Here is a 57671-nt window from a genome sequence, read left to right as displayed (position 1 = left end):
GTTCCTTGGGGTGGCTGTCGAGGGTGAGGTGCTCCTGGCCGACGCGCAGCACGCCGCGCCGGGTCTGCCGTGCGATGTGCACGTTCAGGCCGGGCCGGGTGCCGATGACGACGTCGGACTCCAGGGCGGACAGGTGGGCCGCGATGCGCTCGTCGGTGAGGGCGCTGTACTGGGCGTAGCGGCCCTCGGCGCTCGGGAAGACCTTGGCCGGGGTCCGGTAGGCCTCGGTGTCGCCCTCGTACCCGGGGCTGTTCTTCCTGATGTCGACGAGGTGGCTCAGCCTGATCCGCGCGTCGGGGGTGAAGACCGGCTCGTCGCGGTGGCGCAGCACCGACACGATGTCGACGTCATGGTGCTCGGCGAGCGTGTTCGCCAAGTTGTACGTCGTCCGGATCGTCCCTCCGATCCCGTACGCGTTGTGAATCAGGAAAGAGATATGCATACGTCCCCGTATTCCGCGCTTCCCTGCGGACAGTCCGTCTCGTCCGCCTACCGAGGGGTTAGACGGGAATCTCAGGCCAAGGGTTGGGTCGAAAATCCGTCTTGTTCTGGAACGGACACCTGAACGTGAGCCGGAAGCGGGAACTCCGTGACTGGTACACCCATCAGGGCTGGTAGGAGAGCTGTGGTACGTCGAAGCAGGTGCGGTTCATGTCGCCTTGTGTGACCCAGCCCTCATCGTCCTGCCAGCGGGCCACGGACACGCAGGTCTCGCGCTTCTTCGGCGGCTCGGACCGCCGTTCGTACGTCACGGGAAGCAGCAGGCCGTCCGCGTCGTAGGGCTCGCCGCGGCTCATGAAGCGGTCGACGCAGGCGCGCGTGACGTCGCCCGCGGACGCCAGGCAGGACTGCGCCGCGTCCGTGAACCACATCGCGGCGGCCCAGCCCTCCAGCTGCCACTGGGAGTGCGTCTTCGCCCCCTTCGTGGCGTCGCGGAACGCGCGCACCGCCGGATGGCCGGTGTCCTCGTGGTTGCGGCTCGCGCCGGTGGCCCACAGGGCGTTGCGGCAGCGCGGCGCGTCCTTGTAGTCCTCGGCCGCCGAGGACGACCAGTTCTGGACGTTGGTCACCTTCGCGGTGAGGTCGGCGCCGACGTCGTCCATCGCCTCGCACAGCTGCGCGTTGCCGTGGGTGTCCAGCGCGTCGAAGACGAGGTCGACGCCCCGGTCCTTGAGGTCGGCTGCGACGGCGCGGAAGTTGGGCAGCGCGAAGTCGACCTGTTCGGTGACGACGTCGTAGCCCTCGGCCGCCAGGCCGCGCTTCACCAGGCGGGCGTACGCGGCCGACGCGGCCTGGTTGTAGGAGACGACGGCGGCGGTGCGGGCGCCCTGTTCGCGCTTGAAGTAGCGGTAGACCTCGGTGCCGCCGTACAGCTTGCCGTCCCAGCCCGGCTTGCCGGTGCGCGGGGCGAGGCTGCCGTAGATGCCGTACAGGTGCGGGTAGGTGTCGTAGGCGGAGCCGATGGGCTGGCCGCCGATGTCGGGCACGCCCGCCTTCGACACGCGCGGGGCGCCCGCGTAGTCGAGGGAGGCGGTGGCGACGAGGGCGACGACCTTCTTCTCGTCGAGCAGCTTGTGCACGCACTCGTTGTTGCCGACGCCGCTGCCGCCGTCGTCGCAGGTGTGCACCTCGACCTTCCTGCCGCCCACGCCACCGCGGTCGTTGAGGCGCTCGAAGTAGGCCGCGGCGCCGTCGCGCGGGCCGGTGAAGGCGGAGCCGCCGACCGGGCTGGTGGCACTGGCGATGATGCCGACCCGCAGCGGCGGCCCGTCCTGGGTGCCGCGCGGCGCGGGCGGGCGCTCCTCGAAGTCGCTCTCCGGGAGGCGGCTGCCGCAGGCCGCACTGGCCAGGAGCGCGGCGGTCGCGAGCACGGCGAGGACGCCGGAGCGCCGGCGGCGCCGGGCGTGCGGGCCCGGCGCCCCGGCCGTCCGCGCCCGACGGCTGCTCAAGGCCTCAGCAGCCGGGGCCGGGCGACGCGTTGCCGCTCAGCTTCACCAGGGCGCACAGCGTCTTCACCGACACCTTCCAGGTGTCGTCCTGGTTCACGGCCGTCCCGCTGGCGGTGGGCAGCGCGGTGGCACCCTTCAGCGTCAGGGCGTACGTCACGTCGGCCTCCGTCGCCGAGGTGAACTCGACCTTGCCGACCTTCGCGCCGACCTGCTTGCCGCGCTCGTCCCCGCTGAAGCCCTGGAGGACCGCGCGCATCTTCGGGCCGTTCTCCAGGACGGCCTCCTTGTCCCGCAGGGACGTGGCCGGGTCGAAGAACTTCTCGAAGTTCGCCCGCACCTGTTTCTCGGCCGCCGCCGGGTCGGCGGGCTTGTTGGCGTCGGACGGCGCGCCGGACGACGGCGACTCCTCGGGGGTACTCTCCGGCTTCTCCGACTTCTCCACCGAGGGCTTCGGCGGCGCCTTGTCGTCGCCGCCACCGCTGTCGTCACCGCAGGCCGCGGCGGCCGGAACGATCAGCAGGACCGCGGCTGCCGCCAGCGCCGCGCTCCGCACCCTTCCCCGCCGAAGATCGCTCCCCCGCCTGGGGCTTGTCCCGAGAACCATCTGGCTCACCACCGGGTGTCGGTCCGGGCGAAGAGCACCCGGTGCTTTCAGGGTCAGCTTCCAGAAGGCATAGTGCAAGCCATTGGCCGACATGAACAGACCTGTCAGTAACAGACCTGTCTGACTTACGACGTCTCCCAGGGGGCCTCGATGCGGGCGGCACGAACGGATCGGCGATCTCCCACGGCGTCCTCGGCCGCCTCCCGCGCGGCCCGGCTGCGCGCGGTGCACCCGATGCTGTGGGCGGCGTTCGCGGCGCTCGCGACCGGGGCGGTGCTCTGCGTGATCGGCTGGTACGGCATCTCCGGTGAGCGCTTCGCCGAGCGCCAGCTGCCCTACATCGCCTCGTGCACGGTGCCGGGCGCCGCGCTGATCGTGGCGGGCGCCGTGCTCCTCGCGCACGGCCGCGGGGCGCTCGCGGCGGCGCGGGTCGAGGAGCTGTACGGGCTGCTCGTGGCCGTGGAGGGGCAGGATCCCGCGGGCGCGCGCGCCGAGCGGGCTGCTGTGCCCGTCGCGACCAGCGACGACCTCCTGCTCGTGCCCGGCGGGGGGCTGCTGCACCGCGCGGACTGCCCGCTGGTGGCGGGGAAGCCGGACGCGGTGACACCGGACGCGGGCGTCCTCGCCTCCGGCGCGACGGACCCCTGCCCGATCTGCGCGCCCCCGACGGACGCGGCTCGCGCGAAGGCCTGACCCGGTGGCCTCGCTGAGCTACGACCTCACGCTGGCCGGGCTCTCCGTCGGCAGCGCCGCCGCCCTCACCGGCATCGGCCTGATCGTCACCCACCGCGCGACGGGCGTGCTCAACTTCGCGCACGGCGCCATCGCGATGGTGTGCGCGTATCTGCTGCGCCACCTCACCGTCGAGTGGGACTGGCCGCTCTGGCTCGCCGCGGCGGTCACCCTCCTCGTGGTGGCGCCCGCGATCGGCCTGGTCCTCGAACGCGTCGTCTTCCGGCCGCTCGCCGTGCTCGGCGGCGACCCGGCGCAGACCCTGGTCGCGTCGATCGGGGTCTTCGTGCTCCTGGTCGGCGGGGCGGCGCTGATCTGGGGGCAGGGCGCACGCGCGGACGTGCCGACGCTCGTGTCGGCGGACCCCTGGGGGCAGTTGGCGGCGGCCGTGGTCCTCGCGCTCGCCGTGTGGGGCGTCACGCGCTTCACCCGCTTCGGCGGTGAGCTGCGCGCCGTGGTCGACGACCGGCGGCTCGCGGTCCTCGCCGGGATCGACGCGGACCGGGTCGCGGCGGCGGGCTGGGCGTTCGGCTCGTTCACGGCGGGCCTCACCGGCGTGCTGCTCGCGCCCTACGTCCGTCTCGACCCGTACGGCATGCCGCTGCTCGTCATGGAGGTCGTGGCCGTCGCCGTGGCCGCCCGGATGCGGAACCTGCCGGTGGCGGTCGTCGTGGCGCTCGGCATCGGCGTGGCCCAGAGCCAGCTGACCCGCCTGCACCCGTCCGGCTGGGGCGAGCCGCTGCTCCAGGCGGTCGGCGCGAACCTGTTCGTGGTGGCGCTCCTGATCGCCGCGCTCGTGCTGCCGGGCATCGGCACCGGGGACGCCCTGCCGCGCACCGCCACGGCCCGCGTCCCCACGCCGCCCGGCGCGTGGATAGTGGCCGTCGTCCTGTTCTTCCTGCCCCTCGGCTTCGCGGGCTCGGACCTCACCACGTCGGTGCAGGTGCCCGCGCTCGGCGTGATCCTGCTGTCCCTGGTGGTCGTCACGGGCCGGGGCGGGCAGATCTCGCTGGGGCAGGCGGCGTACGCGGGCCTGGGCGCCCTGTTCACCGCGCTGCTCGCGGCGGGCCGCTTCCCCGGCCTGCCGGAGCTGCCGACGCCGGCCGCGCTCGCCGTGGCGGTGCTGCTGGTCGCGCCGCTCGGACTGCTCACGGGGTGGCCCGCGATCAGCCGCCACGGCCTGGCGCTCGCCCTCGCCACGTTCGCGGTCGGCGTCGGCGTCAGCCGCTTCGTGTTCGCGCAGCCGTATGCCACGTCGGGCCTCACCCTCGGCCGCCCCGCCGGCTTCGACGGCGACCGCTCGTACTACCTCCTCGAACTCGCCCTGCTCGGGGGCGCGCTGCTCGCGGTGGCCGCGCTGCGGCGTGGGCGCACGGGGCGGGCGCTCGCGGCGATGCGGGACCACGAGGCGGGGGCGGCGGCGGCCGGGGTGCCCGTGCGGACGCTGAAGCTCGGCGCGTTCGTGACGGGCGCGGCGCTCGCGGCGCTCGGCGGCGGCATGCTCGGCATGGGCTTCCAGGCCTTCGACCCCGCCGCGTACGACCCCGTGCGGGGCCTGCTGTGGTTCGCGGCCGTGGTCGTCCTCGGTGCGGACAGCCTGCTGGGCGCGCTGCTCGCGGCGGCGCTCCTGGTGGGCCTCGACGCGGGCGCGCGCGGCGGGGTCGCGGCGGCCGTCATCGGCGTCCTCGCCGTCCTGATCGGCCGCTTCCCCGGCGGCCCCTACGAGGCCCTGCGCGCAGCGACCCACCACCTCCACCGCCACCCCCGCCTCACCCCCCTCGGCCACACGGTCCGCACGGCCCTGCTGGGCCCACCGCCCGGTCCCGGGTCCCCACCCCGTCCGAAGGCCGACCCCGCGGGGTCTCGGCACCCCATGTCACCCCGGCCCACATCGCTCGGGCACACGGCCGCATCCAGCGACGACGCGCGCTCCCGAGCAACCGCTCCTCCCGGGGACGACGCAGCCTCCCCGGCGACCGCCGCCCCCGGCGACGACACGGACTCCCCAGCAACCGCCCGCCCCCCGAAGGCACCCCCACCCCCCAGCGGCACCAACGGCAGCCCGCCCCCGAACGGCCACGACCACCCCCGCCACGATGCCCCCGGCCCGCCACCACCCGAGGCGGGCACCCCGAACACCCGCGCCCCGTACAGCCACGACACCACCCATCACCACCCCGACATCCCCACCGCACCCCGCGAAGACAGCGCCAAGCCTCAACAGTCGCCGGACACCGACCCGCCCGACGCCCCCGGTTCCCCCGCTCCCCTCTCTCCCTCGCCTGCCCCCTCCCCGCCCCAGGAGCCAGGCCCCGGCCACCTCCACCCCACCCCCCTGGAGGCCCACGGCCTGTACCTCTCGTACGACGGATTCACCGCCCTCCACGACGTCTCCCTCACCGTGCCGCCCGCCGCCGTGACCGCGCTCGTCGGGCCCAACGGGGCGGGCAAGAGCAGCCTGTTCCACTGTCTGGCGGGGGCGCTGCGGCCGGATCGGGGTCGGGTCGTGTTCGGGGGGCGGGACATCACGCGGATGCCGGCGCACGCGCGGACGCGGATCGGGGTGGCGCGTACGTTTCAGCAGCTCGCCGTGTTTCCGACGCTGACGGTCGCCGAGAACGTGCGGGTGGGGGCCGAGCGGGGGCGGGTGCGCGACCCGGCCGCGGCCGACCGGGCGCTGCGCCTCTTCGGGCTGGACTCCGTGCGGGACCGGCCCGCCGAGGGGCTGCCCACCGGCACCCTGCGCCGCGTCGAACTGGCCCGCGCCCTCGCGGGCGACCCGCACGTGCTGCTCCTGGACGAGCCCGCCGCGGGCCTGGACACCGCCGAAGTGGCCGCCCTGGCACGGATCCTGCGGGCGCTCGCCGCCGACGGCACCGCCCTGCTGGTGGTCGAGCACGACCTGGACCTGGTGGCGGGCCTCGCCGACCGCGTGTACGTGCTCACGGCTGGCCGCGTCGTCGCCTCCGGCCCCGCGGACCAGGTGCTCGACCAGCGCCCCGCCCCCGAAGGCGGCCCGCCATGAGCCACGCCCTGGAACTCCGCGCGGCCCGCGTGCGCTACGGCCCCCTGGAAGCCCTGCACGGCGTGAGCCTCGTCGCCCCTTCCCCCGGTCTGACGGTCCTCCTCGGCCGCAACGGCTCCGGCCGTACGACCGCCCTGCGCGCCCTCGCCGGGACCGTCCCGCTGTCCGGGGGCGCCGTCGTCCGGGACGGCGCGGACATCACCCGGCTGCCCGCCCACGAACGCGCCCGCCGCGGCCTGTGCTTCGTGCCGGACCGGCAGGCCGTCTTCGGCTCGCTCACCGTCGCCGAGAACCTGGACCTTGCGCACGCCCGCGGCGACCGCACCGCCGCCCTGGCCGCGTACCCGGAGCTGCGCCCCCTGCTCGCCCGCCGCGCGGGCACCCTCTCCGGCGGCGAGCAGCGCATGCTGGCCGTGTCCCGCGCCCTGCTCGCGGCCGGAGAGGGTGCCCGCGCGCTCCTCGTCGACGAGCCCACCCAGGGCATGTCCCCGGCCGTCGCGTCCCGCACGTACGGCCTCCTCAGGGACCTGGACGCGGGCGTGGTCGTCGCCGAGCAGCGCCTGCCGCCCGGTCTGCGCGGGCGCGCGGGCCGGGCGGTGGTGGTGTACGAACTGCGCCGCGGGGAGGTCGTGTTCGCCGGGGAGGCCGCGGAGGTGCCGGCGGATCACCCCGGGGCGGCGGGGTGAGGCCGCCTCCTCGCTACTTGTCCGGGACGACCAGCACGGTTCCGGGGGTGAGCCGGTCCGGGCTCGGGCCGACCGTCTTGCGGTTGGCCTTGTAGAGGGACTTCCAGCCGCCCTTGAGGTGGTGGCGCCGGGCGATGGAGCTCAGCGTCTCACCGCGCTCGACCACGTGCGTGATCCGCACCGGCAGCAGCGCGTACCCGTCGAGCCCCGCCGCCTTGACCTTCTTGGAGCAGACCGGCCAGGCCTTCCAGCCCTGGTTGCGCAGCACCTTCTGGGCGATCCTGATCTGCTGCTCGCGGGTGGCGAGGTCGGCGCGCGGCGCGTAGGCGAGGCCGCCGTGCTCCACCCAGGTGGGCTGGTAGAACTGCAGGCCGCCGTAGTAGTTGTTCCCCGTGTTGGCGTTCCAGCGGCCGCTGGACTCGCAGTGGGCGAGGCAGGTCCAGGGCCCCGCGGCGCGGGAGCACTCGTGGGCGTACCCGGCGGCCTCGGCGCCCGGCCGCGGCGGCGTGGGCGACGCGGCGGCCGACGGCGCCAGGAGCGAGAGGGCCGCCGTGGCGAGCAGAGTCACGGACCGGGACCGAAGACGTGTGTTCGACAGCGGGTGCATCGGGTCACGCTAAGCAGATCATCGGTCCGGTACGGGGCTCGCCGCGCCGCCGTCCCTGCGGGCCCACCCGGTCGGACGACGGGGCGCTCCCGTCCCGCGTCGACGCGAGGCGGGAGCCGCTGATGCCGCCGACGCCGCGACCGGTCGGGCCCGGTCGCGGCGTCAGAGCTGTCGAGCTGTCAGAGCAGCTCAGCCACAGAACCGCAGAGCGGCCTCGCGTCAGACCACGAGCCGCTGCCCGGGCACGATCACGTTCGGATCGCCGCCGATGACCCCCTGGTTGGCCGCGAAGATCCGCTGCCAACTGGTGCCGTGCGCCGCCGCGATGCGGCTGAGCGTGTCGCCGGACCGCACGGTGTAGTTGCCCGAGCCGCCGGGCGCGCGGTACGCGGTGCCCCGGTCGCTGCGCGCGGGGGCGCGATACGTCGGAGCGGGCTGCTCCGGTGCCGCCTTCGGCGCGGTGGACCTGGGCGCCGCGGGCTTCGGGGCGGCGGGCGCGGACCCGCCGGGGGCGGAGCCGTGGGCACCGGCGCGTGCCGAGCAGGACGGCCAGGCCCCCCAGCCCTGGGCGCGCTGGACCTTGGCCGCGACGGCTATCTGCTGTGCCTTGGACGCCTGCGCGGCCGTCGGCGCGTACGCCGTGCCGCCGTACGCCCGCCAGGTCCCGGCGGAGAACTGGAGCCCTCCGGAGTAGCCGTTGCCTGTGTTGATCTGCCAGTTCCCGCCGCTCTCGCAGCGGGCGATCCGGTCCCACACTCCGCTGTCCGCGGCGGCCTGGCCGCTCGCGGCGAGCAGTGCGAGGGGCGCGAGGAGCGCGGCCCCGCCGAGCACTGCCGTCCTGCGAATGTACTGGGGACGAACGGACATGAATTTCCCTCTCCAAGGACCCGGGCTCCCCCGGGCTCCGCAGGGCCCCGCGCGTATCCGACGCCGGGATCCCGCCGAGCCCCGCCCGCCGGCCGGACGGCGCGCCGCCGTCCCGCCGCCGGGACCCGTCCGGATCCGTGGCGGTCGATGAGGCTGCGCGGCGCCCTGCCGCACCGTGGCGCCGGAAGTCCGGCCGGTGCGATCGGCGGTCGTACCCGAGCGGTGCTCACTGCACACGGCGGTGGAATCTAGGAGCGCTCTCGCCCCGCCATCAACCGGATCCTCGTCATTCCAGGCCAGTCGACTGTTACCGGGAGTATCGTCGAGTTCCGGACACCTGCTTAATTGCCTGATTTCGGGATATACCACCCCACGTCCGAATCGATCTGTGACTCACTTCACCGCTCCAACTTCCTTGCCCTCAGCAGGCGTTGACATGGAGTGACTGATTCCGCCCATCAACTCACGCTCCGCTCAGGACAGTTCAATTCCGTTCGCCCCCGCGCGTGACTTGCACCACTGATCGCCCGTTGTCTCCTTCATGAGCCGGGCACCACCCGGACACCCCACGCATCGATTCCGAGGAGCCACCCGTGCCGCGCATGCTCGACCTCAGCGACGAGGTACGCGCCGAGATCGGCGATGAAGAAGCCGACCGCCTGCTCGCCGGGCAGAACGCCCCGGGCGCCTACGACTGCACCTCCTGTCGCACCCCCGGCGACTCGGACCGCGAGCGCACCAGCACCGTCCTGTTCGTCGGCGACGAGACCGCCGTGCTCGCCTTCGCCCACGCCTCCTGCCTGCCGTCCCAGATCGTCGAGGTGGCCGAGGAGCAGCTCCAGGGCGCCGTCCGCTCGATCACCGGGGAGGCCGCCGACGCCGGTGTCGCCCCCGACTCCGCGGTGGCCCTCGGCGGCCGCCCCGAGCAGGCCGTGCTCGGCGTCACCAGCGGCCTCGTCCTCATCGAGGGCGAGCTGCGGCCCGCGCTCGTCGTGGAGCCGACCGGGCCGATCGCCCGCCCCGGTGCCGCGCCCGGGGGCGGCGACGACTTCCTGCCGCTCCTGATCGAGCAGGGCTTCATGCCGGTGACGTCCCTGGACGGGGTGCCGCCGACGCTGCACGGCTGGTCGGTGCTGCTCGCCGTGGGCCAGCTGCACGCCATCCTCCAGCCCGGCACCGCGGGCGGCCCGCAGGTCGCCTGGTGGCAGGCGCACCAGCCGCTCCAGGTCACCGAGGGCTGGCGGGCCGCGGCCAACAAGCTGCAGTCGGTGCTGCTGTTCGCCGCGCCCGCCGGTGCCATCGGCCGCCAGCCCCGCGAGGACCTGCTGCGCGACGCCCTGGACCGGGCCGCGGGCCGCGGTCAACTGGTCGCGTGCGGCATGCCGTTGGCCGGTACGTGAGCCTGGCCCACCGGCCGTCCGCGCGCCGGGGGCCCGGCGCGCGGACGGCAGCCCCGCGGCCACTGCCGCCTACCAGGCGAATGGGGCGCTTTCCCCCGCATCCGTCCGGCCCCGGGGTCGTTGGCCCAGACGTGCACGCATACGATCCCTCACCCCACCGGCCGTACCAGAGCCCCATCCCGTCCATGCGCACGGCGCAGGACGTCCCGGGCGCCCACTCGGCCACGCCGATCTACGACGCGCTGTACTCGGAGTACATGAGGGCGTTCCGCGCCCTGCCCGGCGACAGGACCGGCGAGGAGGAGCTGAGGTTCAACGCGTTCGGCACCGCGCCCTACGGCGCCCAGCACGGCGGCATGCGGCACGACCCGCGGTACGAGCAGCGCCACCCGGCCCGGCACGACCCGCGCTACGACCCGAGGCACGACCCCCGCCACAGCCCCTTCCACGTCGCCCGCTACGGCCAGCCGAGCCAGGCCGACCACACCGGCTACGGCCAGCTCTTCCCGGCCGCGCTGCCGCCGGGCCCGCGCCGCGAGCGCTGACCCCACCGGCCGGGAGCCCCGCCCCCACAAGCCGATGCCCGGCCTTCCCCGTGGAAGGCCGGGCATCGTCGCGTGCGCGCGCCCAGGGGGCGGCTGCTACTTCTTCTTCTGGGTCTTCTGGCCGCGCTTCTCGCGCACCCGCACCGAGATGTGGATCGGGGTGCCCTCGAAGCCGAACTCCTCGCGGAGCCTGCGCTCCACGAAGCGGCGGTAGCCGTGCTCGATGAAGCCCGACGCGAACAGCACGAACCGCGGCGGCTTCGTGCCCGCCTGCGTGCCGAACAGGATGCGCGGCTGCTTGCCGCCGCGGACCGGGTGCGGGTGGGCGGCGATCAGCTCACCGAGGAAGGCGTTCAGACGCCCCGTCGGCACGCGCGTCTCCCAGCCCGCCAGGGCCGTCTCGATCGCCGGGACCAGCTTCTCCATGTGCCGGCCGGTGCGCGCCGAGACGTTCACCCGCGGCGCCCAGGCGACCTGCGCGAGCTCCGTCTCGATCTCCCGCTCCAGGTAGTAGCGGCGCTCCTCGTCGAGGGTGTCCCACTTGTTGTACGCGAGGACGACGGCGCGGCCCGCCTCCACCGCCATGGTGACGATGCGCTGGTCCTGCACGCTGATCGACTCGCTGGCGTCGATCAGGATGACGGCGACCTCGGCCTTCTCCACGGCGGCCGCGGTGCGCAGCGAGGCGTAGTAGTCGGCGCCCTGCTGCAGGTGCACGCGCTTGCGGATGCCCGCGGTGTCGACGAACTTCCAGGTCACGCCGCCGAGTTCGATCAGCTCGTCGACCGGGTCGCGGGTGGTGCCCGCCAGCTCGTTCACGACGACGCGCTCCTCGTTCGCGACCTTGTTCAGGAGCGAGGACTTGCCGACGTTCGGGCGGCCGATGAGCGCGATGCGGCGCGGGCCGCCGATGGCGGTGCCGAAGCTCTGCTCGGGCGCCTCCGGCAGCGCTTCGAGGACGGCGTCCAGCATGTCGCCGGTGCCGCGGCCGTGCAGCGCGGAGACCGGGTGCGGCTCGCCGAGGCCGAGGGACCACAGCATCGCCGCGTCCGCCTCGGCGGAGGGACCGTCGACCTTGTTGGCGCACAGCACGACGGGCTTGCCCGCCTTGCGAAGCAGGCGCACGACGGCCTCGTCGGTGTCCGTCGCGCCGACCGTGGCGTCCACGACGAAGACGACGGCGTCGGCCGCCTCGATCGCGTACTCCGCCTGGGCGGCCACGGACGCGTCGATGCCGAGGACGTCCTGCTCCCAGCCGCCGGTGTCGACGACCTTGAAGCGGCGGCCCGCCCACTCGGCCTCATAGGTGACGCGGTCGCGGGTGACGCCCGGCTTGTCCTCGACGACGGCCTCGCGGCGGCCGATGATGCGGTTCACGAGCGTCGACTTGCCGACATTGGGGCGGCCGACGACGGCGAGCACCGGCAGCGGGCCGTGCCCGGCCGCCTCGATGGCGCCCTCGACGTCCTCGATGTCGAAGCCCTCTTCGGCGGCGAGCTCCATGAACGCTGCATACTCGGCGTCGCCAAGCGCACCGTGGTCGTGCTCGGCGTGCTCGGCCGAGCCCTCGCCCTCGGGCTGGATCTGGTCGTTCATGAAGTCCGTACCTCGTCGTTCATCGTGGTGATCGGTGGTCCGGCGCGCGCCGGGCCACTACTGAAAGTCTTACTCAGCGCCCGGTGAGGCGCCTGGCGTTCTCCAGGTGGGCGGTGAGCTGTCCCTGGATGCGCACGGTCGCCTCGTCGAGCGCCTTGCGCGTACGCCGCCCACTGCCGTCACCCGCGTCGAACGGGTCCCCGAAGACCACGTCGACGCGGCTGCGCAGCGGCGGCAGCTGCTTTATCAGCCGGCCGCGCCGCTCCGTGCTGCCGAGCACGGCCACGGGCACGATCGGCGCCCCCGAGCGCACCGCGAAGTACGCGAGGCCCGCGCGCAGCGAGGCGAAGTCGCCGTCGCCCCGGGTGCCCTCGGGGAAGATCCCGAGGACCCCGCCCTGGTCGAGGACGGCGAGCGCGTCCGTGATGGCCGTGCGGTCGGCCGTGGTCCGGTCGACCTGGAGCTGGCCGATGCCCCGCAGGAACGGGCCGAGCGGCCCGACGAACGCTTCCTTCTTGATCAGGAAGTGCGTCGGCCGGGGCGCCACGCCCATGACCATGGGGCCGTCGACGTTGTGCGAGTGGTTCACGGCGAGGATCACCGGGCCGGTCGCGGGGACCCGCCAGGAGCCCAGGACGCGGGGCTTCCACAGGCCGTACATGAGGCCCACGCCGATGCGGCGGCCGACGTCGGCGCCGCGCTCGGAGGGGGTGACGCGCGGGGCGGGCGCCCCGGGCGCCGATGCGGCCGGACTCACTTCCCGGCCCGCTTCTCCTCGACGAGCGTGACGACGCACTCGATGACCTGCTGCAGGGTCAGCTCGGTGGTGTCGACCTCGACGGCGTCGTCGGCCTTCGCCAGCGGGGACGTCTTGCGGCTGGAGTCGGCGGCGTCCCGCTTGATGAGGGCCTCGCGGGTGGAGGCGACGTCGGCGCCCTTCAGCTCGCCGGAGCGGCGGGCGGCGCGGGCCTCCGGGGACGCCGTCAGGAAGATCTTGAGGTCGGCGTCGGGCAGCACGGTGGTGCCGATGTCCCGGCCCTCGACCACGATGCCGAGCTCGGCCGCGGCGGCGATCGAGCGCTGCAGCTCGGTGATCCGGGTGCGCACCTCGGGGACGGCGCTGACCGCGCTCACCTTGGAGGTGACCTCGGGGGTGCGGATCGGGCCCGCGACGTCGGTGCCGTCGACGGTGATGGTCGGGGCCGACGGGTCGGTGCCCGAGACGATCTCCGGCTTGCCGGCCGCGGCGGCGATCGCGGACGGGTCCGTGAGGTCGATGCCGCCCGCCACCATCCACCACGTGATCGCCCGGTACTGGGCGCCGGTGTCCAGGTAGCTCAGGCCGAGCTGGGCCGCGACGGCCTTGGACGTGCTGGACTTCCCCGTGCCGGAGGGCCCGTCGATGGCGACGATCACGGGGGCCGGGCCTGCGGCGACCTTGTTCTCTGCGGGTTCCACGGATTCCACGGGGAGCGGACACCTTTCTCGGTGCGGGGGACGGGGTGGGCCGCCTGCTCGGCGCCCCGCACAAGGTTACTGGCTCCGGAGTGGGCCCTTTCCCGGTGCCGGGCGAAGGCGGCCCGCCGTCCCTTCCGGGCACCGGGCCGAGGCCGCCCACCGCTCCTCCTGCCCGGCTGCCGCCTCAGCTCACTGCCGCAGCGACCAGCCGCGCTCCCGCAGCCCCGCCGCGAGCCCCGGCGCCGCCTGCGGCTCGACCATGAGCTGGACGAGACCTGCCTGCTGGCCGGTGGCGTGCTCGATGCGGACGTCCTCGACGTTGACCCCGGCCCGCTCCGCGTCGGCGAAGATCCGGGCGAGCTGGCCGGGCTGGTCGTCGATGAGGACGGCCACGATCTCGTACACGGCGGGCGCGGAGCCGTGCTTGCCGGGGACGCGGGCCTGGCCCGCGTTGCCGCGCCGCAGCACGCCCTCGACGCCGGTGACGCCGTCCTGCCGCTTGGACTCGTCGGCGGACTGCAGGCCGCGCAGCGCGGTCACCGCCTCGTCGAGGTCGGTGGCGAGCTCCGCGAGCAGGTCGGCCACCGGCCCTGGGTTCGCGGACAGGATGTCGATCCACATCCGCGGGTCGGAGGCCGCGATGCGGGTGACGTCACGGATGCCCTGGCCGCAGAGGCGTACCGCCGCCTCCTCCGCGTTCTCCAGGCGGGCGGCGACCATGCTGGCGACGAGGTGCGGCATGTGCGAGACGAGCGCGACCGCCCGGTCGTGGGCGTCGGCGTCCATGACGACGGGCACGGCCCGGCAGAGCGCGACCAGCTCCAGAGCGAGGTTCAGGACCTCGGTGTCGGTGTCCCGCGTCGGCGTGAGGACCCACGGCCGCCCCTCGAAGAGGTCGGCGGAGGCCGCGAGGGGCCCGCTGCGCTCCCGGCCCGACATCGGGTGCGTGCCGATGTACGGCGAGAGGTCGAGGCCGAGGGACTCGAGCTCTCGGCGCGGGCCGCCCTTGACGCTGGCCACGTCGAGGTAGCCGCGCGCGGATCCGCGCCGCATCTCCTCGGCGAGGGTGGCGGCGACGTGCGCGGGCGGCACGGCGACCACGCACAGGTCGACGGGTCCGGCCGGCGGCTCGCTGGTGCCCGCCCCGAGCGCGGCCGCGGTGCGTGCCTGCTCGGGGTCGTGGTCGGCGAGGTGGACGGTGACGCCGCGGCGGGCCAGGGCCTGGGCGGCGGAGGTGCCGATGAGGCCGGTGCCGATGACGAGGGCGCTTCTCACTGGGCGATGTCCTTGCGGAGTGCGGCGGCCGCGCCGAGGTAGACGTGCGCGACCTCGGACCTCGGCCGGTCGGACTCGACGTGGGCGAGGATCCGCACGACGCGCGGCATGGCCCCGTCGATGTCGAGTTCCTGGGCGCAGATCAGCGGCACGTCGGCGAGGCCGAGCTCGCGGGCCGCGGCGGCCGGGAAGTCGCTGTGCAGGTCGGGGGTGGCCGTGAACCAGATGGAGATCAGGTCGTCGGCGGTCAGGCCGTTCCGCTCGAGGACGGCGGTGAGCAGCGCGCCGACCTGCTCACTCATGTGGTCGGCCGCGTCCCGATCCAGTTGGACGGCGCCCCGCACCGCTCGTACCGCCACCGTGCTGCTCCTCGCTCGCGTACATCCGTCGTGCTGTCCCGCTGTCTGCGTGACCAGGGTAGTCAGGGCCCCGGACACGTGTGCGCGGCGCCCGCCTGCCGAGACGGTCGCCGCGCACCCGTGGACGGCTCAGAGCCCCTGCTTGCGGATGATCTCCTCCAGGGACTCGGACGGCACCTGGCCGTTCGGCGTGAGCTTGTCGACGGTCCCCGGCAGGACCTGGGCGATCTGGTCCGCGGCCTGCTCGGGCGAGACGCCCGCCTGCTCGGCGGCCTGCCGGAGCGCGTCGTCGGGCACCGCCTGGCGCACCTGGTCGCCGGTCACCGGCTGGTTCTCGCCGGGGCCCACCCACGACTGGGTCTGGTCGGTGAGCCCGGCCTCGGTCAGGCCCTCCAGGAGGCCGCCCAGCGGGTTGTTGCCGCCGCCCCTGCTCATCAACGCGCCGAGCAGCGCGCCGAGGATGTCGGCGCCGCCTCCGGCCGCGGCCCCGCCCTGCCGGCCGCCGAGGAGGCCGCCGAGAAGACCGCCCAGATCGTTACCCGCCATGGTCGTACTGCCTTTCGGTTCGTGGCCGGGCCCCGCCCGCGGGGGCAGGGGCCCCGGACCCTGCCAATGTCACCCGCGGCGACGCCCTCCGCCACTTGGCGCAACCGGCGCGAGCCCCACCCGCACCACGGGCCCACAGCCTCCGTGCGCCTCTGGACGCCGGGGTGCGGGTCGGCTTGCATGGAGGGTCAGGCCACGCGCCTCGGGGGGCACGTATGAAGCGCTCAGGACCCTTGTTCACGCTGCTCGCGGGGCTGGTGCTCGCCCTGTTCATGCTGTCGGTCAACGCGACGTCGGGGACGGGCAGTTCGTCGTACTCGGACACCTCGCCCGATGCGTCCGACGCGTCCGAACCGACCGTGTCACCCACCACGAGCGCCCCGGGCGACCGCCCGAGCCCCACCCGCACCGCCTCCCCCACGCCCTCGGCCACCCCCGCGAAGAGGCCCCCGTCCGACGCCCGGTACGCGGGCCGCACCGACGACGACTCGGCCTCGATCGCCATCACGCTCCGTGACGGCGAGGCGGTCGCGTACTTCTGCGACGGCCGCGCCACCGAGTCCTGGCTCAAGGGCGACGTCGAGGACGACGGGTCGATGCGTCTGACCGGCAAGCACGGCGCGAAGCTGGACGGCAGGACCGTCGGCGACAAGGTCCGCGGCACCGTCGAGATCCGCAAGCGGACCTGGGCGTTCACCGCCCCGAAGTCCCGCAGGCCCGCGGGGGTGTACCGGGCCACGACCGAGGTGCGCGGCGAGAAGCTCGACGGCGGCTGGATCGTCCAGGCCGACGGCAGCCAGGTCGGCATCCTCACCCGCGACGGCGAGCCCGCGAAGGCCCCCCGCCTCGACCCGGACACCGGCGTCGTCGCCCTCGCCGACGGCGGCCGCCTCACCGCGCGCCCCGTGGTGCCCTGACCCCGCCCGCACCCCCGACCGCCCCCCGCGCCCGCGCTCGACCCCGCGTCCCCAGGGAGCCCTCATGAGCGTCGACCCGAACGCCCCCACCCAGGGCGGTTTCCCCGTGCCGCCCGGCGCGGGCGGCCCGCCCCGCGCGCACCCCGCCCGCTATCTGGTGCCCGCCCTGGTCGCCGCCGCGGTCGCGGTGGGCCTCGGGGCGTACGGCAAGGTCCACGACCCGGAGGGCACCGCCTTCAACCTCGCGGGGTTCAGCAGCACGGGCGCCGTGAAGTCCTGGCTCGCGACGACGGCCCTCGGCTTCGCGGTGCTCCAGGTCGTGTCGGCCCTGATGGTGTACGGCAAGCTGCCGGGGCCGTCCTGGTCGGCGGGGGTGCACCGGTGGTCGGGGCGGGTGGCGTTCCTGGTGGCGGTGCCGGTCGCGGTGCACTGCCTCTACGCCTTCGGCTATCAGACGACGACGCCGCGCGTCCTGTGGCACTCCGCCCTCGGCTGCTTCTTCTTCGGGGCGTTCAGCGCCAAGATGCTGCTGCTCCGCTCGGAGCGGCTGCCCGGCTGGCTGCTCCCGGTGGTGGGCGGGCTGGTCTTCGCGGTGCTCACGGTGGTGTGGTGGACGTCGGCGCTGTGGTTCTTCCGTACGTTCGGTGTGAGCACGTGAGCGGCGAGGGGCGCCCCACGCGGCGCACGGCCCTGGCGGCGGGCGCGCTGGCCGCCGTGGCGGCGGGCTGCTCGAAGTACGGCGACGAGGGCGCGGAGCCGGAGCCGCCGCCGAGCACCCCGGCCGCGTCCCGCTCCGGGGGCTCGCCGGGCGCGAGCGGCGAGGCGCCGGCGAAGGGGCCCGTGCTCGCGAAGACGTCCGACATCCCGGTCGGCGGCGGCAAGGTCTTCAAGGACGAGAAGGTCGTCGTCACCCAGCCCGCCGAGGGCGACTTCAAGGCCTTCTCGGCGGTCTGCACGCACTCGGGCTGCACGGTCCGCGACGTCGACGACGGCACGGTCAACTGCCCGTGCCACGGCAGCCGGTTCCGGGTGGCGGACGGGGCGGTCGCGGGCGGCCCGGCGCCGCGCCCGCTGCCGCCGCGCGGCATCGACGTCAGCGGAAATTCCATCAGGCTCACCTGAGCGAGGACGTACTCTCCGGGCATGAACCCGGCGCCGCTCCCCGAGGTCCCCCAGGACCCGCTCGACCCGCACGACCTGGTGCGCGACCACACGGTCTACGCCTGCGTGATGGGTTCGCGCGCCTTCGGCCTGGCCACGGAAGGCAGCGACACCGACCGCCGCGGGGTGTTCCTCGCGCCGACGCCGCTGTTCTGGCGCTTCGAGAAGCCGCCGACACACGTGGAAGGACCCGCCGAGGAGCAGTTCGGCTGGGAGCTGGAACGGTTCTGCGAGCTGGCCCTGCGCGCCAACCCGAACGTCCTGGAATGCCTGCACTCCCCGCTCGTGGAGCACGTCACCGACACCGGCCGCGAACTCCTCGCCCTGCGCGGGGCCTTCCTGTCCCGCCAGGCCCACGAGACCTTCGCCCGCTACGCACTCGGCCAGCGCAAGAAGCTCGAAGCGGACGTCCGCGTCCACGGCGCCCCGCGCTGGAAGCACGCCATGCACCTGCTGCGCCTCCTGACGAGCTGCCGCGACCTGCTCCTGACCGGCGAGCTGACGATCGACGTCGGCGACCACCGCGGGCCCCTGCTCGCGGTGAAGCGCGGCGAGGTCGGCTGGCCCGAGGTGGAGGCGTGGATGGCGGGCCTCGCGGCGGAGGCGGACGCGGCGGCGGACCGCACCCCGCTGCCCCCGGAGCCGGACCGGCGGCGCGTCGAGGACTTCCTGTTCCGCGCGCGCCGGGCCTCAGCCCTGGAGGCGGGCCCGTACGACGAGGTCGTGCAGCGCGTCGTACGCGACGGGGGCGTCCGGCAGGTCTGAGGCCGCCTGGGCCTCGTCCAGGGCGGTGTGCAGGCGCTCGACGTCGGCCGCCACGCGCGCGTGGTCGACGTCGGCGCCGCCGTGCTCGGCCTCGCGCTTGGCCGCGATCAGCTCGGGAAGGTAGCCGGGGGCGCCCGCCTCGTCGAGCAGCGTGGGCAGGTGGGCCTGGACCTCGCCGGTGCGCATCAGATGGATGCCGGTGAGCAGCACCCGGAACGTGTACAGGAGCGGCTTCAGCTCACCGGTCCTGTCGAACAGCTTCCACTGGGTGGCCGCGAAGCCCCGGTAGTGGTGCGCGTGGTGGGAGGTGAGCACGCCGGGCGCGAGCGCCGCCAGCTCCTCGTGCAGCGCGCCCGTGTGCACCACGAGCGGCGAGAGCAGCTGCTCGAGGACGTAGCCGTTGCGCCGCAGCAGCAGCCGGACGAACTTCCTGAGGTCGTGCGTGACGAGGTCCATCTCGACGCCGTCGCGCACCCGCCCCCAAGTTCTCGGCTCCGCTCGAACAGGGAGGTACCCCCCTCGCGACCGCGTCTCCTCCGGCTCCCGCAGCCCCACCAGGTCCCGCACCGGCAGCAGATGGACACCGCGCAGGTCCACGTCCGAGTCCCGGGACGGGAACCCGTACAGATGCGCCCCCGAGACCGTGGCGAAGACCAGCGGGTCGGGCTGTTCCGCGACGACGGAGCCCAGGTCGGCCACGCTGATTTCGATCATCCGCACAGCATCCCAGGCGGCCGGCCACGGCAGCCGGGCGCCCACCCGGGAACGTCGTCGGCCGCCCGCACCCGATCCGGGAGCGGGCGGCCGACGACGTACGCACGAAGACCTGAGGCAGGCCTACAGGTCGACTTCCTTCATCAGCATGCCGACCTCGGTGTTGGACAGGCGGCGCAGCCAGCCCGACTTCTGGTCGCCGAGCGTGATCGGGCCGAAGGCGACGCGCACCAGCTTGTCGACGGGGAACCCGGCCTCGGCGAGCATGCGGCGCACGATGTGCTTGCGGCCCTCGTGCAGGGTCACCTCGACCAGGTAGTTCTTGCCGGTCTGCTCGACGACGCGGAAGTGGTCCGCGCGGGCGTAGCCGTCCTCCAGCTGGATGCCGTCCTTGAGCTGCTTGCCCAGGTCGCGCGGGATCGGGCCGACGATGTGCGCGAGGTAGACCTTCTTCACGCCGTACTTCGGGTGGGTCAGGCGGTGCGCCAGCTCACCGTGGTTGGTGAGCAGGATGACGCCCTCGGTCTCGGTGTCGAGCCGGCCGACGTGGAACAGACGCGTCTCGCGGTTGTTCGTGTAGTCGCCGAGGCACTGGCGCCCTTCGTTGTCCTCCATGGTGGAGACGACACCGGCGGGCTTGTTCAGGGCGAAGAACTGGTACGACTGCGTGGCCACGGTGAGGCCGTCGACCTTGATCTCGTCCTTGTCCGGGTCGACGCGCAGGCCCTGCTCCATGACGATCTCGCCGTTGACCTCGACGCGGGCCTCGTCGACCAGCTCCTCGCAGGCGCGCCGCGAGCCGTAGCCCGCGCGGGCGAGGATCTTCTGAAGGCGTTCGCCCTCCTGCTCGGCGCCCGGGAAGGTCTTGGGCGTGCTCACCTTCGGCTTGCCCGCGTACCGCTCGCGATTGCGCTCCTCGGCCCGGGTCTCGTACTCGCGCGAGTACGCAGGCGCCGGACGGCCGCGACCGGTGCCGCGCTGGTCCTGGCCGCGCTTGGGGCCGCCCTTGGCACCGCCGCGCGCCGAGGCGCCGCGACCCGACTTCGGGCCGTCCTGGGTGCCGCCGGGGCCCACGTCGTAGCGCCGCTCCTCGGGGCGGGGCTTGCTGGGGCGGCCGGGGCCCTGCTTGTCGTCGCGGTCGTTGCCGGCGCCGCGGAAGTTCCCGCGGGGGCCGCCGCCACCGCTGTTGCCGCGGCCACCGCCCGTGGGGCGACCGCCGCTGCTGCCGCGACCGCCACCGCTGGGGCGACCGCCGCCGTCGCCACGGCCCCCACCGCCGGGGCGGCCGCCACTGTTGCCGCGGCCGCCGCTGTTGCCACCACGGCTCCCGCCGTTGTTTCCGCTGCTGTTCCTGCCGCTGCTGCTTCGCATCAAATGTCCGTCTTAGTCGTCTGCGTCCTCGTAACCCGGCGCATCGGGTGCGTCCGGGTCGAACGACGGGACCCCTTCCTGGGTCTCCCCCTCGATCGCGTCCGCCTCGGGGAGGAAGGGCGCGAGCTCGGGGAGCTCGTCCAGGCCGCGCAGGCCCATCCGCTCCAGGAAGTAGTTCGTCGTCCTGTACAGGATCGCACCTGTTTCGGGTTCCGCGCCCGCCTCCTCCACCAGACCTCGCTGGAGGAGGGTCCGCATGACCCCGTCACAGTTCACTCCGCGCACCGCGGAGACCCGCGAGCGGCTGACCGGCTGGCGGTACGCGACGACGGCGAGGGTCTCCAGGGCCGCCTGGGTGAGCCGGGCGTGCTGCCCGTCCAGGACGAAGCCCTCGACGGCGGGGGCGTAGGCGGGCCGGCTGTAGAAGCGCCAGCCGCCCGCCACGAGCCGCAGCTCGAAGCCGCGGCCCTGCACGGTGTACTCGTCGGCCAGCTCCCGCAGCGCGTCGGCGACGGCCCGCCGGGGGCGCTCCAGGACCTTGGCCAGGTGCTCCTCGGTCGCGGGCTCGTCCACGACCATCAGGACGGCCTCGAGGGCGGGCTTGAGGTCGAGCTCCGCGACGGCGGCCCGCAGGTCTCCCGCGGGGCTCTCGGGGCTCCCCTGCTGCACTGCGCTCACGGCTTCCTCTCCTCGTCCGGCTCGGGGGCCCGGTCGAACTCGTCGGTCACGGTCGGCTCCGCCGCGCCGTCCCCGCCGGTCCAGCGCACCATCAGGTCGCCGAGAGCGTCCTCCTGCTCCAGGGCGACGGCCTTCTCGCGGTACAGCTCCAGGAGGGCGAGGAAGCGGGCGACGACGGTGAGGGTGTCGTCGGGGCCCAGCTCCTCGATCAGGGCGCGGAAGCTCGCCTCGCCCCGCTCCTTCAGGCGTGCCACGACCACGGCGGCCTGCTCGCGCACGCTCACCAGCGGGGCGTGGATGTGGTCGATGTACACCTGCGGCTTCGCCTTGGGCTGCATCGCCTTCACGGCGAGCTTGGCGAACCCCTCGGCGCCGATGCTGATGACGACCTCGGGCAGCAGCTCGGCGTGGTGCGGCTCCAGGCCGACGGTGCGCGGATGGCGCCGCGCCTCCTCGTCGAGCCGCCCGCTGAAGATGTCCGCGATTCTCTTGTACGCGCGGTACTGCAGCAGCCGCGCGAACAGCAGGTCCCGCGCCTCAAGCAGGGCCAGGTCGGCCTCGTCCTCGACCTCGGCGGCGGGCAGCAGCCGCGCCGCCTTCAGATCGAGCAGCGTCGCCGCGACCACCAGGAACTCGGTCGTCTGATCCAGATCCCAGTCCGGCCCCATGCTCCGGATGTGCGCCATGAACTCATCGGTCACCTTGGACAGCGCGACCTCGGTGACATCCATCTTGTGCTTCGAGATGAGCTGCAACAGCAGATCGAACGGCCCCTCGAAGTTGGCGAGCCGAACCTTGAACCGCCCGTCACCGGGCTCGGCAGGAGCCTCCTCGACGGCCGGAGCTTCCGCCATGTCCACGTTGTGGGGATGTTCCGGCTCCCCACCCGGGGGCTCCAGGGGCAGGCCCCCGGTCTCGGGAAGGGGCGGGCTCGGGGAAGAAACCGCCCCACCACGCCCCAGCACCCGCCGCGGACGACGGGACTCAGCGGGTACGGCGTCGGTCGGCATTCACGATCCAAGGAAACGGCAACGGCAGGGCATTACGCGGAAAGGTACCGCTACCGCCCACGCAGCCGTCGTACGAGAATGCTCGCGTCCCCCCGCGATTCGAGGTCGGCCAGCACCACGGCCACCGCCTCACGCACGATCCGCCCCCGGTCCACGGCGAGCCCGTGCTCCCCGCGCAGCACGAGCCGCGCGTGCTCGAGGTCCATCAGCTCTTCGGCGGAGACGTACACGGTGATCTTCTCGTCGTGCCGCTCACGCCCGCTGGGCCGCCGGTTGGCGGCCCGGGCCCGGCGCCGCGCCTGCGCGGGCGTGTCGCCGGACGTGTTCGCGGACTTGCCGCCCGCGGCGGCGCTGGCAGAACCTTCCTGCGCCGGGCGCCGCCCGGAGCCCTTCCCGGCGTCCGTGCCGGACGCGGAGCGGCTGCGCGAGGGCGCGCCGGACTCCGCGTCCGCCGCGGTGTGTTCGGCGCTGTCGGTGTTGTCGGGGGAACCCGCGTCCTCCCGCGGAGCGTGGGACTCCTCGGCGGCCGCCTCGTCGCTCTCGCCCGCGGGAGCGGGCACCCTCGCCTCGCCGTTCGCCTGGCGCCGCGGGGTGGACGCCTGCAGCGCCATCCCCCCGGTCGTGCGGAACAGTTCGTCGGCCCCCGGCAGACTCACTCGGCGTGACACCGGGCGAGCACCTCCCTGGCGAGCTGGCGATAGGCGGCCGCGCCGACCGAGTTCGAGGCGTACGTCGTGATCGGCTCACCGGCGACCGTGGTCTCCGGGAAGCGCACGGTCCGTCCGATCACCGTGTGGTAGACGTGATCGTCGAAGGCCTCGACCACGCGCGCGAGGACCTCGCGGCTGTGCACCGTGCGCGAGTCGTACATCGTCGCGAGGATGCCGTCGAGCTCCAGGTCGGGGTTGAGCCGCTCCTGGACCTTCTCGATGGTCTCGGTGAGCAGGGCCACACCGCGCAGCGCGAAGAACTCGCACTCCAGCGGCACGATCACCTTGTGCGCGGCGGTGAGCGCGTTGACGGTGAGCAGGCCGAGCGAGGGCTGACAGTCGATCACGATGTAGTCGTAGTCGGCCATCAGCGGCTTGAGCGCGCGCTGCAGCGTGGACTCGCGCGCGACCTCGCTGACCAACTGCACCTCGGCGGCGGAGAGGTCGATGTTGCTGGGCAGCAGGTCCATGTTGGGGACCGCCGTCTTCAGCAGGACCTCGTCCGCCGACATGCCCCGCTCCATGAGCAGGTTGTAGACGGTGAGGTCGAGCTCCATCGGGTTCACACCGAGACCCACCGAGAGCGCGCCCTGCGGATCGAAGTCGACGAGCAGCACCCGGCGCCCGTACTCCGCGAGCGCGGCGCCCAGGTTGATGGTCGACGTGGTCTTGCCGACGCCGCCCTTCTGGTTGCACATCGCGATGATCTTCGCGGGGCCGTGGTCGGTCAACGGCCCCGGGATCGGGAAGTACGGCAGCGGCCGTCCCGTGGGGCCGATGCGCTCGCGGCGCTGACGGGCAGCGTCGGGCGCGAGCGTGGCCGCGTACTCGGGATCGGGCTCGTACTCCGCGTCGGGGTCGTAGAAGTGACCCTGGGGCAGTTCCTCGTAGTCGGCGAGAGGGGTGGGGGTGGTGTTCTCGCCACTCCGGTCGCCGGCCATGGCGTTCACGTGATGGCCATCCATGCTCTGGGGTGCTGACTGTGTCGGCTGCGGACTCTGGCGGGCTTCGAAGGTGCGGACAGCGACGGAGCCGACAGCCTGAAGCCCGACGGGGCCTTGGCCTCGTCCAGTCATTCCTGGTTGACCACCCCCGGGAGCAAATGTCGACTCATTCACAAGTCGTCTTACCTCCTTGGTGACCAGGAAATTTCTAGATAGGTCAGCGTGGCACCATGCCGACGGTTGGCGACTCTATGGCGTGTCACCACTCCGCAGCAACACAATCCGCCGGACCCGGCCCGATGTGTCGGCAATGGAACATCCGGATGTCAAGGGCGCACTGCATGACATCGCCGCGTTTGCGTGGTGGACGAATCGCCCAAATGTTTACGTACAAGGCGAGTTGAGCGAGTGTACGCCCAACCGCCCGCGGCCGGACCCCTCACAAGGTCCGGCCGCGGGCGTGAGATTGACGACTTCCGTTGACCCGAGCCGACGGAAAAGCCGTGGTCGGCGTGGCGGTCAGCCGAGCAGCGACTCGATCTCGACGTGCTCGAGACCGTGCGCCTCGGCGACCTCCTTGTAAACGACCTTGCCGTCATGGGTGTTGAGACCCAGGGCGAGCGCGGGGTCGCGGCGCAGGGCCTCGACCCAGCCGCGGTTCGCCAGCTCGACGATGTACGGCATCGTGGCGTTGGTCAGGGCGTACGTGGAGGTGTTGGGCACCGCGCCGGGCATGTTGGCGACGCAGTAGAAGACCGAGTTGTGGACCGGGAAGGTCGGCTCGGCGTGCGTGGTGGGACGCGAGTCCTCGAAGCAGCCGCCCTGGTCGATCGCGATGTCGACAAGGACACTTCCGGGCTTCATGCGGGACACCAGCTCGTTGGTGACGAGCTTGGGGGCCTTGGCGCCCGGGATGAGCACGGCGCCGATGACGAGGTCGGCCTCAAGGCAGGCCTTCTCCAGCTCGAAGGAGTTGGAGACGACGGTCTGGATCTTCGTGCCGAAGATCTTGTCGGCTTCCTTGAGCTTGTTGATGTCGCGGTCGAGCAGGGTCACGTGGAAGCCCATGCCGATGGCGATCTGCGCGGCGTTCCAGCCGGAGACGCCGCCGCCGATGACGACGGCCTTGCCCGCGGCCACACCCGGGACGCCGCCGGGCAGCACACCGCGGCCGCCGTTGGCGCGCATCAGGTGGTAGGCGCCGACCTGCGGGGCCAGGCGGCCCGCGACCTCGGACATCGGGGCGAGCAGCGGCAGGGCGCGGCTGGGCAGCTCCACCGTCTCGTAGGCGATGGCGGTGGTGCCGGACTCCAGGAGGGCGTCCGTGCACTCCTTGGAGGCGGCCAGGTGCAGGTAGGTGAAGAGCGTCTGGTCCTTGCGGAGGCGGTGGTACTCCTCGGCGATCGGCTCCTTGACCTTCAGGAGCAGGTCGGCGGTGGCCCACACCTCGTCGGCGGTCTCCAGGATCTCGGCGCCGGCGGCGATGTACTCGCCGTCCGTGATCGAGGAGCCGACACCGGCGTTGCGCTCGATGACGACCTGGTGGCCGTGGCGCACCAGCTCGTGCACGCCGGCGGGGGTGATGGCCACCCGGAACTCGTTGTTCTTGACCTCGCGGGGGATGCCGACCTTCACGTCGATCACGGTCCTTGGCTCTGGGGGGGTTCGGACAATGGAGTACAAACCGGTACGCAAACGAGCGCATCGGAAGACACCACGAAGCACGCGGCGGAGCCAGTCTAATGAAGGATTTCCCGCTGTCCAGCCTTTCAAAGCTTCAATCTTGGCCGGATGCACTACGGATTTCGTAGGCGGAGGCCGCTGGTCCATCTTCGTTGTGATGTTCTTCCCGATGCTGTGGCGCAGGCCCTGCGACCTCGGGAAACTCCCCTCCCAGCATGCGCTCGGCGGCCGCGCGGTGCAGCCCGGCGGCGGTCGGGTCCCCGAGCCGTTCCAGGGTGTCCGCGAGGCGCACCTGCAGGGCCGCCTGGAGGCGCACGTCCGCCGCCTCGCGCGCCCACTCGGCCGCTTCCTGGCAGGTGCGCAGGGACTCCTCGGGCCGCCCCGCGTACTCCTGGACGCGCGCCATCTCGCTCAGCGCCCGGGCCCGGCCCGCCACGTCGCCGGTCTTGCGCAGGCCCGCGACGGCCGAGCGCCAGTTGCGCAGGGCCTCGCCGTAGCGGCCCGCGTAGGTGTGGGTGGTGGCGATGCGGCCGTGCAGCCGGGCGGCGTCTGCGCGCTCGTCGCGGGCCAGGCGCTGGGCGAGGGCCCTGCCGTACCAGTCGGCGGCCCGCGCCCAGTCCCCCAGCTCCTGGTAGGCGCCGCCTACGGATTCCATCGCGCGGCCGGTCGCGTACGGGTCCCCGGCGACCCGGCCGCGGTCGAGCGCGGCGCGATAGCGGGCCAGGGCCTCGTGCGTGCGCCCCGTCTGCGCGTCCAGGTCGGCGAGGTTCAGGAGCGCGGCGGCCTGCTCCCGCGGCAGGTCCCTGCGCTCGGCGACGTCGAGGACGAGCTGGTGGATCGCGTACAGCTCGGGCGCCGCGTCCCGCGTGCCCCGGTGTGCGACCAGGGCGCGGGCGAGGGCGGCCATGAGGCGGCGGGCGAGGGTGTCGAGCTCGCCGTCCGCGACCGCGAGCCGGGCCGCGGCGAGCAGCGCGGGCTGGCGGATCCGCAGCCACTCGGCGGCGGCGCGCGGGGTCGGGAAGCGCAGCGCCCGGGGCAGTCCGGCGAGTCTCTTGCGCGCCGTCGAGCCGTCGGGCTCGGTGACCGCACGGCAGGACTGGAGCAGCCGCACGGTCCGCTCCAGCATCCGGGCCCGCGCCAACTGCACCTCCCCCGGCCGGTCCTGAGTCCCCGTCAACTCCCGCAGGAGCGGCACCAGACACCCGGGCACCTCGTACTGCGGCAGCGGCGACGCCACCGCCCGCAGCAGGCCGAGCGCGACGAAGTCGTCGAGCGTGGCGCAGGCCGCGGACACCGAACAGCCCGCGAGCGCCGACGCGGTGTGCGGGTCGACGTACCCGGCGGGGGCGAGGGAGAGCAGGCGCAGTATCCGGGCGGCGGGCGCGGGAAGGGCGGCATAGGTGTGCTGGAAGACCCGGGCGAGGCCGGAGTCGGCGGCACCCTCCTCGGGGCAGTCCCTGACCTGCTTGGCGAGGTCGGCGACGGCGGCCTTGGGGCGGGCGGCGAGCCAGCCGCCCGCGATGACGAGCGCGGCCGGATTCCCGCCGCAGGCCTCGACCAGGCTCTCCGCGGAGCGCGGGTCGACGGTGATGCGCACCGAACCCGCGCTGCGGGCGAGCAGGTCGAGGGCGGCCTTGGTGTCCAGGCCGCCCAGGGTGCAGGGGCGGACGTCGGGGATGCCGGTGAGCGGGCCCGCGGACACGGCGACGACCAGACAGTCGGGGGTGTCCGGGAGCAGCGGGTCGACCTGCGCGCCGCCCTCGCCGTCGGTGACGTCGTCGAGGAGGAGCAGGGCGCGGCGGCCGTCGAGGGCGGCGCGCAGGTCTGCGGCCAGGTCGTCCTCGTCCGCTCCGGCGGGCGCGGGGGCGCCGAGCGCGTCGAGCAGTTCGCGGGCGGTGCGCTCGGTGGGGACGGCGGCGCCGTCGGGGTCGGTGAGGCGGGCGCGCAGGACACCGTCGGGGTAGGCGTCGGCGAGCTGCCGGGCGAGTTCCTCGGCGAGGGCGGTGCGTCCTGAGCCGGGGCGGCCCGCGACGAGCAGGACGCGGGCGCGGGGCGCCTTGCGGCCGGAGAGGGTGTCGAGTCCCGCGCGGTCGATGTCGGCGCGGAGTTCCTTCAACTCCCGGTGGCGGCCGACGAATCGGCTGCCGTCCGCGGTGGCGACCGCGCCGCCTGGCGTCGGCGCGCCACTCGCCGAACCGTCCGTGTCGACCGCCTGATCCGTCACGGGTAACGCTCCCGTCCGCCTGCGCACGAACCCGCCGGGACTCCGGTCGGGACGCTTTCAGAGCCTAGTTCAGGCCCTGCCGCGTTCCGGGCCGCACGGGGCCCACAAGTCGCCCGATCGGATCAGGAGATCGTCAGACCGCGCGCCGCCGGACGGGCGACTCGGGGGTGCCGGGGGCGTTCGCCGCTCAGGCCTCGAACGGTCGTGCGGGCCACGGCGCGTCAGCCGGGCGCAGGGAGTCCACGCCGTCGCCCTGGAGCGCCGCGGTGAGCGACAGGGCGCCCACGACGAGGCAGTTGTTGTGCAGCTCGCCGGCGAGCACACCGCGTACCAGGTCCGCGAGGGGCACCCGGGCCAGCTCCATGTCGGACTCCTCCTCGGAGACCTCGAAGCGCTCGCCCTCGGCCTCGGAGAGGTCACGGGCGAGGAACACCCGCACGGCCTCGTCGCAGCCGCCGGGCGTGGTGTAGACGTCGGTGAGCACCCGCCAGTCCTCGGCCTTGACGTGCGCCTCCTCGTACAGCTCGCGCTGCGCGGCGTGCAGCGGGTTCTCGCCGGGGACGTCGAGCAGGCCCGCGGGGATCTCCCAGAGCTTGTGGCGCACCGGGTGGCGGTACTGACGGATCACCAGGACGCGGTTCTCGTCGTCGAGGGCGAGCACGGCCACCGAGCCGGGGTGGACCTGGTAGTCGCGGCGGACGACTGTCCCGTCCGGCATGACGACGTCGTCGGTGCGCACCGAGGTCTTGTTGCCGACGAACGGGGTCTGGCTCGCCGTGACCTGCCACTCCTCGGCGGTGTCCTTGATCGTCATGTCGCGCTGTCCTCCCACGTGCAAAAACAGAAACCGGGGTGCGCGCCCACCAGGCGCGTACCCCGGCAACCGTATCCCGCCGCTACTTGCCCGCGGCCTGCTGGCGCTGGACGGCGGCCTTCACCAGGCCCGCGAAGAGCGGGTGCGGCCGGGTCGGGCGCGAGCGCAGCTCGGGGTGCGCCTGGGTCGCGACCAGGTAGGGGTGGACCTCGCGCGGGTACTCGACGTACTCGACGAGCTTGCCGTCGGGCGAGGTGCCGGAGAAGAGGATGCCGGCCTGCTTCTCCAGGTCCGCGCGGTAGGCGTTGTTCACCTCGTAGCGGTGGCGGTGGCGCTCCTCGACGTACTCCTTGCCGTCGTACACCTCGCGCACGATGGAGCCCTCGGCGAGCTTGGCCGGGTACATGCCGAGCCGCATGGTGCCGCCCATGTCGCCCTCGCCCGCGACGATGTCGAGCTGCTCGGCCATGGTGGAGATGACCGGGTGGGAGGTGGCGGAGTCGAACTCGGTGGAGTTGGCGTCCGGGATGTCCGCGAGGTTGCGGGCCGCCTCGATCACGATGCACTGCAGGCCGAGGCAGAGGCCGAGCAGCGGGATCTTGTTCTCGCGGGCGAACTGGATCGCGCCGACCTTGCCGGACACACCGCGGTCGCCGAAGCCGCCGGGGATGCAGATCGCGTCGACGTCGCCGAGCTGCTTGGCGGCGCCCGCCGGGGTCTTGCAGTCGTCGGAGGTGACCCACTTGATCTTGACGCGGGCCTTGTTGGCGAAGCCGCCGGCGCGCAGCGCCTCGGTCACCGAGAGGTAGGCGTCGGGCAGGTCGATGTACTTGCCGACCAGCGCGATGGCGACCTCGTGGTCGGGGTTGTGGACCCGGTCGAGCAGGTCCTCCCACTGGGTCCAGTTCACATCGCGGAAGGGCAGGTCCAGCTTGCGGACGACGTAGGCGTCCAGGCCCTCGGTGTGCAGGACCTTCGGGATGTCGTAGATCGACTTGGCGTCGATGGCGGCGACGACCGCGGCCTCGTCGACGTCGCACATCAGCGAGATCTTGCGCTTGATGGCGGTCGGGACCTCGCGGTCGGCGCGCAGCACGATCGCGTCGGGCTGGATGCCGATGTTGCGCAGGGCGGCGACGGAGTGCTGGGTCGGCTTGGTCTTCAGCTCGCCGGAGGGGCCGATGTACGGGAGCAGCGAGATGTGCACGACGAAGACGTTGTCGCGGCCGACCTCGTGGCGGACCTGGCGGACGGTCTCCAGGAACGGAAGCGACTCGATGTCGCCGACGGTGCCGCCGACCTCGGTGATCACGACGTCGACCTCGTCCGTCGCCATGCGGCGGATGCGGTGCTTGATCTCGTTGGTGATGTGCGGGATGACCTGCACGGTGTCGCCCAGGTACTCACCGCGGCGCTCCTTGGCGATCACCTGGGAGTAGACCTGGCCGGTGGTGACGTTGGCCGAGCCGTCGAGGTCGACGTCGAGGAAGCGCTCGTAGTGGCCGATGTCCAGGTCGGTCTCGGCGCCGTCGTTGGTGACGAACACCTCGCCGTGCTGGAAGGGGTTCATCGTGCCGGGGTCGACGTTCAGGTACGGGTCGAGCTTCTGCATCGTGACGCGCAGGCCCCGGGCCTTGAGGAGCGCACCCAGGCTGGAGGCCGTCAGGCCCTTGCCGAGGGAGGAGGCGACACCCCCGGTGACGAAGATGTGCTTGGTCGTCGTGGATGTGGGTGGCATGGCCAAGAGGGGGCTCCCGTGCGTCGCGGTCTGGAGGTGCGTACCGGCGTCCGCTCCTTTGGTCGGAGGGAGGTGCCGTCGCTGCGGTTCGGGGGTTCTAGGACCACCGGCTCACGGGCTACCAGGGTATCAGCGACAGACGGGGGCTGCTTCCGGCCACGTCTTGACACGCGCTTTCACATCACGTACATGATCTTCACCGCTCGAACACGCGGCGGGTACCGGACGGGCACGGCTTTCACCCGGAACACGTTCGGCGTAGTCACGTTGGCGGGACGAGCGGGCAGATATCCGGGGCGTCGATGTATGTTGCTCGGACACTCGCTGCCGAGCCGTGCGCACGGGCTGAACCATCCCCCGTCGGCACTTCTGGACATCACTGGAAACCTTCGGGCCCGGCAGTTCGTTTTACAGCGAACCCTTGACCGTAGAACGAGCGCCCCGTGAGCGGGCGAACGTGGCCGTTTGAATGGGGATGCACGTGGCCGGGCGCATCGAGGATTACGCACTGATCGGGGACATGCAGACCGCCGCGCTGGTCTGCCGGGACGGCACGGTCGACTGGCTGTGTCTGCCCCGCTTCGACTCCCACGCCGTCTTCGCCGGTCTCCTCGGCACGGAGGAGCACGGCTTCTGGCGGCTGGGCCCCGCCCATGGTCCGGGCACACGGCCCGCACCGTCGACCCGGCGGACGTACCGCGGCGACTCCCTGATCCTGGAGTCCGAGTGGGACACCCCGCGCGGCACGGTCCGGGTCACGGACTTCATGCCGCCGCGCGACTCCGACGCCCCGCAGCTGGTGCGGATCGTGGAGGGCGTCAGCGGCCGGGTGCCGATGCGCTCCGCCCTGCGGATGCGGTTCAGCTACGGCCGCGTGGTGCCGTGGGTGCACAAGGTCGACGGGCGCACGGTGGCCGTCGCCGGACCGGACTCGGTGTGGCTCGACACCACCGCCGAGACCTTCGGCAAGGACCTCACGACGTACTCGGACTTCACCGTCGCCCCCGGCGACCGGATCGCCTTCACCATCTCCTGGCAGCCCTCGCACAAGGAGCAGCCCGCCCACCCGGAGCCGGAGGCGGCGCTCACGGCGACGGAGGAGTTCTGGCGCGACTGGGTCGCCCAGTGCACGTACCACGGGCCCTACCGCGAGGCCGTGGTCCGCTCCCTGATCACCCTCAAGGCACTGACGTACGCCCCCACGGGCGGCATCGTCGCCGCGCCCACCACCTCCCTGCCGGAGGACATCGGCGGCTCCCGCAACTGGGACTACCGCTTCACCTGGCTGCGCGACGCCGCCATCACGCTCTCCTCGCTGCTGCGCACCGGCTATCGCGAGGAGGCCCGCGCCTGGCGCGAGTGGCTGCTCCGCGCGGTGGCGGGCGACCCCGAGAACCTGCAGATCATGTACGGCATCGCGGGCGAGCGCGAGCTCGGCGAGGCGGAGCTGGACTGGCTTCCGGGGTACGAGAACTCGGCGCCCGTCCGCGCGGGCAACGGCGCCGCCCACCAACTCCAGCTCGATGTCTACGGAGAGGTCACCGAGGCCCTGCACCTGGCCCACATGACCGGCCTCGCCCGCAACGACTACGCCTCGCTGCTCCAGCTCAAGCTGATCCGCTATCTGGAGACGCACTGGGACCAGCCCGACGAGGGCATCTGGGAGGTGCGCGGACCGCGCCGCCACTTCGTGCACTCCAAGGTGATGGCCTGGGTCGCCGTCGACCGCACCATCAAGCTCATCGAGTCCGGCGACGCCGACGGCCCCCTCGAGCGCTGGCGCGACATGCGCGACGACATCCACCGGGACGTCTGCGAGCGGGGCTACGACAAGGAGCGCAACACCTTCACGCAGTCGTACGGCTCCAAGGAGCTGGACGCCTCGCTGCTCCTCATCCCGCAGGTGGGCTTCCTGCCGCCCGACGACAAGCGCGTCATCGGCACCATCGAGGCCATCCAGCGCGAGCTGTCCACGCCGGACGGCTTCATCCTGCGCTATCCGACCTCCGGCGACGACGCGGGCGTGGACGGTCTGGAGGGCGACGAGGGCGCGTTCCTCGCCTGCTCGTTCTGGATGGCCGACGACCTCGCGATGATCGGCCGCGTCGACGAGGCCCGCAAGCTCTTCGAGCGCCTGCTCGACCTGCGCAACGACCTCGGCCTGCTCGCCGAGGAGTGGGACCCGCGCCTGCAGCGCCAGGTCGGCAACTTCCCGCAGGCGTTCAGCCATGTGCCGCTCATCGACACGGCACTGCGGCTGACGGCTTCGGGGGCGTACGGGGGCTAGCACCGGTTCGTACGAGGGCGGCGCCGGCCGGCGCCGCCCGGTCCCGGCGGCCAGGACATCGCCGCCCGCACGGCGACGGGCCCACCCGGCCTGGTCAGGTAGCGTCCGCCCCATGGACAGTCAGGACACTCAGGGCGGCATCACCGTACAGCGGGCACTGGAACTCCCCGGTCTGCGCGGCGGCCTCCCGGAGATCGTCGCGGGCGGCGACCGGCTCGGCCGCACGGTGCGCTGGGTGCACGCGGGCGAGGTCCCGAACATCGCCTCGCTCCTCAAGGGCGGCGAACTCCTCCTGACCACCGGCCTCGGCCTCGGCTCCCGCCCGGCCGAACAGCGCGCCTTCGTCCGCGACCTCGCCGAACGCGGCATCGCCGCCCTGGTCGTCGAGCTCGGCCCGCGCTTCACGCGCCTGCCCGCCGCACTCGTGGACACGGCCCGCGCGGCCGGCCTGCCCCTGGTCCAGCTGCACCGCGAGGTGCCCTTCGTGACGGTCACCGAAGAGGTGCACACGGAGATCGTCAACGGCCACTACGCGCTCCTGCGCCGCGCCGAGGAGGTGCACCGCCGCTGCACCGGGGCCCTGCTCTCCGGCGGCGGCATCCCCCAAGTACTCTCCGTCCTCGCCGAGTTCAGCGGCAACCCGGTGTTCCTGGAGACCGCCGACGGCCAGCTCCTGTACGCCGCCGGGGCGGGCAGCGCCTGCGCCGACCCGCTCCAGGTCTGGGAAGGCCTGCGAGGCCGCCCCGAGGACCGGGCCGAGCCCCCCGCGGGCGCCGTCCTCGTGGACGTACCCGGCGGCGGCCCCGGCGCCGGATCGGTGCGGGCCCGCCTGGTCCTGCTCGCCGTGGAGTCCGCGCTGCTCCCCGTCCACCGGATCGCCGCCGAGCGGGCCGCGGGCAGCCTCGCGGTGGTCCTGATGCAGGCGAGGCAGGAGGAGGAGCTGGCCGCCCGCGGCCGCGGCGACTTCCTCACCGACCTCGCCGAGGGCCGCATCACCCCCGAGGACGCGCCCGCCCAGGCCCGCGTCCTCGGCTTCAAGCCGGGGTCGAGCCCGCTGCTCCCGGTGGTCATGCGGATCCCCGACGGCCTGCCGACCGGCGGCGGTTGGGCCGTCCTCGCCCGCGCGGTCGCGGAGGAGCTGGCGTCGGTGGGCGTGCCGGTGCTGCTCGGCGTACGCCCCGTGGAAGGGAGGGTTCCGCTCCTGCTGGGGCTGCGCGCGGAGCCCGAGCGCACGACGGTCGCGGACCGGGTCGCGGCGGCGCTGCGGGCCGGGGTCGAGCGGGCGGGCATGCGGCGGGCCGGGGCGCAGCCGCCGCTCGTGGTGGTCGGCGTGGCGGGCGGCTGGGCGGCGGCCGCTTCGGGCCTGCGGCACGCTGCGGAGACGGCGACGGCGGCGCAGGGGCTGCCGGACAGGCCCTGGTACGACGCGCGGCGCCTGGACATCGACCTGCTCCTGTGGCGCCTGCACCAGCACGACGGGACCGCGCTCGCCGCGTTCGTGGACCGCGCCATCGGTCCCCTGCGCGACCACGACCAGCGCTCCAAGCCGCCCCTGCTCCCCACCCTCCAGACCTATCTGGCGCACGCGGGCCGCAAGGCGGAGACGGCCCGCGAGCTGCACCTCAACCGCCAGACCCTCTACAACCGTCTGGCCCGCATCGGCGAACTCCTCGGCACGGACCTGGACGACCCGCAGACGGTCCTCGCCCTCAGCCTGGCGCTGCGGGCCCGCAGGCACGTGCCGTGAGACGACGCACTCGACCACTCCGTACGCCCCGCTCGACCGCCCCACACGAACGGACGCGACCGCTCCGCACGAAACGAACGGCTCGGCCCATCAGTACGAAATGATCGGCTGAGTCAACTCGTCGTAGACACTCAACACTTGAGTGACCGTTTCGTCCTCCGTGGGCCAGGTGGCGGCCTGGGCGGTGCCCAGGTCCTTCAGCTCCCGGCGGCGCGCGTCGTCGGCCAGAAGCCGGGTGACGGCGTCGGAGAGGGCCCGGGCGTCCCCGTACGGGACGAGTTCGGCGGCGTCGCCGACGAGTTCGGGGATGCCGCCGACGGCGGTGGCGACGAGCGGCACGCGCGCGTGCAGGGCCTCCTGGGCGAGCAGGGAGCGGGACTCCCACTCGCTGGGCAGCACCACGAGGTCGGCGGCGGCGAGGAGTTCCGGTACGTCCTCCCGGCGCCCGATGAGCCGCGCGGGCAGGCCTTCGGCGTCGATGCGGTCCTGGAGGGCGGCGCGCGCGGACCCCTCGCCCGCGACGACGAGCAGCGGCAGCGGGGCGAGCCCGGCCCAGGCGCGGGCGGCGTCCAGCAGGACGTCGTAGCCGCGGTGGGACTCCAGGGAGCCGACGGCGAGGAGCAGGGGGCGGTCGACGGCGCCGAGTTCGGCGCGGATCTTGTGGCGGGGCCCGGTGGGTTCGTCGTCCGTGCGCTCGGCGCGGCGGGGCGTGGGCAGGGCGACGGGCGCGAGGCGGGCGTCGCGTGCGCCCCGGCCGCGGGCCCGGACGACGAGGTCGGACGAGGTGCCGAGGACGACGGCGGCGGCCCGGGCGACGCGCCGCTCCAGGACGCGCAGGACGTGGGCGCGGGCGCCCGAGGCCTGGGCGCGGGTGTGCCAGGTGACGACGAGCGGGATGCGGCGGCCGGTGAGGGCGATGGCGGCACGCAGGGCGGCGTGCAGCCCGTGCGCGTGCACCAGGTCGGCGTCGGCGCAGGCGGTCCGCAGGGCGGCGACGGACGCGGGGTCGCTGCGGCGCGGCACGGGGACGTGGCGGGCGCCGGTGCCCGCGAAGTCGTACGCCTCGTCGGCCTCGGTGGGGGCGCACACGGTGACGCGCACGCCGCGCGCCGCGAGTCCTGTCGCCAGGGACCTGACGTGCGCGCTGCTTCCCGCGCTGCCGCCGCCGAGGACCTGCACGGTGTGCAGCGGCGGCTGGCCTTGCGGTGCGGGGGTGCTCACGTGGCTCACGTGGCCGGGGCTCCTGGGTCGGGTCGGCGGCTGGGCGGCGCGCCGAGGGATGGGCGGGCGCCGGCGGTACGGGCGGTCGGTGGCCCGCCCACGGACAGCGCCAAGAATGCCAGTACGTACGGTCGTTCCGGCACTGCTGAAAGGTCCCTTCCGCGTCGGGCCGGACAACTTCACGCGCCGGATCACCCACTCGGGTGAGCACGGGCGCGGGGCCCGGGGCGAGGTCCGCGACCGATCGCCCCCTCCGGCCGAAGGCCCGTCGGCCCCCGCATCTTCGCAAGCCCGACGCCACGGCGGAAAGCCTTTGCCGAAGTTGGATCCGGCAGCGGGGGCGGGTCCGGCTCTCCCCTCCCCGAAATCCCGAACAGAACCCGTGCCCCACCCCTTCTCCCGCACCTCACCAACGCCTGGCGGCCCGCCCTCCCACACCCCACCAACGCCTCGCGGCCCGCCCTCCCACACCCCACCAACGCCTCGCGGCCCGCCCTCCCACACCCCACCAACGCCTCGCGGCCCGCACTCTCCCTCGCCCCGCCAACGCCTCGCGGCCCGCTCTCTCCCTCGCCCCGCCGCCCCGATCGTGGCTGTGGCAGCCGTCCCCGTCCCGCGCTGCTCCGCCCCCCCTCTCCCGCAACTCTCCCTCAACGCCTCCCCTTCGCCCCGCTCACGCAGCGGCCCGCGCCCCCTCCGGCGCAAGCCCGGTCCGAGCCAGCCTGCTCACCGTGTCCCCGCACACCGCCGCGGCGACCAGCCCCGCGGCGTGGGCGGCGAGGCCGACGCGGTGGTTGCCCGCGACGATGGCCGCGCCCAGGGCCGCGCCGAGGGCGTGCGCCCCCGTGTCGCCGATCATCGTGCGCTGGGCGATGTCGTCGGGCAGGACAGCGGCGGCCGCGCCCATCGACGCGGCGGCGAGCGTGGCGCCCGGGCCCGCGCGCAGCAGGCCGGGCGCGCCGAGGGCGAGCACCGTGGCGGCGGCGCGGCCGGGCCGTACGTCCACGAGGTTCACGAAGTGAGCGGTACCGGCGATGACGACGCCCGCGAGCACCTTGTCGACGGGACGTTCCTTGAGCAGGGCACCCGCGGCGAGCGCGGCGGCCGAGACCCCGAACAACTTCACGGCCCCGCTGGTCACTTCGCCCGCCCGCAACGCCGTCAGGTGCGCCCGGAACCCGCGCCGCGGGTCCTGCGCGCCCACCACGTCGTCGTACGCCCCGCAGGCCCCCGCCGCCAGCACGGCGAGGCCCGCTGCCGCGCGCGGCCGGGGCGCGAGCGCCACCGCCCCGACCGCGGCGCCGACGGCCGCCGCGGGGCCCGCGTGCAACTCGACGGTCCGGCCCGCGAAGTTCGTCCGCTGCCATCGGGCGGGGGCGCCCGGCGGGCGGGTGCGCAGCGCCGCGAGGGCGGCGCGGGTGGCGGTGGCGGCGAGCAGGAAGGCGGGGCGGCGGCGGGAGGGGGTGATCATGGGGGCGAGGGTACGGGGGCCTTGCCGGGGGCTCCCCAACCCCACCCCTTCCCGGCTGTGACGATGTGCGGCTCCGCCGCGTGGGGGGGGGCTCCGCCCCAGACCCCGCTCCTCAATCGCCGGAGGGGCTGAGAGCTAGCCGCACATGATCTAGCCCGTCCGGCGTTTGAGGACGAGGCGCGTAGCGCCGATCAGGGGGGTCCAGGGGGCGCAGCCCCCGGTTTCGGAGAAGGGGCGGGACTGGGGCGCCCCCGCGAGGACACCCACCCTCACCCATCCCCCCGAGCCGCAGCCAACAACTCCTCCGCATGCGCCCGAGCCGTCTCGGAGTCCTCCTGCCCGGCCAGCATCCGGGACAACTCCCGCACCCGGTCCTCCCCTTCGAGAACCTGCACCCCGGACCGCGTCACGGACCCGTCGTTCGTCTTCTCGACCAGAAGCTGCCGATCGGCGAACGCCGCCACCTGCGGAAGGTGGGTGACGACAACGACCTGAGCGGACTTGGCGAGCCGGGCCAACCGCCGCCCGATCTCGACGGCGGCCTTCCCCCCGACCCCGGCGTCGACCTCGTCGAAGAGATAGGTGGGCACGGGATCCGTACCGGCGAAGACGACTTCGACGGCGAGCATGACGCGGGACAGCTCACCGCCGGAGGCCCCCTTGGCGATGGGCCGGGCCGGCGCACCGGGATGCGGGGCGAGCAGCAGCTCGACCTCGTCGACCCCGGCGGGCCCGTAGGCGACGGTACGGCCGTCGATCTCGACCCCGTCGGGATCGTCGGTCTGACGTACGTCGATGGTGACGCGCGCGTGGGGCATGGCGAGCGAGGCCAGCTCCTCGGTGACGGCGGCGGCGAACCGCGAGGCGGCCTCGACACGGGCCTCGGTGAGGGCCCGGGCGAGCCCGGACAGCTCGGCGCTCAGCGCGTCCCGCTCGGCGGTGAGCCCGGCGAGCCGATCGTCGTCGCCCTCCAGCTCGACGAGCCGCGCGGACCCGTCCTCGGCCCAGGAGAGGACGGCCCCGACGTCCTCGCCGTACTTGCGGGTGAGCTGCGTCAGGGCCGCCCGCCGCTCCTCGACGGCGGCGAGCCGCAGCGGATCGGCGTCGAGGTCGTCGGCGTACCCGGCGAGTTCGCCCGCGACGTCCGACAGGAGGATGCCGATCTCGCCGATGCGCCCGGCGAGGACGGCGAGGGCGGGGTCGTGGGAGCGGACGGCTTCGAGGGCGCGGTGGGCGCCGGCGACGAGGGTGGTGGCGTCCACGCCCTCGGGGTCCTCGGGGTTCCCGGCGAGGGCGGCGTGGGCGAGCGTCGCGGCGGAGGCGAGCGCTTCGGCGTGCCCCAGGCGCTCGGCCTCGGCGGCGAGTTCGGTGTCCTCGCCCGCGCGGGGCTCGACGGCGGCGATCTCCTCCAGGCCGAAGCGGAGCATGTCCGCTTCCTGGGCGCGCTCGCGGGCGCGCGTGGTGATCTCGTCGAGCTCCGTGGCGACGGCCCGCAGCCTGCGGTACGCGGCGGCGTACTTGTCGAGGGGCACGGCGACGGCCTCGCCCGCGTACCGGTCGAGCGCGCCGCGCTGCCGGGCGGGCTTGAGCAGGCCCTGCTGGTCGCTCTGCCCGTGCACGGCGATGAGGTCGTCGGCCAGCTCGGACAGCACGCCGACCGGCACCGAGCGCCCGCCGAGGTGGGCGCGTGAGCGGCCCTCGGCGGAGATCGTCCGGCTGACGAGCAGCGCCCCGTCGTCGAGTTCGGCCCCGGCCTCCTCGGCGCGCACGGCCGCGGCGGCGTCCGAGGGCACGGTGATGCGCCCCTCCACGACCGCCGACTTGGCGCCGATCCGCACCAGGGCGGGGTCGGCGCGCCCGCCGAGCAGCAGGCCGAGGCTCGTGACGACCATCGTCTTGCCCGCTCCGGTCTCACCGGTCACGGCGGTGAAGCCGGGCGACAGCTCGACCACCGCGTCGTCGATGACTCCGAGCGACCGTATCCGCATCTCCTCCAACACGCACACGACCTTACGAGGTCACGGGTCCGCTGTGCGACGTGCCCTGGCGTCCTTGCGTGAACGCGCAGGTGGCGAAGGCCCCGAAAACGTCACCTGTCACCCGCCGGGGTGGGGTTTTCCCCAGTCGGATTCTGCGGCGGCCTTCATGGTGGGCGGCCGCCCCGCCGCAGGATCATGATCGATATGAGTACGGGACTGGCACGGGCGGCGCTGCGCGCACACCGCCCGGCTTTCATCGGCACGGCCGTCGCGGCGCTGTTCGCGGCGACGGTCGTGAGCGCGTCGACGATGGTGTTGCGCACGACGAGCACGGACGGCCTTTCGCGCGAGGCCCGCGCGACGCTCACGGAGAACGGCGTGGGCGACACGGCGGCCGTGCTTCTGATCGGCTCCATCTACATGTCGATATTCGTGGTCGCGTCGACCATGGGCACGGCCGTGGTGCAGCAGCACCGCGAGCTGGCCCTGGTCCGCTCCATCGGCGCCAGGCCCCGCCAGGTCCGCCGCGCGGTGGCCGTCCAGTCCCTGGCCGCGTCCGTGCCCGCGGCCCTGGTGGGTTTCGCGCTCGGCGGCGTGCTGGCCCGCGTGTGGTTCCGGGGGATGGTCACGCACGGTCTGGTTCCGGCCGAGGTGTCCTTCCGCTTCAGCTGGCTCGCGCTGCCCGTGTGCCTGGGCGTGGCCGTGATCACTTCGGCGCTGGCCGCCGTGCTGTCCTCGCTGCGCTTCTCCTTGCTGCGGCCCGCACGCGCGCTGCACGAGGCAGCGGCGGGGCGGCGCGGGCTCGGGCTGCTTCGGGCGCCGCTCGGGCTGCTCGCGGTCGCGGGCGGTGTCGTCCTGTCGGTGCTGCTCTCGCGGCAGCCCGCGGACGAGGCGGGCGAGGGGGCGTTCCTGGTCCTCATCCTGTTCTGCGTGGGCGCGGGGCTGCTCGGCCCGCGGCTCATCGGGCCCGCGGCCTGGCTGGTGTCGGCGGCCGTGGGCCGTCTGGGCGGCGGCGCGGCACGCCTGGCGATGCTCAACGTCCGTTCCCAGCCGCGCCGTTTCTCCGCGGCGGTGGTGCCGCTCCTGCTCGTCGTCGGCTTCGGCCTCACGAAGATCGCGATGCATACGACGGCCCAGCACCACACCGGCTCCGCGGGCAGCACGGGCGAGGTCTGGATGGACTACATGGGCACGTCGTTGTACGCGGGCTTCGCGGCCATAGCCTCGGCCAACACCCTCGCGATGATCTCCTTCGAGCGCCGCCGCGACCTGGCCCTGCTGCGGGTCGTGGGCTCCCAGCGCCGCCAGGTGCGGGCGATGGCGGCCTGGGAGGCGGTGGTCGTCGCCGGGACGGCGCTGCTGCTCGGCGGCGTGATCGCCCTCGCGACCCTCGCCCCGATGCTCAGCACCGCCTTCGGCTCGGCGGTCCCGCATCTGCCGTGGGTGGTGCCGACGGGCGTGGCGACCGGCACGCTGCTCCTGGCCCTCGGCGCCACAGGCTTCCCGGTGACGGCGGTGCTGCGGCGCCGTGCCATCACCGTGGTCAACGCGACCTGACCCTGCCCACATCGGAACGGCTCTGGCGAGTCCCGCCCCGCCCCCGCAAGGGGCACGGGGAACTGCACACCGACCTCGCCCCGCAAGGGGCGCGGGGAACTGCGCGCCCAGCCCCCACCGCACCGCAGGAATCAACACAGCCGCCCCGCAGGAAAGCACAGCCGACCCGCAGGATCACCCCGCCCATCCAGCGAAGCGCTACTGCGGCGCCCCCCGCCACCCCGAGACCGGCAGGGCGAACTTGGCCACCAGCCGGTCGGTGAACGACGCGTGGTGCAGCCGCGCGAGCCGCACCGGCACCGCTCCCCGGCGGACCTCGACGCGCGCCCCGGCGGGCAACTCGACGGTGCGCCGCCCGTCGCACCACAGCACCCCGTGCGGCGTGTGCGGCTGGACCTCGACGGCGAGGACCGAGTCCGGCGAGGTCACCAGCGGCTTGGCGAAGAGGGCGTGCGCGCTGATCGGCACCATGAGCAGCGCCTCGACCTCCGGCCACACCACGGGCCCGCCCGCCGAGAAGGCGTACGCGGTCGAGCCGGTCGGCGTGGCGCAGACGATGCCGTCGCAGCCGAAGCCGGTCACGGGGCGGCCGTCGATCTCCAGGACGACCTCGAGCATCCGCTCGGCCGACATCTTCTGCACGGCGGCTTCGTTGAGCGCCCAGTCGCGGTGGACGACGTCGCCGTTGCTGTGCACGACGACGTCGACGGTCATGCGCTCCTCGACCTCGTAGGCCTTGGTGACGACGCGGTCGACGACCTTGTCCAGGTCGTCCCGCTCGGCCTCGGCGAGGAAGCCGACGCGGCCGAGGTTCACGCCGAGCATCGGCACGCCGGAGGCACGGGCGAACTCGGCGCCGCGCAGCAGCGTCCCGTCACCGCCGAGCACGATGAGGAGTTCGCAGGCGTCGAGGCACGCGGGTGTCGCCTCCTTGACCAGCTCCACCTCGTCGGGCAGCGGCAGGTCCGCCGCCTCCGCCTCGAGCACCCGCACGCCGAGGCCGCTGCGCAGCAGCCCCTGCACGACGAGTTCGGCACTGCGGATGGCCGCGGGCCTGCCGGTGTGCGCAAGGAGAAAAACAGTACGAGCTCGGGTCTGACTCAACGGGGCCCCTCCGCCACGGCACGGTCGACGTCCGCCGGGTCGAGTTCCGGCGCCCCGGCGCGCAGCCACAGAAAGTACTCGACGTTCCCGGAGGGCCCGGGCAGCGGGCTCGCGGTCACGCCGCGCACCCCGAGGCCGAGCCCCCACGCCTGCCGTGCCACGGTCCGCACGGCCTCGGCCCGCAGCTCCTCGCTGCGCACCACACCTCCGCTGCCGAGGCGCTCCTTGCCGACCTCGAACTGCGGCTTCACCATCAGGACGAGGTCCGCGTCGGGCGCCGCGCAGCGCGCGAGGGCGGGCAGCACGAGCCCGAGGGGGATGAAGGACAGGTCGCCGACGACCAGGTCGACGGGCTCGCCGTCGATGAGGTCGAGCGTCAACTCGCGTACGTTCGTACGGTCCTTGACGGTGACCCGGTCGTCGCTCTGCAGCGACCAGGCGAGCTGGCCGTAGCCGACGTCGACGGCGACGACGTGCGCGACGCCCGCGCGCAGCAGCACATCGGTGAAGCCGCCGGTGGAGGCGCCCGCGTCGAGGGCGCGCCGCCCTTCGACGGCGAGCCCGTGCGGGACGAAGGCCTGCAGGGCGCCGGCGAGCTTGTGGCCGCCGCGCGAGACGTAGTCGGGATCGTCGTCGTCCTGGGTGACGACGATCGCGGCGGCGGTCTCCACCTGCGTGGCCGGTTTGGTCGCGAGGGTCTTGCCGACGCTCACCCGGCCGGCGGCGATCAGCTGGCTCGCGTGCTCGCGCGAGCGCGCGAGCTTCCTGCGGACCAGCTCGGCGTCGAGGCGGCGGCGTGCCACTCCTGCCACGTTCGGTTCAGCTCCTGTTGTCAGTCGGTGCGGGCGCCCCCGCGGGGGCGGGCGGCCCGGGGCGTGCGTCCAGCGCGGTCAGCGCGTCGCGCAGGCCCCGGTGCACATCCTCGTACACCTCGATGTGGCCGTCGGTGGCGAGGTGGTCGGCGTCGCCGAGACGCTGGAGCTGGGCGTCCACCTCGGCGTTCCCTGTGGGGGTGCGGACGACTTCCAGCGGGGCGGGCTCGGAGGGGTCGGCGTCGGCCTCCGAGCGCACCGGAGCACCAGCTTCCGGATTCACCGGAACATCGGCGTCCGCCTCCACCGGAATCTCGGACTCCGCCTCTGTGGGCTCGGGCTCGCGGCCCGGCGTCCAGTCGCTCATGCCACGACGCTACATCGAAGCTCTGCGGTACCGTCGATCACGATGGCGACCATGGCGGAGTGCCGCAGCGCACTCGACAAACTCTCGGACAACCTCGCGGCCGCGGACGGCGACGTACGCAGTGCCGCCGCGCTCGACCGCTCCCTGAGCTGCCACCTCAGAGATCTCGACGTCACCCTCACCGGCCGCCTCCAGAACGGCCGGATCGAGGTCCTCGACGAGCACCCAGGACCACCCCACGAGAAGGCCCAGATCCGCCTGGCCATGACAGGCGACGACCTGGTGGCGATGGTCGACGGCAACCTGAACTTCGCCAAGGCGTGGACGTCAGGCAGGGTCAAACTGGAGGCAGGCCTGAGGGACCTCCTGCACCTGCGCAAACTGCTCTGACAACAACCCCGCCCCAGCCCTACGCGCCGCGCGAGCCCACGCGGGCCTTACGAGCCGCAGGCACCACCAACGGCGTCCCCGTCTCAGGATCATCAATCACCTGACACTTGATCCCAAAGGTCTCCGCCACCAACTCGGCGGTGACGATCTCCCCGGGAGCCCCCTCGGCCAGCACCTTCCCGTCACGCAACGCGATCAGATGTGTGGCGTACCGCGCGGCGTGGTTCAGGTCGTGCAGCACGGCGACCAGCGTCCGCCCCTGCTCCTCGTGCAGATCGGCGCACAGGTCGAGGACATCGATCTGGTGCTGGATGTCGAGGAACGTGGTCGGCTCGTCGAGCAGCAGCAGCGGCGTCTGCTGGGCGAGCGCCATGGCGATCCACACGCGCTGGCGCTGACCGCCGGAGAGCTCGTCGACGTACCGGTCCCCCAGCTCGGCGACGCCGGTCGACTCCATGGACTCGCGCACGATCCGCTCGTCCTCCTTGGACCACTGCCGCAGCAGCCCCTGGTGCGGGTAGCGGCCGCGCGCCACCAGGTCGCCGACCGTGATGCCGTCGGGGGCGATGGACGACTGCGGCAGCAGCCCGAGCGTCCGCGCGACCTGCTTGGCGGGCAGCGACTGGATGGTCTGGCCGTCGAGGAGCACCCGCCCGGCGGAGGGCTTGAGCATCCGCGACAGGGCACGCAGGAGCGTCGACTTGCCGCAGGCGTTCGGACCGACGATCACCGTGAAGGAGTTGTCGGGGATCTCCACGGACAGCTTCTCCGCGATGACACGCTGGTCGTAGCCGATGGTCACGTCGTCCGCGATGAGGCGGTTCACGGGGGCACGCTCCTGGTCGTGGGGTTCTTCGTACGAGGTCCGGGTCCGCGGCTTCACGAGCGCCACCGCCGAGCGGGGCGGGCGCCCGGGCGGGCACTCATATGCGCCCCGCCTTGCGCTCGGTGACGAGCAGCCACAGCAGATACACACCGCCGAGGACGCCGGTGACGACGCCGACGGGAAGCTGGTCGGCGCCGAAGGCCCGCTGCGAGGCCCAGTCGGCGACGATCAGCAGGGTCGCGCCCATGCACATGGCGGGCACCAGGTTCGGGCCCGGCGAGCGGGTCAGCCGGCGGGCCAGCTGCGGCGCGGTGAGGGCGACGAAGCTGACGGGCCCGGCGGCGGCGGTCGCGGCCGCGGTGAGCAGCACGGCGGCGCCCATGAGGACGACGCGGGTCCGTTCGACGGGCACCCCGAGGGAGTACGCCGTGTCGTCGCCCATCTCCAGCATCCGCAGCGGCCGCGCGTGCATGACGACCAGCGGGAGCAGTACGGCGCACAGCGTGAGCAGCGGCCAGACCTGGTCCCAGTCGCGGCCGTTGAGCGAGCCCGTCATCCAGACGACCGCGCGGGCCGCGTCGACGAAGTCGGCCTTGGTCATCAGGTAGCCGTTGATGGCGACGGCGAGGGCGTTCATGCCGATGCCGACGAGGACGAGCCGGTAGCCGTGCACCCCTCCGCGCCAGGAGAGCAGGTACATCGCGGCGCCGGTGACCAGGCCGCCGACCAGCGCGGCGCCCGCGACCTGGTTCGCGCTGCCGCTGAAGACCACGATCATGAGGAGCGCGCCGGAGGTCGAGCCCTGCCCGATGCCGAGGACGTCCGGACTGCCCAGCGGGTTGCGGGAGATGGACTGGAACAGCGCGCCCGCGAGGCCGAGGGACGCGCCCACCAGGAGCCCCACCACGACCCGCGGCAGGCGCAGGTCGTTGATGATGAACTCCTGGCCGGGGTCGCCGTTGCCGAGGAGGGTGCGGATGACGTCGGCGGTCGGGATGTCGAAGTCGCCGGTGCCGATGAGCACGACGCTCGCGACGAGCGCGGCGAGGACGAGGGCCACGACCACGACGGCCGTGCGGACGTCGAGGCGGACCGAGACCCCGCCGCGGGTGCGTATCGCCTTCACAGCTGGGCCGTCCTCCGCCGTCGTACGAGCAGGATGAACACCGGGGCGCCGATGGCCGCGGTGACGACGCCGACCTGGACCTCGGCGGGCCGCGAGACGACCCGGCCGAGCACGTCGGCGCCGAGCAGCAGGACGGGCGAGAGGACGGCGGCGTAGGGGAAGATCCAGCGCATGTCGGGCCCGGTGAAGGAGCGCACCATGTGCGGCACCATCAGGCCGACGAACGCGATGGGCCCGCAGGCGGCGGTCGCGGCGCCGCACAGCAGCGTCGCGGAGGCCATGGACAGGGCGCGGGTGCGGGTCAGCCGGGCGCCGAGCGCGCGGGCGGTGTCGTCGCCCATCGCCACGGCGTTGAGCGGCCGGGCGAGGCCGAGCGCGAGCACGGTCCCGACGGCGAGGAACGGCAGGACCTGCTGGATGGTCTCCATCTTGGCGGAGGCCAGGGAGCCGACCGTCCAGAAGCGCATCCTGTCGAGCGCGGCGTTGTCCGTGATCATCACGGCCTGGAGGTAGCCGGTGAGCGCGGCGGTCAGCGCGGTTCCCGCGAGCGCGAGCCGCACGGGTGTCGCGCTGCGGGTGCCGCCGAGCGCGTACACCAGGACCCCGACGATCGCCGCGCCCGCGAAGGCGAACCACACATAGCCGCTCAGCGAGGTGACGCCGAAGAAGCTGATGGCGGTGACCACGGCGGCCGACGCGCCCATGTTGATGCCGAGCAGGCCGGGGTCGGCCAGCGGATTGCGGGTCAGGGCCTGCAGGACCGCGCCGGAGAGACCGAGGCCGAGGCCCGCGAGGACCCCGAGCAGCGTGCGCGAGACCCGCTCGCCGACCACGACGTCGGCGTACGTCCCCGAGTCCTCGAACAGCCCGTGCCAGACCTGGTCCATGGAGAGCTGTTTGGCGCCCACGGAGATGCTGACGGCCATCAGGGCCAGCAGCAGGACGACGGACAGGACGAGCCCGGCACCGCGGAGCGCGCGGCGGCCGGGCGGCGCGGGAGCGGTTTCCGCGCGGGGTTCAGGGGGACTGTCGACCAACACGTGGTTAGGTTAGCCTACCCTCCCATTGCTCTTCGACGAGAGAAGCAGCACGTATGCCCCGGTCACACCCCTCTCCTCGGTCACCCCGCACCCTCCTGCCCCCCTTTGCCCCCTTGTCGCGCACGTCGCCCGTGTCACGGCGCGCGCTCCTCGGCGCGGGCACGGCGCTCGGCGTCGGCGGGCTGCTCACGGCGTGCGGCGACGACAAGGGCGACGGCGGCGGCAACTCCTCGAAGCAGGGCGGTTCCTGGGCGTTCAAGGACGACCGCGGCAAAACGGCGAAGGCCGACAGCAAGCCGCGCCGCATCGTCGCCTACATCGGGGCGGCCGCCGCCCTGCACGACTTCGGCATCGAGTGCACCGGCGTCTTCGGCCCCACCAAGCTCAAGAACGGCGATCCTGACGTACAGGCGGCGGGTGTCGATGTCGACAAGGTGACCGTCATCGGCAACGCCTGGGGCCAGTTCAGCATCGAGAAGTACGCAGCCCTCAAGCCCGAGCTGCTCATCAGCACCATGAATGTCTCCCCGACCCTCTGGTACGTCCCCGAGGAGTCCGCCGACAAGATCCTGCCGATCGCGCCCAGCGTCGGCATCCTCACCGGCAGGACGACCCTGACCAAGGCCATCGGCCGCTTCGCCGAACTCGCCGAGTCCCTGGGCGCCGACCTGCGGGCCGCGAAGGTGACGGCGGCGAAGAAGCGTTTCGAGGACGCCTCCGAGCGGCTCCGCAAGGCCGCCAAGGCGGCGAAGTCCCGCGGCGGCGTCCGGGTCCTCGCGATGGCCGCCCAGGCCGACCGCATGTACGTGGGCGACCCGCGCGACTTCACCGACCTGCGTCACTACCGCGACCTCGGCGTCCAGTTCGTCACGCCGACCAGCACCGCGAAGGGCGGCTTCTTCCAGGACCTGAGCTGGGAGAACGCCGACCGGTACGAGGCCGACCTGATCCTTGTCGACAAACGGACCGGAAACCTCCAGCCCGCCGAGCTCAGGAAGTCCAAACCCACGTGGGCCCGTCTGCCCGCCGCCGAAGCCGACCAGGTCATCCCCTGGTTCAACGAAGCCCAGTTCAGCCACGCCGGATACGCGCCCCTCATCGAGCGGCTCGCCAAGGCGATGGAAGACTCGAAGAAGGTCGCCTGATGCGCACGCTCCGCCCCTCCCGTCTCCTGAGCCCCGCCCGTGCCTCCGGCGGTGTCAGCCGCCGCGGCCTGCTCACCGGCGGCGCCGCCCTCGGCCTCGGCGCGGTCCTCACCGCCTGCGGCAGCGAGGACTCCGACAAGGACAAGAAGTCGGGTTCGGGCTCCGACGACAAGGCCTGGAGCTTCAAGGACGACCGCGGCAAGACCGCGCGCTCCGACTCGACGCCGAAGAACATCGTGGCGTTCATCAGCACGGCCGCGGCCCTGCACGACTACGGCGTCGAGGTCACCGGCGTCTTCGGCCCGTCCAAGCCCGTGGGCGGCAAGCCCAACCCGCAGGCCGGCGATCTCGATGTCGACAAACTGACCAGCCTCGGCGAGACCTGGGGCCAGTTCAACATCGAGAAGTACGCGGCCCTCAAGCCCGAGCTGCTCATCAGCAACATGTTCCCGCCGCCCAACCTCTGGTTCGTCCCCGAGGAGAGCAGCAAGAAGATCGCCGCCCTCGCCCCGACGGTCGGCATCAACGGCGCCCGCGCCTCCCTCCTCGAACCCCTCGAGCGCTACACCGACCTCGCCGCCTCGCTCGGCGCGGACCTGGAGTCCCAGAAGGTCAGGGCCGCCAAGTCCCGCTTCGAGAAGGCCGAGCGGACCCTGCGCAAGGCCGCGAAGGCCAGCGGCGGCCTGAAGGTCATGGCGATGACGGGCGACGCCCAGCAGATGTACGTCGCCGTCCCCGACTCCTACTGCGACCTGAACTACTTCAAGGACCTCGGCGTCGAGTTCGTCGAGGGCAAGAAGAGCGACGAGTGGGGCTTCTGGGAGTTCCTCAGCTGGGAGAATGCCGACAAGTACCACGCCGACCTGATCATGGTCGACAACCGCTCGTCGGCGCTGACCGAGGACCAGCTCGCGAAGAAGCCCACCTGGACCAAGCTGCCCGCCGTCAAGGCCGGCCAGACCGTCCCGTGGTCCATGGAGGAGCGCTACAGCTACGCCGGTTACGCCCCCGTGCTCGAACAGCTCGCGGCGGCGATCGAGAAGTCGAAGAAGCTCAAGCGCTAGCGGCCCCGAACGGGGCGACAGCCACCCCCGCCACCGCGCACACGAGCGCGCACAGGAGAAAGGCTCACCCCATGACCGACGCCCCGTTCCGGTTCTTCGACGCCCAGGTCCTGCGCACCGAACGTCTGACGCCGTCGATGGTCCGCGTGGCCTTCGGCGGCTCCGACGTGGCCGCGATGGCCTCGGGCGGCCGCGACCAGCGCGTGAAGGTGTTCCTGCCGCAGCCGGGCCAGAGCGCGCCGGTCATGCCCGACACGGACTCCCCCGACTGGTACGCGGCCTGGCGGGACCTGGACCCCGGCGTGCGCGGCATCATGCGCACGTACACCATCCGTGAACTGCGCCGCGACCCGCACGAGTTGATCGTCGACTTCGCCGTGCACGCACCCGCCCCGGACGCCCCGTCCACCGAGGGTCCCGCGTCCCGCTGGGCCCGCACGGCCCGCCCCGGCACCCGCGTCGGCGTCCTCGCCCCGGTCGAGGAGGAGAACGCCGCGTACGACTTCAGGCCGCCCGCCGACACCGACTGGATCCTCCTGACCGGCGACGAGTCGGCCCTCCCCGCGGTCGCGGGCATCCTCGAAGCACTCCCGCCCTCGACCCGGGTCCTGGCCTTCCTGGAACTCCACGACCCGGCGGACCGCCAGGAACTCCTCACCAAGGCGGACGCCGACATCACCTGGCTCACGGGCGAGGGCGCGACGACAGCCGCCATCCGCGCCGCCGCCCTGCCCACCGGCGCCCCCTACGCCTGGATCGCCGGCGAGTCGGCGACGGTCAAGGCAGTACGCCGCCACCTGGTCACCGACCGCGGCTTCGATCGCAAACGCATCAAGTTCACGGGCTACTGGCGCAAGGGCGCGACGGAGGACCAACTCCTGTCGCGCGGCGAGGAAGCGTAACTTCCACACCACCCGCACCGCTCCAGCCCGTCCGGCGCTTGAGGACGAGGCGCGGAGCGCCGATGAGCGGGGGTCCGGGGGCGCAGCCCCCGGCTTCGGGGAGGGGCGGGATCGGGGAAACCTAAAGCCCCAGCCGAGCCAACACCTTCCCCCCGTCCAACCCGCACACCCCGTCCCCGCCCGCCGCCCAGGCAACCGCACACAACGCCCGCAGCCCATCCACAGCAGCCCCCTCCCCCTCAAGCACAAGCGCCTCCCCCCGCACAGAGGCAACCCACCCCCCACAGCCAAACCCCTCGCCCACCTGCTCCACCTCGGGCTGCCCCCGCAGCATCCCCCGCAGATCGGCGTCCACATACGTGGGCCGATGCTCAGGCCGAGCGGCCAGCAACTGCGCCCCGTCCGTGACCCCCGTCAGGACGAGCAGCGAGTCCACACCCCCGTTGAACGCCCCCTCGATGTCCGTGTCGAGCCGATCCCCGACGACCAGCGCCCGCTCGGCCCCGGTCCGCAGGATCGTCTCCCGGTGCATCGGGGGCAACGGCTTCCCCGCCACCTGCGGCTCCGCCCCGGTCGCGATCCGCACGACCTCCACGGCGGCCCCGTTCCCCGGCGCGATCCCCCGCCCGCTCGGGATGGTCAGGTCGGTGTTGGACGCGAACCACGGCACCCCCCGCGCGATGGCGTAGCAGGCCTCCGCGAACCGCCCCCACGCCAACTCCGGCCCCCCGTACCCCTGCACGACGGCCACCGGATCGTCGTCGGCGGACTCCACCGGCTCAAGCCCACGCTCACGCAACGCGACCCGCAGCCCCTCCCCGCCGACCACCAACACCCGCGCCCCCACGGGCACTTGCTCACTCACGAGCCGCGCGACGGCCTGCGCAGACGTGATCACGTCCGACGGGCCGGTGGGAATGCCGAGCTCCGTCAGATGGTCGGCCACCGCGTCCGGCGTGCGCAGCGCGTTGTTCGTCACGTACGCGAGATGCATGCCCCCGGACCGGGCCGTCGCCAGCGACTCGACGGCGTGCGCGATGGCCTTCCCACCCGCGTACACGACCCCGTCGAGGTCGAGCAGCGCCGTGTCGTAGCTCTCGCTCAGCGCCCGCTCACTGCCCGCGGGACGCGTCCGCACACGCTGATTCCCACCCGGGTTGCCGGTCTGGCTCATTACGCATCTCTCCTCGCTAATTCCACTCCCCCGATCATCGCTCATGCCACTGACACACTTACGATGCACTAATGAACACAGCGGGTCACACGGACGTCCACGGCCTCGACCTGATCCCGTTCCGGGGGGTGCGGTACGACTCCGAACGGGTCGGCTCCCTCGCCGCCGTGACTTCACCGCCGTACGACGTGGTCGTGCGGCCGGACGGGCTCCTCGAACTGGAGTCGTCCGACCCGCACAACATCGTCCGTCTGATCCTGCCGCAGGCCACCACTCCGGAGGACCGCAACCGCCAGGCCGCGGACACCCTCCACGACTGGCTCGCCGAGGGCATCCTGGCCCCCGACCCCATCCCCGGCCTGTACGTGTACGAGCAGCGGGGCGACGGCATACTCCAGCGCGGCATCATCGGCGCCCTGCGCCTGTCCGAGCCCGCGGACGGCATCGTCCTGCCGCACGAGGACGTCATGCCGCACGTCGTCGAGGACCGCGCCGCCCTGATGCGCGCGACGGCCGCGAACCTGGAGCCGCTGCTCCTCACCTACCCCGGCGGCGCGTCGACGGGCGGCGCGGCGGCCGCCATAGAGCGTGCGACGCACCACAAGCCGCTGCTCTCCACGACCACCGAGGACGGCTTCAGCCATCGTCTGTGGGCGGTGACCGACCCCGCCGAGATCGCTGAAATCCAGTCAGATCTCGCCCACCACCAGGCTCTCATCGCCGACGGCCACCACCGCTGGGCCACGAACCTCCGGCTGCGCGCCGAGCACGCCTCGCCGAGTCCGTGGGACTTCGGCCTGGTCCTGCTGGTCGACACGGCCCGCTATCCGCTGCGGGTCCGCGCGATCCACCGCTATCTGCACCGGCTCCCGGTCGCCGAGGCCCTGGCCGCGCTCGCGGAGTCGTTCCGGGTACGCACCCTGGAGTGCTCCTTGTCCGAGGCGAGGGCGGCCCTCGGCGACGCCGTGTCCGAGAGCAACGCGTTCCTCCTGGCGGGCGACGGCTCGTACCACCTCGTGGACCGCCCCGACCCCGCCCTGCTGGCCCGCACGATCCCCCTCGGCCGCCCGGAGGCCTGGCGCACCCTGGACGCGACGGTCCTGCACGCCACACTCCTCGACCACCTCTGGCGCATCCCGGACGACACGGAGCACATCGCGTACATCCACCACACGGAGGCGACGGTCGAGAAGGCCGAGCGCGAGGGCGGCACGGCGGTGCTGATGCACCCGGTCCGTGAGGAGGTCGTCCGCGACCTGGCCCGCCAGGGCGTCACGATGCCCCGCAAGTCGACGTCGTTCGGCCCGAAGCCCGCGACGGGCCTGGTCCTGCGCGACCTGGCTTTCTGACAGCAGTCGGTACGGCGACAGACGGTACGTACGACAAAGGGGCGGGCCTCCGACCGGAGACCCGCCCCTTTCACCTTCGGACGCCGCCACGACCCTCACGGCCGCGGCGGCGACCGCCATCAGTCCTTGTCGCGCTCGACACCCTCGCCGTCATCGGCGACAACCACGTCGTCGTCGGCGACATCGGCGTCGACGTCATCCGCCGGGTCGGCGTCGACAGCCTCGGGAGCCGCCGACTCCGCCTGCCGCGGCTTCTCCGGCTCGGCGTCCGCGGACTCCGTCACCTCGGTCCCGGCTTCGGCCTCGTCGCCCTGGAGCGCGTCGACGAACTCGACGCCGTCCAGCTCGGCGAGCCGGTCGGAGGCGTCGGTGCTGCCGTCCTTGTCGGCCTCGATGGCCTTGGCGAACCACTCGCGTGCCTCGTCCTCGCGGCCGGCCGCGAGCAGCGCGTCTCCGTAGGCGTACCGCAGGCGGGCGGTCCAGGGCTGCACGGAGCTGGAGGCCAGCTCGGGGCTCTGCAGCGTGACGATGGCGGCGTCGAGCTGCCCCATGTCGCGCCGGGCGCCTGCGGCGACGAGCCGCATCTCCACCTGTCCGGCCTTGTCGAGCTTGTGCACCTCGGGCGCACCGGCCATGTCGAGCGCCTTCTCGGGCCGCCCGAGCCCACGCTCGCAGTCCGCCATGACGGGCCACAGCTCCACGCCACCGGTCATGCGCCGCGCGGCCCGGAACTCGGCGAGCGCCTCGCTGTACTTCTGGTTCGCGTACGCCGCGAAGCCCGCGGCCTCGCGTACGGCGGCGACGCGCGAGGCGAGCCGCAGCGCGACCTTGGAGTAGCCGTAGGCCTGCTCGGGGTCCTCGTCGATGAGCTTGGCGACCATCACCAGGTTCCTGGCGACGTCCTCGGCGAGTCCCTTCGGCAGGCTCTGCAGCTCCTGCCGTACGTCCTGGTCGATCTCGTCGCCCGTGACGTCGTCCGGGATCGGCAGCCGCTTGATCGGCTCGCGGTCCCGCTCGCGGTCGTCGCGCCGGAACCCACCGCGGTCACCGCGGTCGTCCCGCCCACGGAACCCACCGGGCCGCCCACGGCTGTCGTCACGACGGGGGCCACGGCCGCGGTCGTCACGGCCACCACGGTCGTCGCGGCCGCGGTAGCCGCCTCCGGCACGGTTGTCGTCGCGGCGGAAGCCTCCACGGTCACCGCGGTCGCCGTCGCGGCGGTCATCACGTCGGTCGTCGCGGCGGTCGTCGCGCCGGTCGTCGCGGCGGAAGCCACCGCGGTCGTTGCCACCACGGTCGTCACGGCGGTACCCACCACGATCACCACGGTCACGGTCATCACGCCGGTCATCACGCCGGTCATCTCGGCGGTCGTCCCGACGGAACGCCGGACGGTCGCCGTCGCGGCGGTCATCACGGCGATCGTCGCGCCGGTCGTCGCGGCGGAACCCGCCCCGGTCACCGCGGTCGTTGCGGTCACGGTCATCCCGCCGGAAGCCGGGGCGGTCGCCGCCACGGTTGTCGTCACGGCGGAAGCTGGGACGGTCGCCGTCACGGCGGTCGTCGCGCCGGTCATCGCGGCGGAAGCCACCGCGCTCGTTGCCGCCACGGTCGTCACGGCGGAACCCACCACGATCACCACGGTCACGGTCATCACGCCGGTCGTCCCGGCGGTCGTCCCGACGGAACGCCGGACGGTCACCGTCACGGCGGTCATCACGCCGGTCGTCCCGACGGTCATCGCGGCGGAAGGCCGGCCGGTCCCCGTCACGGCGGAACGTGGGGCGGTCGCCGTCACGGCGGAAACCGCCCCGGTCGCCGCCACGGTCACGGTCGTTGCCACCGCGGTCGTCACGCCGGTCGTCGCGGCGGAACCCGCCGGGCCGGTCGTCGCGGCGGAAGGAGGGGCGTCCGTTGTCGCGGTCGTCACGTCCGCGGTAGCCGCCTCCGCCACGGTTGTCGTCACGGCGGAAGCCGGGGCGGTCCCCGTCACGGCGGTCGTCGCGCCGGTCGTCGCGACGGAATCCTCCCCGGTCACCGCGGTCGTTGCGGTCACGGTCATCCCGCCGGAAGCCGGGGCGGTCGCCGCCACGGTTGTCGTCACGGCGCGGGCCGCGGTCGTTGTCGCGACGTGGCCCACCGCGGTATCCACCCCGGTCGCCACCATCCCGGCGGCGCTGGTCGCGCTCCGGTCGCTCGTCGGGAGAGTTGGTGGACATGGGTGACTCCTAGTCTTCGGTACCGCAGTCATTCTGACGCAGCCGCGTAGCCGGCGCTCTTCGAGCAAAAACAAAAAGGACCCTTGGTCCCAGCGTGAACGCTGGGACCAAGGGTCCTCCAAAGATTGTTCGGCGGCGTCCTACTCTCCCACAGGGTCCCCCCTGCAGTACCATCGGCGCTGTAAGGCTTAGCTTCCGGGTTCGGAATGTAACCGGGCGTTTCCCTCACGCTATGACCACCGAAACCCTATGAAATATCCCGCCGCAAAAGCGGGATCTCAAACAGGGCAGCGAACAAGCACACTCTTCAATTGAAGTAGAGCTGTTCAGCCGACACAACTGTTCGTTGTTTCAGAACCAACACAGTGGACGCGAGCAACTGAGGACAAGCCCTCGGCCTATTAGTACCAGTCAACTCCACCCCTTACAGGGCTTCCATATCTGGCCTATCAACCCAGTCGTCTACTGGGAGCCTTAACCCCTCAAAGGGGGTGGGAGTCCTCATCTCGAAGCAGGCTTCCCGCTTAGATGCTTTCAGCGGTTATCCTTTCCGAACGTAGCCAACCAGCCATGCCCTTGGCAGGACAACTGGCACACCAGAGGTTCGTCCGTCCCGGTCCTCTCGTACTAGGGACAGCCCTTCTCAAGACTCCTACGCGCACAGCGGATAGGGACCGAACTGTCTCACGACGTTCTAAACCCAGCTCGCGTACCGCTTTAATGGGCGAACAGCCCAACCCTTGGGACCGACTCCAGCCCCAGGATGCGACGAGCCGACATCGAGGTGCCAAACCATCCCGTCGATATGGACTCTTGGGGAAGATCAGCCTGTTATCCCCGGGGTACCTTTTATCCGTTGAGCGACGGCGCTTCCACAAGCCACCGCCGGATCACTAGTCCCGACTTTCGTCCCTGCTCGACCCGTCAGTCTCACAGTCAAGCTCCCTTGTGCACTTACACTCAACACCTGATTACCAACCAGGCTGAGGGAACCTTTGGGCGCCTCCGTTACCCTTTGGGAGGCAACCGCCCCAGTTAAACTACCCATCAGACACTGTCCCTGATCCGGATCACGGACCCAGGTTAGACATCCAGCACGACCAGAGTGGTATTTCAACGACGACTCCACGAACACTGGCGTGCCCGCTTCACAGTCTCCCACCTATCCTACACAAGCCGAACCGAACACCAATATCAAACTGTAGTAAAGGTCCCGGGGTCTTTCCGTCCTGCTGCGCGAAACGAGCATCTTTACTCGTAGTGCAATTTCACCGGGCCTATGGTTGAGACAGTCGAGAAGTCGTTACGCCATTCGTGCAGGTCGGAACTTACCCGACAAGGAATTTCGCTACCTTAGGATGGTTATAGTTACCACCGCCGTTTACTGGCGCTTAAGTTCTCAGCTTCGCCACCCCGAAGAGTGACTAACCGGTCCCCTTAACGTTCCAGCACCGGGCAGGCGTCAGTCCGTATACATCGCCTTACGGCTTCGCACGGACCTGTGTTTTTAGTAAACAGTCGCTTCTCGCTGGTCTCTGCGGCCACCCCCAGCTCAGACCGTAAAGATCATCACCAGGTGTGGCCCCCCTTCTCCCGAAGTTACGGGGGCATTTTGCCGAGTTCCTTAACCATAGTTCACCCGAACGCCTCGGTATTCTCTACCTGACCACCTGAGTCGGTTTAGGGTACGGGCCGCCATGAAACTCGCTAGAGGCTTTTCTCGACAGCATAGGATCATCCACTTCACCACAATCGGCTCGGCATCAGGTCTCACCCTCATGAACGACGGATTTGCCTATCGTTCGGGCTACACCCTTACCCCGGGACAACCACCGCCCGGGCTGGACTACCTTCCTGCGTCACCCCATCACTCACCTACTACCAGATCGGGCCGGCGGCTCCACCACTCCCCTCAACTCCGAAGAGATCAGGGCGGCTTCACGGCCTTAGCATCACTGGATTCGATGTTTGACGCTTCACAGCGGGTACCGGAATATCAACCGGTTATCCATCGACTACGCCTGTCGGCCTCGCCTTAGGTCCCGACTTACCCTGGGCAGATCAGCTTGACCCAGGAACCCTTAGTCAATCGGCGCACACGTTTCTCACGTATGTATCGCTACTCATGCCTGCATTCTCACTCGTGAACCGTCCACCACTGCCTTCCGGCGCAGCTTCACCCGGCACACGACGCTCCCCTACCCATCCCAGCCGCCGTTGGGCGTATATGCTGGAATGACACGACTTCGGCGGTACGCTTGAGCCCCGCTACATTGTCGGCGCGGAATCACTAGACCAGTGAGCTATTACGCACTCTTTCAAGGGTGGCTGCTTCTAAGCCAACCTCCTGGTTGTCTCTGCGACTCCACATCCTTTCCCACTTAGCGTACGCTTAGGGGCCTTAGTCGATGCTCTGGGCTGTTTCCCTCTCGACCATGGAGCTTATCCCCCACAGTCTCACTGCCGCGCTCTCACTTACCGGCATTCGGAGTTTGGCTAAGGTCAGTAACCCGGTAGGGCCCATCGCCTATCCAGTGCTCTACCTCCGGCAAGAAACACACGACGCTGCACCTAAATGCATTTCGGGGAGAACCAGCTATCACGGAGTTTGATTGGCCTTTCACCCCTAACCACAGGTCATCCCCCAGGTTTTCAACCCTGGTGGGTTCGGCCCTCCACGAAGTCTTACCTCCGCTTCAGCCTGCCCATGGCTAGATCACTCCGCTTCGGGTCTTGAGCGCGCTACTAAAACGCCCTATTCGGACTCGCTTTCGCTACGGCTTCCCCACACGGGTTAACCTCGCAACACACCGCAAACTCGCAGGCTCATTCTTCAAAAGGCACGCAGTCACGACTACACAGCAAGCTGCATAGCGACGCTCCCACGGCTTGTAGGCACACGGTTTCAGGTACTATTTCACTCCGCTCCCGCGGTACTTTTCACCATTCCCTCACGGTACTATCCGCTATCGGTCACCAGGGAATATTTAGGCTTAACGGGTGGTCCCGCCAGATTCACACGGGATTTCTCGGGCCCCGTGCTACTTGGGTGTCTCACAAGCAAGCCGCTGACGTTTCGACTACGGGGGTCTTACCCTCTACGCCGGACCTTTCGCATGTCCTTCGCCTACATCAACGGTTTCTGACTCGCCGACCGGCCGGCAGACCGGTCAAGTGAGATCCCACAACCCCGTATACGCAACCCCTGCCGGGTCTCACACGCATACGGTTTGGCCTCATCCAGTTTCGCTCGCCACTACTCCCGGAATCACGGTTGTTTTCTCTTCCTGCGGGTACTGAGATGTTTCACTTCCCCGCGTTCCCTCCACACTGCCTATGTGTTCAGCAGCGGGTGACAGCCCATGACGACTGCCGGGTTTCCCCATTCGGAAACCCCCGGATCAAAGCCTGGTTGACGACTCCCCGGGGACTATCGTGGCCTCCCACGTCCTTCATCGGTTCCTGGTGCCAAGGCATCCACCGTGCGCCCTTAAAAACTTGGCCACAGATGCT

General features: G+C 72.4%; 48 protein-coding genes, 2 rRNA genes and 1 pseudogene (1 of these 51 cut by a window edge). 17 read left to right on the top strand and 34 right to left on the bottom strand.

The window, feature by feature from the left end; all coding sequences use genetic code 11:
• The 3 genes and pseudogenes from AB6L24_RS11230 to AB6L24_RS11220 all read right to left on the bottom strand — a co-directional run.
• A pseudogene (locus AB6L24_RS11230) lies at positions 1–442 on the bottom strand (glycosyltransferase family 4 protein); its annotated part reaches 656 nt to the left of the window's first position; the annotation flags it as partial.
• Between the two features lie 163 nt (positions 443–605).
• On the bottom strand, positions 606–1871 hold the full coding sequence (locus AB6L24_RS11225) for an ABC transporter substrate-binding protein (protein ID WP_405657131.1): 1266 nt from the start codon (positions 1869–1871) through the stop codon (positions 606–608).
• Between the two features lie 82 nt (positions 1872–1953).
• The gene (locus AB6L24_RS11220; RefSeq protein WP_405654695.1) at positions 1954–2553 is read right to left on the bottom strand and encodes a hypothetical protein; all 600 of its coding nucleotides are present in this window, start codon (positions 2551–2553) and stop codon (positions 1954–1956) included.
• 150 nt (positions 2554–2703) lie between these two features.
• Here AB6L24_RS11220 and AB6L24_RS11215 point away from each other — a divergent pair, with 150 nt between their 5' ends.
• From AB6L24_RS11215 to AB6L24_RS11205, 3 genes are read left to right on the top strand one after another with little or no spacing between them, the layout of a single operon-like run.
• A complete protein-coding gene (locus tag AB6L24_RS11215) occupies positions 2704–3246 on the top strand; it encodes a hypothetical protein (protein WP_405654693.1) in 543 nt (180 codons plus the stop codon).
• A gap of 4 nt (positions 3247–3250) precedes the next feature.
• Positions 3251–6310: an ABC transporter permease subunit gene (locus AB6L24_RS11210; protein ID WP_405654691.1), complete on the top strand. Its 3060-nt coding sequence runs from the start codon at positions 3251–3253 to the stop codon at positions 6308–6310.
• On the top strand, positions 6307–6996 hold the full coding sequence (locus AB6L24_RS11205) for an ABC transporter ATP-binding protein (RefSeq protein ID WP_405654689.1): 690 nt from the start codon (positions 6307–6309) through the stop codon (positions 6994–6996). The genes AB6L24_RS11210 and AB6L24_RS11205 overlap by 4 nt, the downstream gene beginning before the upstream one ends.
• 13 nt (positions 6997–7009) lie before the next feature.
• On the opposite strand, the gene AB6L24_RS11200 is transcribed toward AB6L24_RS11205, so the two are convergent.
• Complete coding sequence (locus AB6L24_RS11200) at positions 7010–7564, bottom strand: transglycosylase family protein (RefSeq protein WP_405654687.1); 555 nt, start codon at positions 7562–7564, stop codon at positions 7010–7012.
• A gap of 258 nt (positions 7565–7822) precedes the next feature.
• A complete protein-coding gene (locus AB6L24_RS11195) occupies positions 7823–8470 on the bottom strand; it encodes a transglycosylase family protein (RefSeq protein WP_380852253.1) in 648 nt (215 codons plus the stop codon).
• A 593-nt stretch (positions 8471–9063) separates the two neighbouring features.
• On the opposite strand from AB6L24_RS11195, the gene AB6L24_RS11190 reads away from it, so the two are divergent.
• Both AB6L24_RS11190 and AB6L24_RS11185 read left to right on the top strand, forming a co-directional pair.
• Positions 9064–9870, top strand: a complete 807-nt coding sequence (locus AB6L24_RS11190) for a hypothetical protein (RefSeq protein ID WP_405654685.1) — start codon at positions 9064–9066, stop codon at positions 9868–9870.
• 185 nt (positions 9871–10055) lie between these two features.
• Positions 10056–10415, top strand: a complete 360-nt coding sequence (locus AB6L24_RS11185) for a hypothetical protein (protein ID WP_380852247.1) — start codon at positions 10056–10058, stop codon at positions 10413–10415.
• A gap of 96 nt (positions 10416–10511) precedes the next feature.
• Here AB6L24_RS11185 and der read toward each other — a convergent pair whose 3' ends face one another.
• The 6 genes from der to AB6L24_RS11155 form a co-directional block, all read right to left on the bottom strand.
• Positions 10512–12011 carry a ribosome biogenesis GTPase Der gene (gene der / locus AB6L24_RS11180; protein WP_405654683.1) on the bottom strand — a complete coding sequence of 500 codons (1500 nt, stop codon included), beginning with the start codon at positions 12009–12011 and terminating at the stop codon, positions 10512–10514.
• Positions 12012–12084: 73 nt separating this feature from the next.
• Positions 12085–12807: a lysophospholipid acyltransferase family protein gene (locus tag AB6L24_RS11175; RefSeq protein ID WP_405654681.1), complete on the bottom strand. Its 723-nt coding sequence runs from the start codon at positions 12805–12807 to the stop codon at positions 12085–12087.
• The gene (gene cmk / locus AB6L24_RS11170) at positions 12765–13427 is read right to left on the bottom strand and encodes a (d)CMP kinase (RefSeq protein WP_405657129.1); all 663 of its coding nucleotides are present in this window, start codon (positions 13425–13427) and stop codon (positions 12765–12767) included. The genes AB6L24_RS11175 and cmk overlap by 43 nt, the downstream gene beginning before the upstream one ends.
• A gap of 231 nt (positions 13428–13658) precedes the next feature.
• A complete protein-coding gene (locus AB6L24_RS11165; protein WP_405654679.1) occupies positions 13659–14744 on the bottom strand; it encodes a prephenate dehydrogenase in 1086 nt (361 codons plus the stop codon).
• Positions 14741–15103, bottom strand: a complete 363-nt coding sequence (gene aroH / locus AB6L24_RS11160) for a chorismate mutase (protein WP_405654677.1) — start codon at positions 15101–15103, stop codon at positions 14741–14743. The genes AB6L24_RS11165 and aroH overlap by 4 nt, the downstream gene beginning before the upstream one ends.
• Before the next feature lie 129 nt (positions 15104–15232).
• Positions 15233–15649 carry a YidB family protein gene (locus AB6L24_RS11155; RefSeq protein WP_405654675.1) on the bottom strand — a complete coding sequence of 139 codons (417 nt, stop codon included), beginning with the start codon at positions 15647–15649 and terminating at the stop codon, positions 15233–15235.
• 215 nt (positions 15650–15864) lie between these two features.
• Here AB6L24_RS11155 and AB6L24_RS11150 point away from each other — a divergent pair, with 215 nt between their 5' ends.
• From AB6L24_RS11150 to AB6L24_RS11135, 4 genes are all read left to right on the top strand, one after another.
• A complete protein-coding gene (locus AB6L24_RS11150; RefSeq protein ID WP_405654673.1) occupies positions 15865–16566 on the top strand; it encodes a hypothetical protein in 702 nt (233 codons plus the stop codon).
• Positions 16567–16630: 64 nt separating this feature from the next.
• Positions 16631–17224 (top strand): DUF6529 family protein, encoded by a 594-nt coding sequence (locus tag AB6L24_RS11145; RefSeq protein WP_405654671.1) that lies wholly within the window; start codon positions 16631–16633, stop codon positions 17222–17224.
• Positions 17221–17688: a Rieske (2Fe-2S) protein gene (locus AB6L24_RS11140; RefSeq protein ID WP_405654669.1), complete on the top strand. Its 468-nt coding sequence runs from the start codon at positions 17221–17223 to the stop codon at positions 17686–17688. Before AB6L24_RS11145 ends, AB6L24_RS11140 begins: the two co-directional genes overlap by 4 nt.
• Before the next feature lie 21 nt (positions 17689–17709).
• Positions 17710–18492 carry a DNA polymerase beta superfamily protein gene (locus AB6L24_RS11135; RefSeq protein ID WP_405654667.1) on the top strand — a complete coding sequence of 261 codons (783 nt, stop codon included), beginning with the start codon at positions 17710–17712 and terminating at the stop codon, positions 18490–18492.
• On the opposite strand, the gene AB6L24_RS11130 is transcribed toward AB6L24_RS11135, so the two are convergent.
• The 10 genes from AB6L24_RS11130 to AB6L24_RS11085 form a co-directional block, all read right to left on the bottom strand.
• Complete coding sequence (locus AB6L24_RS11130) at positions 18418–19206, bottom strand: DNA polymerase beta superfamily protein (protein ID WP_405654665.1); 789 nt, start codon at positions 19204–19206, stop codon at positions 18418–18420. The genes AB6L24_RS11135 and AB6L24_RS11130 overlap by 75 nt on opposite strands.
• 123 nt (positions 19207–19329) lie before the next feature.
• The gene (locus AB6L24_RS11125) at positions 19330–20577 is read right to left on the bottom strand and encodes a pseudouridine synthase (protein WP_405654663.1); all 1248 of its coding nucleotides are present in this window, start codon (positions 20575–20577) and stop codon (positions 19330–19332) included.
• Between the two features lie 12 nt (positions 20578–20589).
• Positions 20590–21255 (bottom strand): SMC-Scp complex subunit ScpB, encoded by a 666-nt coding sequence (gene scpB / locus AB6L24_RS11120; RefSeq protein ID WP_380852214.1) that lies wholly within the window; start codon positions 21253–21255, stop codon positions 20590–20592.
• Positions 21252–22265: a segregation/condensation protein A gene (locus tag AB6L24_RS11115; protein ID WP_405654660.1), complete on the bottom strand. Its 1014-nt coding sequence runs from the start codon at positions 22263–22265 to the stop codon at positions 21252–21254. The genes scpB and AB6L24_RS11115 overlap by 4 nt, the downstream gene beginning before the upstream one ends.
• Before the next feature lie 50 nt (positions 22266–22315).
• A complete protein-coding gene (locus AB6L24_RS11110; RefSeq protein WP_405654658.1) occupies positions 22316–22933 on the bottom strand; it encodes a hypothetical protein in 618 nt (205 codons plus the stop codon).
• Positions 22918–24051 (bottom strand): ParA family protein, encoded by a 1134-nt coding sequence (locus AB6L24_RS11105; RefSeq protein ID WP_078618704.1) that lies wholly within the window; start codon positions 24049–24051, stop codon positions 22918–22920. The genes AB6L24_RS11110 and AB6L24_RS11105 overlap by 16 nt, the downstream gene beginning before the upstream one ends.
• A 387-nt stretch (positions 24052–24438) precedes the next feature.
• On the bottom strand, positions 24439–25563 hold the full coding sequence (ald, locus tag AB6L24_RS11100) for an alanine dehydrogenase (RefSeq protein ID WP_405654655.1): 1125 nt from the start codon (positions 25561–25563) through the stop codon (positions 24439–24441).
• A gap of 133 nt (positions 25564–25696) precedes the next feature.
• The gene (locus tag AB6L24_RS11095; protein ID WP_405654653.1) at positions 25697–27826 is read right to left on the bottom strand and encodes a tetratricopeptide repeat protein; all 2130 of its coding nucleotides are present in this window, start codon (positions 27824–27826) and stop codon (positions 25697–25699) included.
• 187 nt (positions 27827–28013) lie between these two features.
• Complete coding sequence (locus AB6L24_RS11090; RefSeq protein WP_405654651.1) at positions 28014–28640, bottom strand: NUDIX domain-containing protein; 627 nt, start codon at positions 28638–28640, stop codon at positions 28014–28016.
• 82 nt (positions 28641–28722) lie between these two features.
• Entirely contained in the window at positions 28723–30378 is a 1656-nt protein-coding gene (locus tag AB6L24_RS11085) for a CTP synthase (RefSeq protein ID WP_385725342.1), read from the bottom strand.
• A gap of 475 nt (positions 30379–30853) precedes the next feature.
• Here AB6L24_RS11085 and AB6L24_RS11080 point away from each other — a divergent pair, with 475 nt between their 5' ends.
• Positions 30854–32665, top strand: coding sequence for a glycoside hydrolase family 15 protein (locus AB6L24_RS11080; RefSeq protein ID WP_405657128.1), 1812 nt, complete (start codon positions 30854–30856; stop codon positions 32663–32665).
• Between the two features lie 112 nt (positions 32666–32777).
• Positions 32778–34412, top strand: coding sequence for a PucR family transcriptional regulator (locus tag AB6L24_RS11075; protein ID WP_405654649.1), 1635 nt, complete (start codon positions 32778–32780; stop codon positions 34410–34412).
• 90 nt (positions 34413–34502) lie between these two features.
• Here the strand turns inward: AB6L24_RS11075 and AB6L24_RS11070 are convergent, their stop codons facing one another.
• The 3 genes from AB6L24_RS11070 to recN form a co-directional block, all read right to left on the bottom strand.
• Complete coding sequence (locus AB6L24_RS11070) at positions 34503–35642, bottom strand: glycosyltransferase family 4 protein (RefSeq protein ID WP_405654648.1); 1140 nt, start codon at positions 35640–35642, stop codon at positions 34503–34505.
• Between the two features lie 664 nt (positions 35643–36306).
• Positions 36307–37104 (bottom strand): hypothetical protein, encoded by a 798-nt coding sequence (locus AB6L24_RS11065; protein WP_405654646.1) that lies wholly within the window; start codon positions 37102–37104, stop codon positions 36307–36309.
• A gap of 269 nt (positions 37105–37373) precedes the next feature.
• A complete protein-coding gene (recN, locus tag AB6L24_RS11060; protein ID WP_405657126.1) occupies positions 37374–39092 on the bottom strand; it encodes a DNA repair protein RecN in 1719 nt (572 codons plus the stop codon).
• A gap of 195 nt (positions 39093–39287) precedes the next feature.
• Between recN and AB6L24_RS11055 the strand changes: the two genes are divergently transcribed.
• Positions 39288–40640 carry an FtsX-like permease family protein gene (locus AB6L24_RS11055; protein WP_405654644.1) on the top strand — a complete coding sequence of 451 codons (1353 nt, stop codon included), beginning with the start codon at positions 39288–39290 and terminating at the stop codon, positions 40638–40640.
• A 198-nt stretch (positions 40641–40838) separates the two neighbouring features.
• Here the strand turns inward: AB6L24_RS11055 and AB6L24_RS11050 are convergent, their stop codons facing one another.
• From AB6L24_RS11050 to AB6L24_RS11040, 3 genes are read right to left on the bottom strand one after another with little or no spacing between them, the layout of a single operon-like run.
• On the bottom strand, positions 40839–41744 hold the full coding sequence (locus AB6L24_RS11050; protein ID WP_190119106.1) for an NAD kinase: 906 nt from the start codon (positions 41742–41744) through the stop codon (positions 40839–40841).
• Positions 41741–42556, bottom strand: coding sequence for a TlyA family RNA methyltransferase (locus AB6L24_RS11045; protein WP_030356043.1), 816 nt, complete (start codon positions 42554–42556; stop codon positions 41741–41743). The genes AB6L24_RS11050 and AB6L24_RS11045 overlap by 4 nt, the downstream gene beginning before the upstream one ends.
• Positions 42557–42563: 7 nt before the next feature.
• On the bottom strand, positions 42564–42923 hold the full coding sequence (locus tag AB6L24_RS11040) for a hypothetical protein (RefSeq protein ID WP_405654641.1): 360 nt from the start codon (positions 42921–42923) through the stop codon (positions 42564–42566).
• A 42-nt stretch (positions 42924–42965) separates the two neighbouring features.
• Here AB6L24_RS11040 and AB6L24_RS11035 point away from each other — a divergent pair, with 42 nt between their 5' ends.
• Positions 42966–43313: an SCP2 sterol-binding domain-containing protein gene (locus AB6L24_RS11035; protein ID WP_380852178.1), complete on the top strand. Its 348-nt coding sequence runs from the start codon at positions 42966–42968 to the stop codon at positions 43311–43313.
• Between the two features lie 19 nt (positions 43314–43332).
• Here AB6L24_RS11035 and AB6L24_RS11030 read toward each other — a convergent pair whose 3' ends face one another.
• From AB6L24_RS11030 to AB6L24_RS11020, 3 genes are all read right to left on the bottom strand, one after another.
• Positions 43333–44139 carry an ABC transporter ATP-binding protein gene (locus AB6L24_RS11030; RefSeq protein WP_405654639.1) on the bottom strand — a complete coding sequence of 269 codons (807 nt, stop codon included), beginning with the start codon at positions 44137–44139 and terminating at the stop codon, positions 43333–43335.
• Between the two features lie 97 nt (positions 44140–44236).
• Positions 44237–45265 (bottom strand): FecCD family ABC transporter permease, encoded by a 1029-nt coding sequence (locus tag AB6L24_RS11025; RefSeq protein WP_405654637.1) that lies wholly within the window; start codon positions 45263–45265, stop codon positions 44237–44239.
• Entirely contained in the window at positions 45262–46305 is a 1044-nt protein-coding gene (locus AB6L24_RS11020; protein WP_405654635.1) for a FecCD family ABC transporter permease, read from the bottom strand. Before AB6L24_RS11020 ends, AB6L24_RS11025 begins: the two co-directional genes overlap by 4 nt.
• A gap of 113 nt (positions 46306–46418) precedes the next feature.
• Here AB6L24_RS11020 and AB6L24_RS11015 point away from each other — a divergent pair, with 113 nt between their 5' ends.
• The 3 genes from AB6L24_RS11015 (at position 46419) to AB6L24_RS11005 (ending at position 49416) form a co-directional block, all read left to right on the top strand.
• Positions 46419–47450, top strand: coding sequence for an ABC transporter substrate-binding protein (locus AB6L24_RS11015; RefSeq protein ID WP_405654633.1), 1032 nt, complete (start codon positions 46419–46421; stop codon positions 47448–47450).
• Positions 47450–48514 carry an ABC transporter substrate-binding protein gene (locus tag AB6L24_RS11010; RefSeq protein ID WP_405654630.1) on the top strand — a complete coding sequence of 355 codons (1065 nt, stop codon included), beginning with the start codon at positions 47450–47452 and terminating at the stop codon, positions 48512–48514. The genes AB6L24_RS11015 and AB6L24_RS11010 overlap by 1 nt, the downstream gene beginning before the upstream one ends.
• Before the next feature lie 71 nt (positions 48515–48585).
• Positions 48586–49416: a siderophore-interacting protein gene (locus AB6L24_RS11005; RefSeq protein WP_405654627.1), complete on the top strand. Its 831-nt coding sequence runs from the start codon at positions 48586–48588 to the stop codon at positions 49414–49416.
• Between the two features lie 121 nt (positions 49417–49537).
• Here the strand turns inward: AB6L24_RS11005 and AB6L24_RS11000 are convergent, their stop codons facing one another.
• Positions 49538–50590 (bottom strand): HAD-IIA family hydrolase, encoded by a 1053-nt coding sequence (locus AB6L24_RS11000; protein WP_405654625.1) that lies wholly within the window; start codon positions 50588–50590, stop codon positions 49538–49540.
• Positions 50591–50661: 71 nt separating this feature from the next.
• Here AB6L24_RS11000 and AB6L24_RS10995 point away from each other — a divergent pair, with 71 nt between their 5' ends.
• Entirely contained in the window at positions 50662–51939 is a 1278-nt protein-coding gene (locus AB6L24_RS10995; RefSeq protein ID WP_405654623.1) for a DUF1015 family protein, read from the top strand.
• A 119-nt stretch (positions 51940–52058) separates the two neighbouring features.
• Here the strand turns inward: AB6L24_RS10995 and AB6L24_RS10990 are convergent, their stop codons facing one another.
• The 3 genes from AB6L24_RS10990 to AB6L24_RS10980 all read right to left on the bottom strand — a co-directional run bounded on the left by AB6L24_RS10990 (position 52059) and on the right by AB6L24_RS10980 (position 57662).
• Entirely contained in the window at positions 52059–52928 is an 870-nt protein-coding gene (locus AB6L24_RS10990) for a hypothetical protein (RefSeq protein ID WP_405657124.1), read from the bottom strand.
• 1357 nt (positions 52929–54285) lie between these two features.
• Positions 54286–54402: ribosomal RNA gene (gene rrf / locus AB6L24_RS10985) — 5S ribosomal RNA — on the bottom strand.
• A 137-nt stretch (positions 54403–54539) separates the two neighbouring features.
• Positions 54540–57662: ribosomal RNA gene (locus tag AB6L24_RS10980) — 23S ribosomal RNA — on the bottom strand.
• Positions 57663–57671: the final 9 nt, after the last annotated feature.

The organism is Streptomyces sp. RK9 (genome assembly GCF_045070545.1).
GTDB lineage: Bacteria > Actinomycetota > Actinomycetes > Streptomycetales > Streptomycetaceae > Streptomyces > Streptomyces alboflavus.
The sequence above is the reverse complement of the archived record's forward strand: the minus strand, read 5'-3'. Positions and strand labels throughout refer to the sequence as shown.

Bases quoted from the DNA above. Each gene is read 5' to 3' on its own strand.
- AB6L24_RS11220 (WP_405654695.1), bottom strand. From the start codon at position 2,553: ATGGTTCTCGGGACAAGCCCCAGGCGGGGGAGCGATCTTCGGCGGGGA.
- AB6L24_RS11215 (WP_405654693.1), top strand. From the start codon at position 2,704: ATGCGGGCGGCACGAACGGATCGGCGATCTCCCACGGCGTCCTCGGCC.
- AB6L24_RS11205 (WP_405654689.1), top strand. From the start codon at position 6,307: ATGAGCCACGCCCTGGAACTCCGCGCGGCCCGCGTGCGCTACGGCCCC.
- AB6L24_RS11195 (WP_380852253.1), bottom strand. From the start codon at position 8,470: ATGTCCGTTCGTCCCCAGTACATTCGCAGGACGGCAGTGCTCGGCGGG.
- AB6L24_RS11185 (WP_380852247.1), top strand. From the start codon at position 10,056: ATGCGCACGGCGCAGGACGTCCCGGGCGCCCACTCGGCCACGCCGATC.
- der (WP_405654683.1), bottom strand. From the start codon at position 12,011: ATGAACGACCAGATCCAGCCCGAGGGCGAGGGCTCGGCCGAGCACGCC.
- AB6L24_RS11155 (WP_405654675.1), bottom strand. From the start codon at position 15,649: ATGGCGGGTAACGATCTGGGCGGTCTTCTCGGCGGCCTCCTCGGCGGC.
- AB6L24_RS11150 (WP_405654673.1), top strand. From the start codon at position 15,865: ATGAAGCGCTCAGGACCCTTGTTCACGCTGCTCGCGGGGCTGGTGCTC.
- AB6L24_RS11145 (WP_405654671.1), top strand. From the start codon at position 16,631: ATGAGCGTCGACCCGAACGCCCCCACCCAGGGCGGTTTCCCCGTGCCG.
- AB6L24_RS11135 (WP_405654667.1), top strand. From the start codon at position 17,710: ATGAACCCGGCGCCGCTCCCCGAGGTCCCCCAGGACCCGCTCGACCCG.
- AB6L24_RS11130 (WP_405654665.1), bottom strand. From the start codon at position 19,206: ATGATCGAAATCAGCGTGGCCGACCTGGGCTCCGTCGTCGCGGAACAG.
- AB6L24_RS11125 (WP_405654663.1), bottom strand. From the start codon at position 20,577: ATGCGAAGCAGCAGCGGCAGGAACAGCAGCGGAAACAACGGCGGGAGC.
- AB6L24_RS11115 (WP_405654660.1), bottom strand. From the start codon at position 22,265: ATGCCGACCGACGCCGTACCCGCTGAGTCCCGTCGTCCGCGGCGGGTG.
- AB6L24_RS11105 (WP_078618704.1), bottom strand. From the start codon at position 24,051: ATGACTGGACGAGGCCAAGGCCCCGTCGGGCTTCAGGCTGTCGGCTCC.
- AB6L24_RS11090 (WP_405654651.1), bottom strand. From the start codon at position 28,640: ATGACGATCAAGGACACCGCCGAGGAGTGGCAGGTCACGGCGAGCCAG.
- AB6L24_RS11085 (WP_385725342.1), bottom strand. From the start codon at position 30,378: ATGCCACCCACATCCACGACGACCAAGCACATCTTCGTCACCGGGGGT.
- AB6L24_RS11080 (WP_405657128.1), top strand. From the start codon at position 30,854: ATGCACGTGGCCGGGCGCATCGAGGATTACGCACTGATCGGGGACATG.
- AB6L24_RS11075 (WP_405654649.1), top strand. From the start codon at position 32,778: ATGGACAGTCAGGACACTCAGGGCGGCATCACCGTACAGCGGGCACTG.
- AB6L24_RS11065 (WP_405654646.1), bottom strand. From the start codon at position 37,104: ATGATCACCCCCTCCCGCCGCCGCCCCGCCTTCCTGCTCGCCGCCACC.
- recN (WP_405657126.1), bottom strand. From the start codon at position 39,092: ATGCGGATACGGTCGCTCGGAGTCATCGACGACGCGGTGGTCGAGCTG.
- AB6L24_RS11055 (WP_405654644.1), top strand. From the start codon at position 39,288: ATGAGTACGGGACTGGCACGGGCGGCGCTGCGCGCACACCGCCCGGCT.
- AB6L24_RS11040 (WP_405654641.1), bottom strand. From the start codon at position 42,923: ATGAGCGACTGGACGCCGGGCCGCGAGCCCGAGCCCACAGAGGCGGAG.
- AB6L24_RS11035 (WP_380852178.1), top strand. From the start codon at position 42,966: ATGGCGACCATGGCGGAGTGCCGCAGCGCACTCGACAAACTCTCGGAC.
- AB6L24_RS11010 (WP_405654630.1), top strand. From the start codon at position 47,450: ATGCGCACGCTCCGCCCCTCCCGTCTCCTGAGCCCCGCCCGTGCCTCC.
- AB6L24_RS11005 (WP_405654627.1), top strand. From the start codon at position 48,586: ATGACCGACGCCCCGTTCCGGTTCTTCGACGCCCAGGTCCTGCGCACC.
- AB6L24_RS11000 (WP_405654625.1), bottom strand. From the start codon at position 50,590: ATGAGCCAGACCGGCAACCCGGGTGGGAATCAGCGTGTGCGGACGCGT.
- AB6L24_RS10995 (WP_405654623.1), top strand. From the start codon at position 50,662: ATGAACACAGCGGGTCACACGGACGTCCACGGCCTCGACCTGATCCCG.